General features: G+C 67.4%; 61 protein-coding genes and 1 pseudogene (2 of these 62 only partly in view). 41 read left to right on the top strand and 21 right to left on the bottom strand.

From position 1 onward, the window contains the following. Together AWB95_RS08750 and AWB95_RS08745 are read right to left on the bottom strand one after the other, a co-directional pair. Nucleotides 1-192, bottom strand: partial view of an LLM class F420-dependent oxidoreductase gene (locus tag AWB95_RS08750; protein WP_062538348.1) — the 5' portion only. The gene continues 669 nt to the left of window position 1, outside the view; only the first 192 of its 861 coding nucleotides appear in the window; it begins with the start codon at nucleotides 190-192; its stop codon lies beyond the left edge, outside the window. Nucleotides 193-206: 14 nt separating this feature from the next. Continuing rightward, a complete protein-coding gene (locus tag AWB95_RS08745; protein ID WP_062538349.1) occupies nucleotides 207-1,058 on the bottom strand; it encodes an LLM class F420-dependent oxidoreductase in 852 nt (283 codons plus the stop codon). Between the two features lie 237 nt (nucleotides 1,059-1,295). Here AWB95_RS08745 and infA point away from each other — a divergent pair, with 237 nt between their 5' ends. The 8 genes from infA (at nucleotide 1,296) to truA (ending at nucleotide 5,871) form a co-directional block, all read left to right on the top strand. Beyond that, entirely contained in the window at nucleotides 1,296-1,517 is a 222-nt protein-coding gene (gene infA / locus AWB95_RS08740) for a translation initiation factor IF-1 (RefSeq protein ID WP_003418601.1), read from the top strand. A 52-nt stretch (nucleotides 1,518-1,569) separates the two neighbouring features. Continuing rightward, nucleotides 1,570-1,683: a 50S ribosomal protein L36 gene (gene rpmJ / locus AWB95_RS08735; RefSeq protein WP_003879483.1), complete on the top strand. Its 114-nt coding sequence runs from the start codon at nucleotides 1,570-1,572 to the stop codon at nucleotides 1,681-1,683. A gap of 205 nt (nucleotides 1,684-1,888) precedes the next feature. Beyond that, on the top strand, nucleotides 1,889-2,263 hold the full coding sequence (gene rpsM / locus AWB95_RS08730; protein WP_045384535.1) for a 30S ribosomal protein S13: 375 nt from the start codon (nucleotides 1,889-1,891) through the stop codon (nucleotides 2,261-2,263). A 3-nt stretch (nucleotides 2,264-2,266) separates the two neighbouring features. Further along, the gene (rpsK, locus tag AWB95_RS08725; protein ID WP_045384533.1) at nucleotides 2,267-2,680 is read left to right on the top strand and encodes a 30S ribosomal protein S11; all 414 of its coding nucleotides are present in this window, start codon (nucleotides 2,267-2,269) and stop codon (nucleotides 2,678-2,680) included. A gap of 11 nt (nucleotides 2,681-2,691) precedes the next feature. Next, the gene (gene rpsD, locus AWB95_RS08720) at nucleotides 2,692-3,297 is read left to right on the top strand and encodes a 30S ribosomal protein S4 (RefSeq protein WP_045384531.1); all 606 of its coding nucleotides are present in this window, start codon (nucleotides 2,692-2,694) and stop codon (nucleotides 3,295-3,297) included. Nucleotides 3,298-3,371: 74 nt separating this feature from the next. Next, nucleotides 3,372-4,415 carry a DNA-directed RNA polymerase subunit alpha gene (locus AWB95_RS08715; protein WP_062538350.1) on the top strand — a complete coding sequence of 348 codons (1,044 nt, stop codon included), beginning with the start codon at nucleotides 3,372-3,374 and terminating at the stop codon, nucleotides 4,413-4,415. 27 nt (nucleotides 4,416-4,442) lie between these two features. Further along, nucleotides 4,443-4,994 carry a 50S ribosomal protein L17 gene (gene rplQ, locus AWB95_RS08710; RefSeq protein ID WP_062538351.1) on the top strand — a complete coding sequence of 184 codons (552 nt, stop codon included), beginning with the start codon at nucleotides 4,443-4,445 and terminating at the stop codon, nucleotides 4,992-4,994. Between the two features lie 7 nt (nucleotides 4,995-5,001). Continuing rightward, nucleotides 5,002-5,871: a tRNA pseudouridine(38-40) synthase TruA gene (truA, locus tag AWB95_RS08705; RefSeq protein ID WP_062538352.1), complete on the top strand. Its 870-nt coding sequence runs from the start codon at nucleotides 5,002-5,004 to the stop codon at nucleotides 5,869-5,871. Between the two features lie 3 nt (nucleotides 5,872-5,874). On the opposite strand, the gene AWB95_RS08700 is transcribed toward truA, so the two are convergent. Next, complete coding sequence (locus AWB95_RS08700; RefSeq protein ID WP_062538353.1) at nucleotides 5,875-6,537, bottom strand: cutinase family protein; 663 nt, start codon at nucleotides 6,535-6,537, stop codon at nucleotides 5,875-5,877. An 18-nt stretch (nucleotides 6,538-6,555) separates the two neighbouring features. Beyond that, nucleotides 6,556-7,242: a cutinase family protein gene (locus tag AWB95_RS08695; protein WP_373280745.1), complete on the bottom strand. Its 687-nt coding sequence runs from the start codon at nucleotides 7,240-7,242 to the stop codon at nucleotides 6,556-6,558. 136 nt (nucleotides 7,243-7,378) lie between these two features. Between AWB95_RS08695 and eccB the strand changes: the two genes are divergently transcribed. Next, a complete protein-coding gene (gene eccB / locus AWB95_RS08690) occupies nucleotides 7,379-8,734 on the top strand; it encodes a type VII secretion protein EccB (RefSeq protein ID WP_062538354.1) in 1,356 nt (451 codons plus the stop codon). Here the strand turns inward: eccB and mycP are convergent. Beyond that, nucleotides 8,702-10,051, bottom strand: coding sequence for a type VII secretion-associated serine protease mycosin (gene mycP / locus AWB95_RS08685; RefSeq protein ID WP_085168018.1), 1,350 nt, complete (start codon nucleotides 10,049-10,051; stop codon nucleotides 8,702-8,704). The genes eccB and mycP overlap by 33 nt on opposite strands. Then, entirely contained in the window at nucleotides 10,048-11,391 is a 1,344-nt protein-coding gene (gene eccD, locus AWB95_RS08680; RefSeq protein WP_169714652.1) for a type VII secretion integral membrane protein EccD, read from the bottom strand. The genes mycP and eccD overlap by 4 nt, the downstream gene beginning before the upstream one ends. Before the next feature lie 111 nt (nucleotides 11,392-11,502). Between eccD and eccCa the strand changes: the two genes are divergently transcribed. The 4 genes from eccCa to AWB95_RS08660 are packed head-to-tail and all read left to right on the top strand — an operon-like array spanning nucleotide 11,503 to nucleotide 17,014. Continuing rightward, a complete protein-coding gene (eccCa, locus tag AWB95_RS08675) occupies nucleotides 11,503-15,192 on the top strand; it encodes a type VII secretion protein EccCa (protein WP_084707220.1) in 3,690 nt (1,229 codons plus the stop codon). Nucleotides 15,193-15,200: 8 nt separating this feature from the next. After that, on the top strand, nucleotides 15,201-16,367 hold the full coding sequence (locus tag AWB95_RS08670; protein WP_062540952.1) for a type VII secretion-associated protein: 1,167 nt from the start codon (nucleotides 15,201-15,203) through the stop codon (nucleotides 16,365-16,367). A 35-nt stretch (nucleotides 16,368-16,402) separates the two neighbouring features. Continuing rightward, nucleotides 16,403-16,714 (top strand): WXG100 family type VII secretion target, encoded by a 312-nt coding sequence (locus tag AWB95_RS08665; protein WP_269745755.1) that lies wholly within the window; start codon nucleotides 16,403-16,405, stop codon nucleotides 16,712-16,714. Nucleotides 16,715-16,717: 3 nt separating this feature from the next. Continuing rightward, on the top strand, nucleotides 16,718-17,014 hold the full coding sequence (locus tag AWB95_RS08660) for a WXG100 family type VII secretion target (protein WP_062540951.1): 297 nt from the start codon (nucleotides 16,718-16,720) through the stop codon (nucleotides 17,012-17,014). A 509-nt stretch (nucleotides 17,015-17,523) separates the two neighbouring features. On the opposite strand, the gene AWB95_RS08655 is transcribed toward AWB95_RS08660, so the two are convergent. From AWB95_RS08655 to AWB95_RS08645, 3 genes are read right to left on the bottom strand one after another with little or no spacing between them, the layout of a single operon-like run. Next, a complete protein-coding gene (locus tag AWB95_RS08655; RefSeq protein ID WP_232315722.1) occupies nucleotides 17,524-18,336 on the bottom strand; it encodes a hypothetical protein in 813 nt (270 codons plus the stop codon). Next, nucleotides 18,321-19,910, bottom strand: a complete 1,590-nt coding sequence (locus tag AWB95_RS08650; protein ID WP_062540950.1) for a putative alpha/beta hydrolase — start codon at nucleotides 19,908-19,910, stop codon at nucleotides 18,321-18,323. The genes AWB95_RS08655 and AWB95_RS08650 overlap by 16 nt, the downstream gene beginning before the upstream one ends. Nucleotides 19,911-19,919: 9 nt before the next feature. After that, nucleotides 19,920-20,243 (bottom strand): DUF2563 family protein, encoded by a 324-nt coding sequence (locus tag AWB95_RS08645; RefSeq protein WP_169714651.1) that lies wholly within the window; start codon nucleotides 20,241-20,243, stop codon nucleotides 19,920-19,922. Between the two features lie 234 nt (nucleotides 20,244-20,477). Between AWB95_RS08645 and rplM the strand changes: the two genes are divergently transcribed. The 5 genes from rplM (at nucleotide 20,478) to AWB95_RS08620 (ending at nucleotide 24,539) form a co-directional block, all read left to right on the top strand. Beyond that, nucleotides 20,478-20,921 (top strand): 50S ribosomal protein L13, encoded by a 444-nt coding sequence (gene rplM, locus AWB95_RS08640; RefSeq protein ID WP_062540948.1) that lies wholly within the window; start codon nucleotides 20,478-20,480, stop codon nucleotides 20,919-20,921. Then, nucleotides 20,918-21,388: a 30S ribosomal protein S9 gene (gene rpsI, locus AWB95_RS08635; protein WP_062540947.1), complete on the top strand. Its 471-nt coding sequence runs from the start codon at nucleotides 20,918-20,920 to the stop codon at nucleotides 21,386-21,388. The genes rplM and rpsI overlap by 4 nt, the downstream gene beginning before the upstream one ends. A gap of 99 nt (nucleotides 21,389-21,487) precedes the next feature. After that, complete coding sequence (gene glmM / locus AWB95_RS08630; protein ID WP_085168016.1) at nucleotides 21,488-22,825, top strand: phosphoglucosamine mutase; 1,338 nt, start codon at nucleotides 21,488-21,490, stop codon at nucleotides 22,823-22,825. Nucleotides 22,826-22,864: 39 nt separating this feature from the next. Then, the gene (locus AWB95_RS08625) at nucleotides 22,865-23,170 is read left to right on the top strand and encodes a DUF7162 family protein (protein WP_085168014.1); all 306 of its coding nucleotides are present in this window, start codon (nucleotides 22,865-22,867) and stop codon (nucleotides 23,168-23,170) included. A 4-nt stretch (nucleotides 23,171-23,174) separates the two neighbouring features. Beyond that, nucleotides 23,175-24,539, top strand: a complete 1,365-nt coding sequence (locus AWB95_RS08620) for a hypothetical protein (RefSeq protein WP_085168012.1) — start codon at nucleotides 23,175-23,177, stop codon at nucleotides 24,537-24,539. 12 nt (nucleotides 24,540-24,551) lie between these two features. On the opposite strand, the gene AWB95_RS08615 is transcribed toward AWB95_RS08620, so the two are convergent. Continuing rightward, nucleotides 24,552-25,592, bottom strand: a complete 1,041-nt coding sequence (locus AWB95_RS08615; protein WP_062540592.1) for an LLM class F420-dependent oxidoreductase — start codon at nucleotides 25,590-25,592, stop codon at nucleotides 24,552-24,554. Between the two features lie 37 nt (nucleotides 25,593-25,629). After that, nucleotides 25,630-26,466 carry a dienelactone hydrolase family protein gene (locus AWB95_RS08610; protein WP_062540593.1) on the bottom strand — a complete coding sequence of 279 codons (837 nt, stop codon included), beginning with the start codon at nucleotides 26,464-26,466 and terminating at the stop codon, nucleotides 25,630-25,632. Between the two features lie 88 nt (nucleotides 26,467-26,554). On the opposite strand from AWB95_RS08610, the gene AWB95_RS08605 reads away from it, so the two are divergent. Both AWB95_RS08605 and AWB95_RS08600 read left to right on the top strand, forming a co-directional pair. After that, on the top strand, nucleotides 26,555-26,791 hold the full coding sequence (locus AWB95_RS08605; RefSeq protein WP_180276025.1) for a type II toxin-antitoxin system Phd/YefM family antitoxin: 237 nt from the start codon (nucleotides 26,555-26,557) through the stop codon (nucleotides 26,789-26,791). Next, complete coding sequence (locus AWB95_RS08600; protein ID WP_198157804.1) at nucleotides 26,791-27,222, top strand: type II toxin-antitoxin system VapC family toxin; 432 nt, start codon at nucleotides 26,791-26,793, stop codon at nucleotides 27,220-27,222. The genes AWB95_RS08605 and AWB95_RS08600 overlap by 1 nt, the downstream gene beginning before the upstream one ends. Here the strand turns inward: AWB95_RS08600 and AWB95_RS08595 are convergent. Next, nucleotides 27,219-27,746, bottom strand: coding sequence for a nitroreductase/quinone reductase family protein (locus AWB95_RS08595; RefSeq protein WP_062540594.1), 528 nt, complete (start codon nucleotides 27,744-27,746; stop codon nucleotides 27,219-27,221). The two genes, AWB95_RS08600 and AWB95_RS08595, sit on opposite strands and share 4 nt — an antisense overlap. Before the next feature lie 79 nt (nucleotides 27,747-27,825). Between AWB95_RS08595 and glmS the strand changes: the two genes are divergently transcribed. Together glmS and AWB95_RS08585 are read left to right on the top strand one after the other, a co-directional pair. Continuing rightward, nucleotides 27,826-29,691: a glutamine--fructose-6-phosphate transaminase (isomerizing) gene (glmS, locus tag AWB95_RS08590; RefSeq protein WP_085168010.1), complete on the top strand. Its 1,866-nt coding sequence runs from the start codon at nucleotides 27,826-27,828 to the stop codon at nucleotides 29,689-29,691. 79 nt (nucleotides 29,692-29,770) lie between these two features. Then, on the top strand, nucleotides 29,771-30,400 hold the full coding sequence (locus AWB95_RS08585; protein ID WP_062538975.1) for a rhomboid-like protein: 630 nt from the start codon (nucleotides 29,771-29,773) through the stop codon (nucleotides 30,398-30,400). Here the strand turns inward: AWB95_RS08585 and AWB95_RS08580 are convergent. Then, nucleotides 30,381-31,118, bottom strand: a complete 738-nt coding sequence (locus AWB95_RS08580) for an SDR family NAD(P)-dependent oxidoreductase (protein ID WP_062538974.1) — start codon at nucleotides 31,116-31,118, stop codon at nucleotides 30,381-30,383. The two genes, AWB95_RS08585 and AWB95_RS08580, sit on opposite strands and share 20 nt — an antisense overlap. After that, nucleotides 31,115-33,049: a flavin-containing monooxygenase gene (locus tag AWB95_RS08575; protein ID WP_062538973.1), complete on the bottom strand. Its 1,935-nt coding sequence runs from the start codon at nucleotides 33,047-33,049 to the stop codon at nucleotides 31,115-31,117. The genes AWB95_RS08580 and AWB95_RS08575 overlap by 4 nt, the downstream gene beginning before the upstream one ends. A 132-nt stretch (nucleotides 33,050-33,181) precedes the next feature. On the opposite strand from AWB95_RS08575, the gene AWB95_RS08570 reads away from it, so the two are divergent. Then, on the top strand, nucleotides 33,182-33,535 hold the full coding sequence (locus tag AWB95_RS08570; RefSeq protein WP_084706966.1) for a type II toxin-antitoxin system Phd/YefM family antitoxin: 354 nt from the start codon (nucleotides 33,182-33,184) through the stop codon (nucleotides 33,533-33,535). Continuing rightward, nucleotides 33,532-33,915: a type II toxin-antitoxin system VapC family toxin gene (locus AWB95_RS08565; RefSeq protein WP_062538972.1), complete on the top strand. Its 384-nt coding sequence runs from the start codon at nucleotides 33,532-33,534 to the stop codon at nucleotides 33,913-33,915. The genes AWB95_RS08570 and AWB95_RS08565 overlap by 4 nt, the downstream gene beginning before the upstream one ends. A gap of 16 nt (nucleotides 33,916-33,931) precedes the next feature. Here the strand turns inward: AWB95_RS08565 and AWB95_RS08560 are convergent, their stop codons facing one another. Then, nucleotides 33,932-34,858, bottom strand: coding sequence for a class I SAM-dependent methyltransferase (locus AWB95_RS08560; RefSeq protein WP_085168008.1), 927 nt, complete (start codon nucleotides 34,856-34,858; stop codon nucleotides 33,932-33,934). 108 nt (nucleotides 34,859-34,966) lie between these two features. On the opposite strand from AWB95_RS08560, the gene AWB95_RS08555 reads away from it, so the two are divergent. From AWB95_RS08555 to tsaD, 8 genes and pseudogenes are all read left to right on the top strand, one after another. Then, a complete protein-coding gene (locus AWB95_RS08555; RefSeq protein WP_085168006.1) occupies nucleotides 34,967-36,388 on the top strand; it encodes an NAD(P)H-hydrate dehydratase in 1,422 nt (473 codons plus the stop codon). Between the two features lie 18 nt (nucleotides 36,389-36,406). Beyond that, nucleotides 36,407-37,786, top strand: coding sequence for a glutamate decarboxylase (gene gad / locus AWB95_RS08550; protein ID WP_062540989.1), 1,380 nt, complete (start codon nucleotides 36,407-36,409; stop codon nucleotides 37,784-37,786). 82 nt (nucleotides 37,787-37,868) lie between these two features. Next, complete coding sequence (gene alr / locus AWB95_RS08545; RefSeq protein WP_099539726.1) at nucleotides 37,869-39,026, top strand: alanine racemase; 1,158 nt, start codon at nucleotides 37,869-37,871, stop codon at nucleotides 39,024-39,026. Next, the gene (locus tag AWB95_RS08540; RefSeq protein WP_062541397.1) at nucleotides 39,023-40,123 is read left to right on the top strand and encodes an alpha/beta fold hydrolase; all 1,101 of its coding nucleotides are present in this window, start codon (nucleotides 39,023-39,025) and stop codon (nucleotides 40,121-40,123) included. The genes alr and AWB95_RS08540 overlap by 4 nt, the downstream gene beginning before the upstream one ends. After that, on the top strand, nucleotides 40,116-40,580 hold the full coding sequence (tsaE, locus tag AWB95_RS08535) for a tRNA (adenosine(37)-N6)-threonylcarbamoyltransferase complex ATPase subunit type 1 TsaE (protein WP_062541396.1): 465 nt from the start codon (nucleotides 40,116-40,118) through the stop codon (nucleotides 40,578-40,580). Before AWB95_RS08540 ends, tsaE begins: the two co-directional genes overlap by 8 nt. Continuing rightward, a pseudogene (tsaB, locus tag AWB95_RS23675) lies at nucleotides 40,556-41,167 on the top strand (tRNA (adenosine(37)-N6)-threonylcarbamoyltransferase complex dimerization subunit type 1 TsaB); the annotation flags it as partial. The gene tsaE and the pseudogene tsaB, both read left to right, overlap by 25 nt. Further along, nucleotides 41,147-41,629, top strand: a complete 483-nt coding sequence (gene rimI / locus AWB95_RS23670) for a ribosomal protein S18-alanine N-acetyltransferase (RefSeq protein ID WP_062541489.1) — start codon at nucleotides 41,147-41,149, stop codon at nucleotides 41,627-41,629. The pseudogene tsaB and the gene rimI, both read left to right, overlap by 21 nt. After that, nucleotides 41,626-42,651: a tRNA (adenosine(37)-N6)-threonylcarbamoyltransferase complex transferase subunit TsaD gene (gene tsaD, locus AWB95_RS08525; RefSeq protein ID WP_062541481.1), complete on the top strand. Its 1,026-nt coding sequence runs from the start codon at nucleotides 41,626-41,628 to the stop codon at nucleotides 42,649-42,651. Before rimI ends, tsaD begins: the two co-directional genes overlap by 4 nt. On the opposite strand, the gene AWB95_RS08520 is transcribed toward tsaD, so the two are convergent. Beyond that, nucleotides 42,648-43,271, bottom strand: coding sequence for a C39 family peptidase (locus tag AWB95_RS08520; protein WP_232315755.1), 624 nt, complete (start codon nucleotides 43,269-43,271; stop codon nucleotides 42,648-42,650). The two genes, tsaD and AWB95_RS08520, sit on opposite strands and share 4 nt — an antisense overlap. 285 nt (nucleotides 43,272-43,556) lie before the next feature. Between AWB95_RS08520 and groES the strand changes: the two genes are divergently transcribed. Both groES and groL read left to right on the top strand, forming a co-directional pair. Beyond that, nucleotides 43,557-43,859, top strand: a complete 303-nt coding sequence (gene groES, locus AWB95_RS08515) for a co-chaperone GroES (RefSeq protein ID WP_045384501.1) — start codon at nucleotides 43,557-43,559, stop codon at nucleotides 43,857-43,859. A gap of 85 nt (nucleotides 43,860-43,944) precedes the next feature. Next, nucleotides 43,945-45,555: a chaperonin GroEL gene (groL, locus tag AWB95_RS08510; RefSeq protein WP_062541483.1), complete on the top strand. Its 1,611-nt coding sequence runs from the start codon at nucleotides 43,945-43,947 to the stop codon at nucleotides 45,553-45,555. 50 nt (nucleotides 45,556-45,605) lie between these two features. Here the strand turns inward: groL and AWB95_RS08505 are convergent, their stop codons facing one another. The 3 genes from AWB95_RS08505 to AWB95_RS08495 all read right to left on the bottom strand — a co-directional run bounded on the left by AWB95_RS08505 (nucleotide 45,606) and on the right by AWB95_RS08495 (nucleotide 47,453). After that, on the bottom strand, nucleotides 45,606-46,373 hold the full coding sequence (locus tag AWB95_RS08505) for an SDR family oxidoreductase (protein ID WP_062541484.1): 768 nt from the start codon (nucleotides 46,371-46,373) through the stop codon (nucleotides 45,606-45,608). 25 nt (nucleotides 46,374-46,398) lie between these two features. Beyond that, complete coding sequence (locus tag AWB95_RS08500; protein ID WP_062541485.1) at nucleotides 46,399-47,049, bottom strand: DUF1345 domain-containing protein; 651 nt, start codon at nucleotides 47,047-47,049, stop codon at nucleotides 46,399-46,401. 62 nt (nucleotides 47,050-47,111) lie between these two features. Beyond that, a complete protein-coding gene (locus AWB95_RS08495; protein WP_249025633.1) occupies nucleotides 47,112-47,453 on the bottom strand; it encodes a DUF732 domain-containing protein in 342 nt (113 codons plus the stop codon). Between the two features lie 123 nt (nucleotides 47,454-47,576). On the opposite strand from AWB95_RS08495, the gene AWB95_RS08490 reads away from it, so the two are divergent. After that, nucleotides 47,577-49,106 carry an adenylate/guanylate cyclase domain-containing protein gene (locus AWB95_RS08490; protein WP_062541487.1) on the top strand — a complete coding sequence of 510 codons (1,530 nt, stop codon included), beginning with the start codon at nucleotides 47,577-47,579 and terminating at the stop codon, nucleotides 49,104-49,106. 64 nt (nucleotides 49,107-49,170) lie between these two features. Here AWB95_RS08490 and AWB95_RS08485 read toward each other — a convergent pair whose 3' ends face one another. Further along, nucleotides 49,171-49,479, bottom strand: a complete 309-nt coding sequence (locus AWB95_RS08485; protein ID WP_083130053.1) for a WhiB family transcriptional regulator — start codon at nucleotides 49,477-49,479, stop codon at nucleotides 49,171-49,173. A gap of 342 nt (nucleotides 49,480-49,821) precedes the next feature. Here AWB95_RS08485 and AWB95_RS08480 point away from each other — a divergent pair, with 342 nt between their 5' ends. The 5 genes from AWB95_RS08480 to AWB95_RS08460 all read left to right on the top strand — a co-directional run bounded on the left by AWB95_RS08480 (nucleotide 49,822) and on the right by AWB95_RS08460 (nucleotide 52,967). After that, the gene (locus AWB95_RS08480; RefSeq protein WP_085168004.1) at nucleotides 49,822-50,637 is read left to right on the top strand and encodes a hypothetical protein; all 816 of its coding nucleotides are present in this window, start codon (nucleotides 49,822-49,824) and stop codon (nucleotides 50,635-50,637) included. An 88-nt stretch (nucleotides 50,638-50,725) separates the two neighbouring features. Then, nucleotides 50,726-51,304, top strand: a complete 579-nt coding sequence (locus AWB95_RS08475) for a sigma-70 family RNA polymerase sigma factor (RefSeq protein WP_062540354.1) — start codon at nucleotides 50,726-50,728, stop codon at nucleotides 51,302-51,304. Beyond that, nucleotides 51,297-52,241: an anti-sigma-D factor RsdA gene (locus tag AWB95_RS23935; RefSeq protein WP_062540352.1), complete on the top strand. Its 945-nt coding sequence runs from the start codon at nucleotides 51,297-51,299 to the stop codon at nucleotides 52,239-52,241. Before AWB95_RS08475 ends, AWB95_RS23935 begins: the two co-directional genes overlap by 8 nt. 77 nt (nucleotides 52,242-52,318) lie before the next feature. Continuing rightward, entirely contained in the window at nucleotides 52,319-52,549 is a 231-nt protein-coding gene (locus AWB95_RS08465) for a hypothetical protein (protein WP_062540351.1), read from the top strand. Further along, on the top strand, nucleotides 52,539-52,967 hold the full coding sequence (locus AWB95_RS08460) for a TA system VapC family ribonuclease toxin (RefSeq protein WP_062540350.1): 429 nt from the start codon (nucleotides 52,539-52,541) through the stop codon (nucleotides 52,965-52,967). The genes AWB95_RS08465 and AWB95_RS08460 overlap by 11 nt, the downstream gene beginning before the upstream one ends. A gap of 12 nt (nucleotides 52,968-52,979) precedes the next feature. Here AWB95_RS08460 and AWB95_RS08455 read toward each other — a convergent pair whose 3' ends face one another. Further along, on the bottom strand, nucleotides 52,980-53,393 hold the full coding sequence (locus AWB95_RS08455) for a DUF5319 domain-containing protein (RefSeq protein WP_062540349.1): 414 nt from the start codon (nucleotides 53,391-53,393) through the stop codon (nucleotides 52,980-52,982). 131 nt (nucleotides 53,394-53,524) lie between these two features. Between AWB95_RS08455 and guaB the strand changes: the two genes are divergently transcribed. Next, nucleotides 53,525-54,494, top strand: the 5' portion of a protein-coding gene (gene guaB, locus AWB95_RS08450) for an IMP dehydrogenase (protein ID WP_085168002.1). It continues 596 nt past the right edge of the window; only the first 970 of its 1,566 coding nucleotides appear in the window; its start codon is at nucleotides 53,525-53,527; its stop codon lies beyond the right edge, outside the window.

Raw genomic sequence — 54,494 nt, 5'->3', positions numbered from 1 at the left:
CAGCTGCAGCGAGCTGGTCGCCGCCAGCGCCGGTTCCACCCACGCCAGGTCGGCGTCGGGCGATCCACCCACCCAGGCCGCGCCGTAGCCCAGCGATTCGATCTGTGCGGCCAGGTCGGGGGAGAGGGTGCGGGTGCCCAGCCACACGCCGTAGCGGCCCAGGTCGGGTTTGAGCGAAACGGCCTCGGTCATCGGGATCCTTCGGGTCAGGCGGGGTTCAGTCCTAGCGCGCCGGCCAGCTCGGCCAGCGCCGGCACCAGCTTGTCAGGTCCGGTCAGCACCTGCACGGCGACGTGGTCGGCGCCTGCGTCGAGATGTTCGGTGAGCCGGGCGGCGATCGCGTCCGTGGTGCCGTAGGCGACGAGCGCGTCGACCAGGCGGTCGCTGCCCGGGCGGGCGATGTCGTCGTCGGTGAAGCCCAGCCGCTTCCAGTTGTTCAGGTAATTGGCGAGGTTGAGGTAGATGTCGAGGGCTTTGCGGCCGACGGCCCGGGCGGCGTCGGCGTCGGTGGTCAGGACCACCTTGTGTTCGGGCGCCAGGAACGCCGACGGGCCGATCAGATTGCGTGCCTGGGCGGTGTGCTCGGGCGTGGTCAGGTAGGGGTGTGCTCCGGCGGAGCGCTGCGCCGACAGCGTCAGCACTCGCGGTCCCAGTGCGGCCACCACCCGGCGGTCGGCGGGCACGCCGAGCTCATCGAGCTGGTCCAGGTAGCTGACCAGCGCGTCGTACGGCTTGCGGTACTCGCTGTGCGCCTCGGGGTGGCCCACTCCGAGGCCCAGCAGGAAGCGGCCCGGGTAGGCCTTGTCGATGCGGTGGAACGACTCGGCCACCGGCTTGGCGGGCGCCGTCCAGATGTTGACGATGCCGGTGGCCACCTGCAGCGTCGTCGTCTGCTCCAGGATGGGCTCCACCCACTCCAGCTCGGCCGGCGGTGAGCCGCCCACCCAAACGGCGCCGTAGCCCAGGGCCTCGATTTCCCGGGCTTGCTGCGGGGTGACACCGCGGCCGAACGAGCCGAACCGGCCGAGGTTTGGTTTGCTTGCTGCTGCGTCAGTCATGGTGTGTGGAACCCGACGGCCGACCACTGCTATTCCGCTGGTCAAGCATTTTGGCGCAGCGCGGCAATGCGGGTATCGTGGAGCAACGGTGCGTCATCCGCGCCGGCTTTTTGCGTGCCCTGTCCTAGGAATTTGCGGAATTTTCCTAACATCGGCCGACGTTTTAAGTCGAGCGAATGCTGCGCCGGTTCGGGCGGGTACCCGACCGAAACCCAAGACGAGGATCCCTGGAAGGTTATGGCCAAAAAGGACGGTGCCATCGAGGTCGAGGGCCGCGTGGTCGAGCCTCTGCCCAATGCGATGTTCCGCATTGAGCTGGAAAACGGCCACAAGGTGCTCGCCCACATCAGCGGCAAGATGCGGCAGCACTACATCCGCATCCTGCCCGAGGACCGGGTGGTGGTGGAATTGTCGCCCTACGACCTGTCCCGGGGCCGCATCGTGTACCGGTACAAGTGACCAGACCCGAACCATCCGACCAGCGAGAAGACAGAACAGGATCGAAACAGCCGTGAAGGTGAACCCGAGCGTCAAGCCGATCTGCGACAAGTGCAGGGTGATCCGCCGGCATGGGCGGGTCATGGTGATCTGCTCCGATCCGCGCCACAAGCAGCGTCAGGGCTGAGCGGCGGCCGCACGCGCGGCGTAGCCGGGCGCAGCGGGTCGCCGCCAAGTACCACGTCCTGGCCCCATACAACTGAATGCAGACCTCCCAGCACCACTGAGCGGATAGGCCGCTCATCTACGCCCGGAACGGAGGCCGGGCCCCGGAGCAGTCAGCCGGGAACGGACTGGGATCAGACCTCCGCGAAGAAAGAGGAACGCCACTTATGGCACGTCTAGTGGGCGTGGACCTGCCGCGCGACAAGCGCATGGAGGTCGCGCTGACCTACATCTACGGCATAGGCCGTACCCGGTCGAACGAGATTTTGGCCGCCACCGGCATCGACCGGGATCAGCGCACCAAGGACCTCACCGATGACCAGCTGACCCGGCTGCGTGACTACATCGAAGGCAACTTGAAGGTGGAGGGTGATCTGCGCCGCGAGGTGCAGGCCGACATCCGCCGCAAAATCGAGATCGGCTGCTACCAGGGCCTGCGGCACCGCCGCGGCCTGCCGGTGCGTGGCCAGCGGACCAAGACCAACGCGCGCACCCGCAAGGGCCCCAAGCGCACCATCGCAGGCAAGAAGAAGGCCAGGTAACCCATGCCCCCCGCAAAGAAGGCCGCCGCAGCGAAGAAGGGTCAGAAGACCCGGCGGCGGGAAAAGAAGAACGTCCCGCACGGCGCCGCTCACATCAAGAGCACGTTCAACAACACGATCGTGACCATCACCGACCCGCAGGGCAATGTGATCGCCTGGGCGTCCTCGGGCCACGTCGGCTTCAAGGGCTCGCGCAAGTCGACGCCGTTCGCCGCCCAACTGGCCGCCGAGAACGCCGCCCGCAAGGCGCAGGAGCACGGTGTGCGCAAGGTCGACGTGTTCGTCAAGGGCCCGGGTTCGGGCCGCGAGACCGCCATCCGGTCATTGCAGGCCGCGGGCCTGGAGGTCGGCGCGATCGCCGACGTCACCCCGCAGCCCCACAATGGTGTCCGCCCGCCCAAGCGTCGGCGCGTCTAGGAGAACTGACTATGGCTCGTTACACCGGACCCGTCACCCGCAAGTCGCGCCGGCTGCGCACCGACCTCGTCGGCGGCGACCAGGCCTTCGAGAAGCGGCCCTACCCGCCCGGCCAGCATGGCCGCGCGCGGATCAAGGAGAGCGAATACCTGCTGCAGCTGCAGGAGAAGCAGAAGGCGCGCTTCACCTACGGCGTGATGGAAAAGCAGTTCCGCCGCTACTACGAGGAAGCGGTCCGCCGCCCCGGTAAGACCGGCGAGGAGCTGCTGCAGATCCTCGAGAGCCGGCTGGACAACGTGGTCTACCGCGCCGGGCTGGCCCGGACCCGCCGGATGGCCCGCCAGCTGGTCAGCCACGGCCACTTCCTGGTCAACGGCGTCAGCGTGAACATCCCGAGCTACCGGGTGTCGCAGTACGACATCATTGACGTGAAGGACAAGTCGCTGAACACGCTGCCGTTCCAGATCGCGCGCGAGACCGCCGGCGACCGTCCGATCCCCAGCTGGCTGCAGGTGGTCGGCGAGCGTCAGCGCATCCTGGTCCACCAACTGCCGGAGCGGGCTCAGATCGACATCCCGCTCACCGAGCAGCTGATCGTCGAGTTCTACTCGAAGTAACGGACTTTCGAGCCGGCCGGCTCGAAACCCCAACGGCATCAAATAGCGGGTGCCGAGAAGGAGAAGAAGAAACCATGCTGATCTCACAGCGACCCACCCTGTCCGAAGAGACCATCAGCGAAAACCGTTCGCAGTTCGTCATCGAGCCGCTGGAGCCGGGGTTCGGCTACACGCTGGGCAACTCGCTGCGGCGTACGCTGCTCTCGTCGATTCCCGGCGCGGCGGTCACCAGCATCCGCATCGACGGTGTGCTGCACGAGTTCACCACCGTGCCCGGTGTCAAGGAAGACGTCACCGACATCATCTTGAACCTCAAGAGCCTGGTCGTGTCCTCGGAGGAAGACGAGCCGGTGACGATGTACCTGCGCAAGCAGGGTCCGGGTGAGGTCACCGCCGGGGACATCGTGCCGCCGGCCGGGGTCACCGTGCACAACCCCGACATGCACATCGCGACGCTGAACGACAAGGGCAAGCTCGAGGTCGAGCTCGTCGTCGAGCGTGGCCGCGGCTATGTGCCGGCCGTGCAGAACAAGGCATCGGGCGCCGAAATCGGCCGCATCCCAGTCGATTCCATCTACTCGCCGGTGCTCAAGGTCACCTACAAGGTGGACGCCACCCGCGTCGAGCAGCGCACCGACTTCGACAAGCTGATCCTCGACGTGGAGACCAAGAGCTCGATCACCCCGCGCGACGCGCTGGCGTCGGCGGGCAAGACGCTGGTCGAATTGTTCGGGCTGGCACGCGAACTCAACGTCGAGGCCGAGGGCATCGAGATCGGGCCGTCGCCCGCCGAGGCCGACCACATCGCGTCGTTCGCGCTGCCGATCGACGACCTGGATCTGACCGTGCGCTCGTACAACTGCCTCAAGCGCGAGGGTGTGCACACCGTCGGCGAGCTGGTGTCCCGCACGGAATCCGACCTGCTGGACATCCGTAACTTCGGTCAGAAGTCGATCGACGAGGTCAAGGTCAAGCTGCACCAGTTGGGTCTGTCGCTCAAGGACAGCCCGGCGCACTTCGACCCGTCCGAGGTGGCGGGCTACGACGTCGCCACGGGCACCTGGTCCAACGATGCCGGCTACGACGACCAGGACTACGCCGAAACCGAACAGCTCTAAGCAGCCTGCACTAACCAAGGAGTCCCAATGCCCAAGCCCACCAAGGGCCGTCGCCTCGGCGGGTCGTCGTCGCACCAGAAGGCGATCCTGGCCAACCTGGCCACGGCGCTGTTCGAGCACGGCCGGATCAAGACGACCGAGCCCAAGGCACGGGCGTTGCGGCCGTACGCCGAGAAGCTGATCACCCACGCCAAGAAGGGCACACTGCACAACCGACGCGAGGTGCTCAAGAAGATCCGCGACAAGGACGTGGTGCACACCCTGTTCGCCGAGATCGGGCCGCACTTCGCGGACCGCGACGGCGGGTACACCCGCATCATCAAAGTCGAGGCGCGCAAGGGTGACAACGCCCCGATGGCGGTGATCGAGCTGGTGCAGGAGAAGACGGTGACCTCGGAGGCCAACCGGGCCCGCCGGGCAGCCGCATCGAAGGCTGCACCCGTGGCGGCGGCCGCTGCGCCGCAGGCCGCGGTCGAGCCGGAGGCTGCGGTTGGTCCCGAGACCGGTTCCGACGCCGAAGAAGCCGAAAAAGCCTCGGCGGCGGACGACGAACCGAAGGCTGACGCCGACGAGTCCTGACGACACTGTGGATGTGCCCGCCACCGACACCGGTGGCGGGCACGTTCGTCTTCGGTTCGACATCGCTTATGACGGAACGGATTTCGCGGGCTGGGCGGTGCAGGCGGGTCAGCGCACAGTCGCCGGTGCGCTCGACGAGGCGCTGTCGACGGTATTCCGGACACCGGTGCGCCTACGCGCGGCCGGACGCACCGACACCGGCGTGCACGCAACCGGGCAGGTGGCCCACGCCGACATCCCGGCCGATGCGCTGCCCAACGCCTATCCGCGCGTAAAGCGTTCGGCCGAGCCGGAATTCGTGCCGCTGCTGCGACGCCTGGCCCGGTTGCTGCCCGCCGACGTCCGGGTGCGTGATGTCACCCGCGCCCCGGCGGGTTTCGACGCCCGATTCTCAGCACTGCGCCGGCACTACGTTTATCGGCTCTCGACGGCGCCGTACGGAGTGGATCCGCTGCAGGCCCGGTTCGTGACGGCCTGGCCGCGCCCACTGGACCTGGACGCGATGACGCAAGCGTCACGAAACCTGTTGGGACTGCACGACTTCGCCGCGTTCTGCCGGCACCGCGACGGCGCCACCACGATCCGCGACCTGCAGCGACTCGACTGGTCGCGCGACGGCGACCTGGTCACGGCGCACGTCAGCGCCGACGCGTTCTGCTGGTCGATGGTGCGGTCGCTGGTCGGGGCGCTGCTGGCGGTCGGCGAGCATCGGCGCACCCCGGACTGGTGCGCCGGCCTGCTCAGTGCGACGCGCCGGTCCAGTGACTTCGCGGCCGCGCCCCCGCAGGGTTTGACGCTGATCGGCGTGGATTACCCGCCCGATCACGAGCTGCAGGCCCGGACCCTGGTGACCCGCGACCTACGTTCGCGCGGTTGAGTTTTAGAGCTTGCCGGCGACGAAGTCGGCTGCTTGACCGACCATGCCGGCCTGGATGTACGCGGGCGCCAAGTGCTGAGGCCAGTTGTTTTGCCAGGTCTTCGGATCGGCCGGGTTGCAGATCGGGTCGTCGCCGTGACACAGCTCGATGGTCCGGTCGTTGTAGATCGGGTTGAAGTTGGTGATGGGCCCCACCCATTGACTTCCGTTGCCGAACAGCGCGACCGCGGCGACGTGCTCGTCCATGCCGGGCGGCAGCGGGTTGTCGAACCCGAACATCGGGCCAGGAGCGGCGAGGACCACGTCAGTGACGGCAGCACCGAGCGAGTACCCGCCGAGCACCAGCCGGGTGTCGGGACAGTTGTTGGCCATGTACTGAACGTGGCCGCTCATGTCGTTGGCGCCCTGTTGCACGTCGGTGTTCGCGGCGTAGTTGACGGCATACAGACCGATGTTCCTGTTGGGCACTCTGGACCGCAGCGCGCTGATCAGCGCGTTGCCGATCTGCCCGGGCCCGGGTGGCTCCATGCGGCCGCGGGCGAACACCAGCTGGGCGTCCGGGCAGGACGCCGCCGACGCGGCGGGTGCGGGAACGTTCACCAACGCCGCGGTGGCAATCATTGCGGCGAGCACCAGCGGCCACCGGCGAATCGAGCGGAGACCCATAGCCTGATATTAGCCGGTCTAATTGATGTGTACGTCGGGTTGCGGCGGCGCCTGTGTTTGAGCCGCCAACAGCCTGGCCGCGATGAACGTCGCTGCCTGGGTGGTGTAGGTAGGCACGTAGCCGTCGGTGTGGTCGCTCCACTCGTTACCGGGGCCGGCGTGGCAGATCGGGTCGCCGGGGTTGCACAGGTCGATGGCCTTGGAACCCAGCAGCGCGCTCTGGGCGGAAATCGGGCTGCCCGACCGGTCGGCGATGTTGCCGAAGGTGGCCAGTGCGGTGATGTTGTCGGCGTACTGGGCGGGCAGCGGACTGCCGAAGGACAGGCCTCCCACCGGCACACCCGCCACGATGTCCATCACCGATGCGCCCTGGGAGTATCCGCCCAACACGATCTTGGTGTTCGGGCAGGCTTGCACGACGTCTTTGACCCGCTTGATGGTGTCGTTGGCGCCGTCGCCGCCGCCCAACTGGAGCTTGCCCGCGGGGTAGTTCACCCCATACGCGTCGATGTTCAGGCCGGTCTGCTCGCGCAGCGAGTCGACCAGGGCCTGACCGACACGTCCGACACCGGGCTTTTCGCTGGTCCCGCGGGCAAAGATCACCTCGACGTCCGGGCAGTCGACCGCGGAAGCTGACGGGACGCCGGCCGGGAGTGCGCTGGGGGCGACCAAGATGGCGCCGGCGGCCAGTACCGCGGCGCCCAGGCGGTTCCAGCGACGGGTGTGGTGGTAAAGCACGAGGAGATATTACCGGTAACCTGCGAAATCCTCATTTCCTGTGGATTGACGGGCACACCAGGCCCGGTCACCGGCTTATCGTGAGGCCGATTCCGGGGGAACGATGGCAACGACCCAGCTGCAGCTCAGCGGGTATCGATTTCTGCTGCGCCGCATCGAGTGCGCGCTGCTGGACCGGGGTACTCGCGTCCAGCCGACGCGGGCACTGGCGGCCGGTGCCCTGGTGGCGACAATCGTGGTTGCCGGCTGTGCCGTGCTTGCCCTGCTGCGGCCGCAGGGGGCGCTGGGAAACGCGCCGATCGTGATGGCCCGGCTGTCCGGAGCGCTCTACGTCCGGGTCGGAGACACCCTGCATCCGGTGCTGAATCTGGCGTCGGCGCGGCTGATCACGGCGTCGAACAGCAACCCGCAGCCGGTGGCCGAAGCCGAGCTGACCCACGCCAAACGCGGTCCGATGATGGGAATCCCCGGTGCTCCCCAACAACTGGCCGAGCCACTGGGCGCCGACGGCACGCGGTGGACGGTCTGTGACAGCGACGCCGGCACGACGGTCGTCGTCGGCTCCGGAGATGCGCCGCAACATCTGCCCGTGGCCCAGACCGTACTGGTTGCCGCGGATTCCGGAGGGTCGGCTTACCTGCTCTACGACGGGCTTCGAGCGCTGGTCGACCTGACCGAGCCTGCAGTGGTCCGCGCGCTGCGGCTGGAAAACGTTGTGCCGCGTAGGGTTTCGCGTGTCCTAGTGAATGCCGTTCCGGAGGTGCCGCGGATCAGCGTGCCGCGCATTCCCGGGGCCGGCGGGACGGGCAGGGTGCCGGGATTTCCAATCGGCAGCGTGCTGCGGATGGCGCGCGCCGACGGCGACGACCATTACGTCGTGCTCGCGGGTGGCGTTCAGCGCGTCGGGCAGGTTGCCGCAGATCTGCTGCGGCTCAGCAACGCACATGGGACCCGCAACATCATCTCGGTGGCCCCCGACGTCATCCGCGTGGCTCCGGCGGTGACCGATCTGCCGGTCTCCACATTTCCCGAGCGGGCTTCGGCGCCGCCGGATGCCGGCCATGCGCCGCTGTGCGCGACGTGGACAGTCACAGCCGATGGCGCCGCCGTATCGATTGTGGCCGGCACACCGCCCATTCCGGCCGGCCAACTGCCGGTGGCGCTGTCGCAGGGTGACGGAACCGGGCCCGCCGTCGACGCCGTCTTCGTCCCGCCCGGTCGCAGCGCGTACGTCCGCGCCACCGGCCTGTCCGGGGACCACCCTGAGGCCGGCACCCGATTTCTGGTCACCGATACCGGGGTGCGCTTCGCCGTCCCCGACGACGACGCGGCGCGTGCCCTGGGTCTGCCGCAGACCGCGATTCCGGCGCCCTGGCCAGTGTTGGCGCCGCTGCCGGCAGGACCCGAACTGAGCAGGGCAAACGCGTTAGTCGTCCGGGACGCCGTCGGTGCGCCGTAGCCGGGCCGTCACAGCGCCGGCAAGTATCGCCGCCCCGAGGACCGCCAGGCAGATCGACGCGCCGGTGAACGCGGTGTGGCGGGGGCCGCGGTCCGCAGCCGCCGGCGGCGTCGGCGCCGAAACCGGCAGCGGCCGGTTATGCGGACGAGGAGGCCGGTCGGCCGGGGCGCCGGAGCTGACGGCGGCAACGATGTCGACGACGCCGTTGCCCACCAACGGATCCCGTTCGCGCGGCGGATGGTGCGCGGTGGCCTCGATGCGCTGCATCACTTGCCGGGCGGTCAGGGCGGGGAACCGGGACCGAATCAGCGCGGCCAGTCCGCTGACGACCGGCGCGGCGTAGCTCGTTCCCGTCAGGGTCGAATCATGCTCTTCGCCAAGTGAATTCATTGTCCCGTCACCGGTCAGGCTCAGAGACATCACCGCCTCGCCGGGTGCGGCCACGTCGACCCATGGCCCGGCGAGGGTGAACGACGACGGCTCACCGCGTGCGTTGACCGATCCCACCGTCAACACGTAGTCGTCGTACCAGGCCGGGCTGACCGCGACTGTGGCAGTGTCCCAGGTTGTTTCGGGTTGCTGTGCTGGGCACTGGGCCGGGCTGCCGGTGTTGCCGGCGGCCGCGACCACCACGGCGTTCTTGGTGTCGACGGCGTAGGCCAGCGCCGCGCCCAACGCGCGGTCGTCGAGCCGGGAATCCACCGGGACACACGCGACCGACGAGATGTTGATCACCGAAGCGCCGAGATCGGCTGCGGTCCGGACGGCTTTCGCCAACGTGTCGACGTCACCGAATCCGGTGTTCGACGGGTCGGCGACTGCGCCGAATTTGGTGCTGGACTGCCGGATGCTGATCAACGTGACATCGGGCGCCACACCGCTGAAACTGTCCTGTTCGGGATCGGCTGCGGCAGCGATGATTCCGGCAACCGCGGTGCCGTGGCCGTCGCAGTCCTGCGTGCCGTCGCCGGTGAACACATAGTCGCCGCCGGCCACCGTCTCGGGCAGTCGTGGGTGCGGCGCGACACCGGTGTCGATGACCGCGACCCGTTGACCCGAGCCGCGGCTCAGCCGCCACACCTGCTGAAGGTCGAGGCCGGCGAGCTGGGCCGGCTTGGCGTCGTGAGTTGCCGGGACCGAACACACCTCGCGCTGCACGGTGGGCGTCGGCGGGGCTGGCGGTGCGGGCTCCGGCAGCCGGCTGCGGTCGATCGGTGGCGGCGCCACCGCGTGCGCGAGCGGCGCGGCACACTGCGGCAGTGCCGCGAGCGCGACGGCCGCGATGCAGCTTGCTGCGCGCGACACCCGCCTGGTCATGGCAGGTTGAGGCCGCGGGCGGTGCCGTAGAGCCCGCAGATCCAGCACGCCAGCGGGACCAGGGCCGCCAGCGCGAGACGCTCCAGCAGCCCGAGACCCCGATGTGCGACGGGGGAGAGTTGCACGACGGGAACGACGAAAGCGGCGGTGGTGAGCATCGCCGTCGTCGCTCCGAGCCACGCGATGGGCGGCCGGAAGGCGACGACCGCCGCTACCAAAGCCGCGCTCAAGGTGGCGGTGCCGTTGGCGACGAGCATCACGGACTTCGGCATGTCACGGTGTGAGCGTGCTTGCGCCAGCAACACCGCACCGGTCAGGGTGGCGAACGCGACGCCGACGACGCGGTGGCCTCCGGCCGGGCACATCGCGACCGCGACGGCACCGCATGCTGCCGTGGTGGAGAATGCGCCGATCAGAGCGGTCAGCCAGGCATTGGCTCGGATCGCTTTGGCGGGCAAGGTGTCTGCGGACTCATCGTCGGTCAGCCGTGGTGACAACCCGGCCAACAGGATTGAGATCGGCGGTGAAGCCGCGATCAGGGCCAGCGACACCACGACGTACATCGCGCCGATCGCCGCTACCGGCACGGTTATCAAGGTGGCCGCCAGCGCGGCGGCCGCCGAAGCGAGCGCGAAACCGGCCACTGCGGTGAATAACGGTGTGTCGCAGCGCGTTAGCCGCGGAACGAGGACTGCGGTGACGGCAGCGGCCGTCGCCGCAAGCAACGCGTTGGGGGCGGCCGGGCCACCGGGAACTGCCAGTAGGCCGGCGACGGCGGCGAATCCGATCGCCAGCAATCCCAGCGACTGCGCGGTGGTGCCGTCACGGAATCCGCGGTGCGCGACCGTGGCCCCGGTCAACGCGATGCAACCGGCGACAGCTGCAATCGAGGTGCCCACCGGCCGGGCATCGCTGTCGCACACCGCTTGTCGCGTCAAGAGCACTGCGCCGACGCTCGCCAGCCAGAGCGCTGCGAGCGCGCCGGTAACCCGGGCCGCGTGCCTGGTCCAGGGACGCGCGGCCGTGGCGAGTGAACTGGACACGGCTTCGGCCGTGTCGTCGAACTGCGGTGGCGGAATGTCGGTCGACGAGCGGGTGAGAATCAACACCGCGCCGTCGCGAATTCCCCGTTGCGCCAACGTCGTCGACCCGTCAAGCGCGGTTTGGCCCGGACACGACAGCTGGTAGCGCGTCGGCCCGCCAGGGTGGCCGTGCTCGGCGGCCAGGATGTCGGCGATCGGCGGGATCAGCGTTGCGATCGGCACGGCCGCCGGCAGCGCCAGGTCGAGCCGGATCTCGTCGGCGTGAACCGACACTCGTCGCAGATCTGCTTCCCGCACGGTGGGCACGCTAACCGCGGCCGACGGTGGCGCGCAGACGCCAATCCACAGCTGACTTGCGCGCGATCACGGTGGTGCTTAGCGTGCAATCGATCGGCGGGGGAGGCCGGCATGGACAGCGGTTCCGCAACCACGGGGTTCAGGCCGGCGCCACGGCGGCCACCGCCGGTGTTCGACACCGCCGACATCGCGGTCGCCGCTCCGCCGCAGCTTGCGCGGGCAGGGCAGGCCGGCTTGGTGAGCCGGCTGTTGCCGGTCGCGATGGCGGGCGCCACTCTCGCGATGATGGCGGTGGCCTTCTACTTCCGGTCCGGTATCGCGCGCAGCCCGGTGTTCGTGGCGTTTCCGCTGATGATGCTGATCTCGGCGGTGGCGGCCGCGATCGCCGGCCGCGACCGGTGGCGCGCCGACCTCGATGGCGACCGCACGGACTATCTCGACTATCTCGCCGGCCTGCGTGGCACTGTGGTGAAAGCCGCTGCCGCACAACGTGCGGCGTTGAACTGGTGCCATCCGGAGCCTGAAGCGCTGTGGACGCTTCTCGGCGGCAGCCGGATGTGGGAGCGGCGACCGACCGACCCCGACTTCTGTTGTGTGCGCATCGGAATCGGCGACCGGGAACTCGCCACTCGCCTGGTGCCTCCCCAGCTGCCTACGGCCAGCCGCTCGGATCCGGTCACCGTGACCGCGTTGCGCCGCTTCCTGCAGGCGCACCAGACAATCCGGGACGTGCCTGTCACGCTCGACCTGCGCGAGGTGGGCGTGGTGACGGTCGCCGGCGACGGGACGTGCGCGCGGGGACTGCTGCGCGCGATGATCTGCCAACTCGCGGTCATGCACAGCCCAGCCCGGTTGTCGCTCGTCGGCGCGATCGACGATCGCGAACGAGCTCATTGGGACTGGCTGAAATGGCTGCCGCACCACCAACATCCGAAAGCCGCCGACGACGTCGGCCCGGCCCGGATGGTGTATCCGACGCTGCATGCAGCCGAGGAAGCAGTTGCCGGGCTGTGGCTCGATCATCCGGTGCCGCCACACGTGGTGGCCGTCGTCGACGGCGGTGGGGTTATCGGGCTGGCCGTCCTGCAGGCAGGCGGCGGTTGCGACATCTCGGCGGGTACACGGCTTCGGGTTGGCGCGCAACAGGTGACTATCGGCGATGACCTGATCGCGCGGCCGGACCGAATGGATCACGCCGCCGCCCTCGCGTGCGCGCAGCGGATGGCCGCCTACCACACCGAGGAACCCGACGCCGCGGCCGGCGACACCCGGCCGTGGCAGCAGCTGCTGGGCATCGACGACCTGCCCGCGTTTGCGCCGTCGGTGTGGTGGAGCAGCCGGTCTCGGCGTGATCAGCTACGGGTCCCGATCGGCACGACTACCGCCGGCACCCCGCTGGAACTCGACATCAAGGAGGCCGCCGAAAACGGCATGGGCCCGCACGGGCTGTGCGTGGGAGCCACCGGGTCGGGAAAATCCGAGCTGCTGCGCACCATTGCCCTGGGCATGATGGTCAGCCACTCACCCGAAGTGCTCAACTTGGTCCTGGTGGACTTCAAAGGCGGCGCAACCTTTCTCGGTCTGGAAAAGAGCCCGCACGTCGCGGCCGTCATCACCAACCTGTCCGATGAAGCAGCACTGGTCGCCCGGATGCGCGAGGCGCTGACCGGTGAGATGAACCGCCGTCAGGAATTGCTCAGGGCGGCTGGCAATCTCGACAACATCACGGCATACCAGAGTGCGCGGCACGCGGGCACCCCGTTGCCCACGCTGTTCATCATCGTCGACGAGTTCTCCGAGCTGCTCAGCCAGCACCCGGATTTCGCCGAGGTGTTCGTCGCGATCGGCCGGCTCGGCCGGTCACTGGGGATGCATCTGCTGCTGGCCAGCCAGCGCCTGGACGAGGGCAGGCTGCGTGGGCTGGAGTCCCATCTGTCCTACCGGATATGTCTGAAAACACTGTCCGCCAACGAGTCGCGCATCGTGTTGGGAACCTCCGACGCCTACGAGCTGCCCAATACCCCGGGAGCGGGATACCTCCGCGCCGCCACCGGTGAGCCGATTCGTTTCCATAGCGCATACGTCTCCGGGCCGTGCATGCTCACCGCCCGGCCCGCGGCGGGAAGAGTCGCATCGAGCCACGGGAAGGCACCGGTTCGGCGGTTCACCGCGACGCCGGTGGGCCGGGTCACCCAGTCGGCCAACGAGATCAGCCCGGCCAACCGGCGCACCGTCTTGCAGACGGTCGTGGACCGGATGTCCGGGCTCGGCCCGCGAGCTCATGAGGTGTGGCTGCCCCCGCTTGATGCGGCTCCGGCGCTCGACGCCGTGCTGCGCGACTTCTCCAGCGGTATATTGACCGTCCCCATCGGCATCGTCGACCGCCCGTTCGAACAGCGTCGCACACCGCTGACCGTCGAGTTGGCGGGATCGGCCGGCAATGTCGCGGTGATCGGGGCACCACGGTCGGGCAAGTCGACCGCCCTGCGCACGCTGGTGACCGCGCTGGCGGCCACCCATGATCCACGCCAGGTGCAGTTTTACTGCCTGGACTTCGGCGGTGGCACGCTGACCTCGCTGCGGCGCTTGCCGCACGTCGGCTCGGTGGCCGGCAGAGCCGAGCCCGATCTGGTCGGCCGCACGATCGCCGAGCTCGAGTCGCTCCTGACGTCGCGGGAGGGCGGCTTTCGCCAGTTCGGGGCGCGGCATCACGACCGCTTCGGTGACGATGTGTTCCTGGTGGTCGACGGCTGGGCCGGCCTGCCCAGCGACCACCAAGGACAGGTCACCGCCCTTGCCGCCCAAGGGCTTTCGTTCGGCATCCATGTGGTAGTGTCGGCTTCTCGGTGGGCCGAGCTGCGGCCGGCGCTCAAGGACCAGATCGGCACCCGCATCGAGTTGCGGCTGGGCGATCCGGCCGATTCGGAACTGGACCGCCGTCGTGCATGGCAGGTTCCCGAGGGTTGGCCGGGTCGAGGTCTGTCCCGCGACGGACAGCACATGGTGATCGCGCTGCCCAGGGCGGAGATAGGCCGTCGCGGTGCAACGAGCGCACCCGCGATCCCGCTGCTGCCCACCCGGGTCGAGCTGGCAGACCACGAGCTGGGCAACCAGATCGTGCTGGGGCTAGAAGAACGCCAACTCGCGCCGGTCACCGTCGATTTCGACAGGGACACCCACCTGCTGATCTTCGGCGACATCGAATGCGGGAAGACCGCCACCTTGCGGACCCTCTGCCGTGAAATCGTGCGGACAGCGGTGCCGTCGCAGGCGCAGTTGTTCATCGTCGATTTCCGGCGCACGCTGCTCGGTGTCGTCGAGTCCGCTCATCTCGGCGGCTACGCGATGTCGGCGGCAGCATTCGGCGAACTGCTGCCGGGATTGCTCGGCGTGCTGCACAGCCGGATGCCGTCACCACACGTCACGCAGACCCAGCTGCGCAACAGATCCTGGTGGTCAGGACCGGACATCTACGTCGTGGTCGACGACTACGACCTGGTCACCGCCGGCGCTGCCAATCCGCTGACACCGATTCTCGAATACCTGCCGCACGCCAGGGATCTCGGCCTGCACCTGGTAGTGGCCCGGCGAAGCGGCGGCGCCGCCCGTGCGCTGTTCGACCCGCTGCTCGCCGAGTTGCGCGACTCCGGCTGCGTGGGGCTGATGATGAGCGCAAGCCCGGACGAGGGGCCGCTGATCGGGTCGGTCCGGCCCTGTTCGTTGCCGCCGGGTCGCGGCACCCTGATCACTCGCGGTGACGGTAACCAAGTGGTGCAGGTCGCCTGGAGCCCGCCGCCGTGAGCATATGCATGATCGAGTCCGGTCCGGGTACGGTACGCCAATTATGTTGCGGCAGAACAGTATCTGGTGACAGCGGTGCGGCCGCCCTGGAAGGTATCGACGACCCCGTCGCGTTGGTCGACGAGCGCCCGGTCGCCGTCGAGTCGCTGTGGCGCACGGTCCTGCAGTCGCTGCTCTGCGAGCGCGCTGAACGCGCGGTCGTCGTCCACCCGTCATGGTGGACGCAGACGCGGATCGCGACAGTCGCCGCCGCCGCGCAAGTTCTGGCCGACAAGGTCGAACTTCGACCGCGGGCATGGCTGCTGGCCCGGAGTTCGCCACTGCCAACGGTTGTCGTGGAAATCGCCCAGCGGTTGGTGGTGGTCATCGGCGCTGTGGTGCGGGCCGAACCGCGCCGTGGGGAACCGCAGCGGGTGGCCGAGGCCGTCGCACGCGTCGTCGCCGGCATGACAAGCAACAGCGCTGCCACGGTGGTGATCGACGCGCCGTGCTCGGTGCCCGGGGCGCGCGTGGTCGCGACGATGATCGCCGAGCGATTGCCCGCCGGCCTAGCCGTGCGACAGGTCGACGACGCTGGGTTGCAGCGGCTCGCGGCATCCGCCGTTCCGGGCGACGAACAAGCTGTCGATGTCGTCGTTCGTCGCCCGCGTCGCTATCGAGGGTCCATCGTGTTGGTCCCGTTGATTGCGGTGGCGCTTGGGTTTATCGCGTTCAGCCATCACGCTCCGTCGGAGTCCAGGGATATGCCGACGACGTTTCTTGTCGAAGGCCGGGTGGCGGTGCAGGTGCCGGCGGAATGGACAACGGAGCGGGTGATCGCCGGGCCGGGCTCGGCACGGGTTCAGGTGACGTCGCCGTCGGATCCGCAGCTGGCGGTCCATGTGACGCAATCGCCGGTCGGCCCTGAGACACTGGCCGTCACCGCCGAATCGTTGAAACGTGCGATCGACGCGGAGCCGCCCGGTGTCTTCGTCGACTTCAACCCGGCCGGGGTCAGCGCCGGACGCCCGGCGGTGACCTATCGCGAGGTGCGTGCCGACCACGACATCCGATGGAGCGTGGTTCTCGACCCTGCCGTCCGGATCGCCATCGGCTGTCAGAACCGCCGCGGCGACGACGACGCCATCCGCGACGTGTGCGACATGGCTGTGCGGTCCGCGCATGAGGTGAAGTAGTGGAACCGAACGAAGCCCATCACAGTCCTACCAATGTGACCAACACACTGAGCGCCGATCTGGACCTGATGCGTTCCGTTGCGGCGACCATGGATACCCGCAACGAGGAGATCCGGGCGATGCTGCAGGCGTTCATCGGGCGCATGAGCAGTGTGCCGGCGTCGGTATGGGGTGGGGCTGCGGCCGCCCGCTTCAAAGAAGTGGTGGATCGGTGGAACGCCGAGTCGATGAAACTGCACCACGCGCTGCACGCCATCGCCGAGACGATTCGCTACAACGAGACTGCATTGCGGGAAGCAGCCGACGACCATGCGCACCGCATCGCCGCGGCCGGCGGGAGCCTGTGACCCATGGACCCAGTGCTGTCGTACAACTTCGCCGAAATCGAATACTCGGTGCGCCAGGAGATCCAGGCCACGTCGGCCCGCTTCAACGCCTCGCTGCAGGAGCTGAGAGCGCAGGTAGCGCCGCTGCAGGAGCTGTGGACTCGCGAAGCCGCCGCCGCCTACCGCGTCGAGCAGCTCAAATGGCACCAGGCGGCCACCGCGCTCAACGAAATCCTGACCGGGCTGGGTAATGCCGTCCGCGACGGCGCCGACGATGTCGCCGACGCCGACCACCGGGCGGCCGGGATCTGGGCCCGGTAGCAAAGACTCTGCGCGGTCCCGTCGGAGGGGAGAGACGACGGGACCGCGCAGTTATGCGGCGTCTCAGCGATTCGCCCGGCGCAGCAACCATTTCAGGACGGGTACCGCGGCTGGTATTCCGAGAACCGACATGCCAAAGATCGCGAGGCCCAGTCCGAGGATCGAGAGCAGTCCTGAGTTGATCCCCCACCACAGACAGGCGGCGCCGCGCCGACCAGCAGGGACAGGATCAACTTGATCGCATCGCGCACACTCGTTTCTTCTCCGCTGGCATGTCGTGGCGGCTGGCCGCTATCTGGAACTTCATCAGGGCGGAGCGCCTTGACGGCGAAATAGATTCCAACGACCACTGCGATAACGCCGACGAAGGGCAACCTCCGAGACGCGCGGTAGCCTTCCGGTGGCGGATTCAAAACCATTAAAGCGCCACTCACGGTCCATATCACGCCGAGAAGGACTTGGGTTACTCGCGATGTCACGGTATCCGCGCAACGATATGGACCAGAGGTTTAGTCTTGCCCCATGAGATCATGGCCTCGAGCTGCCTCAGGCATACCTTTTTGGTGACGCGGTTGTGTTCCGTGCGCCATAGATTGCTCGCGTCCCAGCGGCCAGCGTTTTCCCGCTTGATATGCCGCGAAGTATAGAAGGGTGAAAGCTCCTGCGGTGATGGCTGAGATGATGACAAACTGCAAGCGCTGCCCTCGCGCGATTGGGTACCCTGAGCTTGCATCACCGTAGCCGAAGTAGCTGGCAATTAACACGATTACGGCCGCAGCCAATATACCGACCCACGGCTTGTTCACGTCGATAGTAACCACATTAAACACGCAAATTGCGATCCCAACAACCATAAGCCACCAGAATTTTTTCGCGCTTGCCAACCCACTGTAGGAATCACGCGGTGGGCTGTAATCCGCTTTCTTATCTGCTGACCGGACCGTTCTGTCTCGCGATGAATCAGCTCGGCTGTCTTGTGTATAAAAGGCGTATATTCTTCCGCGGATTTTTATGTAGGGAGTATTAAAATACGCACCGATTATCGCGCAGCCGCCGACGAATAGCACCATGCCACTGCCGAGTTTCCAATCGGGCAGCGAAGCCAGAAAGGCGCTTAGACTGGCTATCCCGATGCTTGCCCAAAAGACTCGTCTTTGCCAGCTACGATCTCGTTTTGTCCAAAGTGGAAAGGCGGCGGCAGTCAAACACAGCAGCGTCGCAACGAAAAACGCGAGTGTGCGCGGATTGTGGAGCGTTGGCTGCGCGGCTACATAAACAATATTCACCGTATTGAGCTCGGCATCCGCTATTCTTTGAACCATTTGAAAACTTTCTCGCCAGCGTCTTCCCCGAGGAATGCTCCAGCGGTCCCGAAGATGAGTGCACCCGCAAAGGCCCCTGGCGGGCCCGCGACCAAAAAACCTCCCTCAGCTCCAAGTCCACCCAAAGCGTACGCTCCAGCCATGCCGCCGGCAGACTTTGCGACTACCTCCCCGGCCGGCTTACCCTCGCCAAATATCTCGTAGAGTCCTATTCCTGCTTCCAGCAAGCTACCGGCAGCTCCGATACGCCCGCCGATTCTTTTGAATGCTTCCACGTCTTCGGCAGAGAAGCGTGCTGTGCTTAGGAAATCATCGGTGGGCATTGCTTCGGCCCAATGCGTGAACCCTTCTTTGCCTCCGTCGAGTCCCTTACCGACTGACGAGGCACCTGCGACAAGTTCTTTCGGGATTTCTCCATGCGCCATGTCTTCGGCGACAGCGGCCGCAGCCGGAGGTGACATGCCGCCTTTCTGGAGTGCCTCTTGGAACTTGGCGACCGCAGTCGCGCGATCCGTCGCTTCCATTTGGTCTATGACCTGAGTTGCTTGGTCCGGTGTCATGAATTGCCGTGACCACGGGAGTTGGCCCTGTTCGAGATCATGCTGGAGCTGAAGCCTGGCTTGCGCCCGAGTACGAGCATCGACACCAAAGACTGGATCTCGCGTGAGCGGTCCGACCACTTTCGATGTGTTGTAGTCGCCGAGGCGTTCCCCCGCCAGGCGGCGGGCTTGGGCAGCTTGATGTGGGTCGAAACCAGGTCCGAAGCGACTGTTTGGGTCAGTGATGGCTGCATAGTCTTTGAGCCGCTGTGCCGCGGCCGCCTCCTCGGCGGTCATGTTTCCCGGCCGGCCCGCGTCGTTGGCCATGTAGTGGGTCCGGCCCTCGGCTTTGGCCTTGTCCACCATGGCCTGATCGCGCGCACGCTGACCTGACTTGTCGTATTGGGTGGCAGCCTTGGCGGCGTCGTCGCCGGGCAGGGCGTCGAGGTTGCCCAGCGACTCAGGCACGTAGCCTGCACCCGACATCGCGGTTTCGGCGGCATGCAAGTCGGTGACGTAGGCGCTGCGGGCCGAGTTAACCTGTCCCAGCGCCGATTTGACCACGCCGACGGCCTGTTCGTGCAGTACGCCGGTGTCTTGATCGTTGGCTTTGGCGGCCGACAGCTGATTGTCGAGCTCATGCAGCGCGGAATCGGCCTGCCCGAGGGCGGCGTCGCTTTGGCGCTGCGCTGTCGCCAGTGAGGCGGCGGTCTGCTCCAAGCTGGCGGCGATTCGCGGCAGTGCTTCCTTGTGTCCGGCTAGCGCGGTGGTGGCCTGCTGGACTTCGGCCGACTCGTTGATGGGGTGCTCGCCCTGGTTGCGGGTATAGGCCGCGTTGAATTTCTGCTTGGCCTTGTCGAAGTCGTCGTCGGCTTCTTTGACGCGGTTGCCGGCTTGGTGAAAAGCATCGGCGAGCTTATTGATCGCCTGCGGATCGCCGGCCTGTAATTCGTCGTCGAGTTTCCACGGATTACCGCCGGCCGCCCCACACAATTCGCCGATATCGAGGTTGCTCAGAGCCGGTGGTGCCCCCACTGCGGCCCGCTAGAATCGCTCGCCGGCCGAGTTGATGCCGTCGGCTGCCGACTCGTCAGTGGCCGTGAAAACCTGTGCCGCCTTGTCCGCTTTGGCCGACACTCCAGTCAACGTCGCGTGATGGCCCTGCAGCTGGGTGTGATGCTGTTGATGAGCAGCCCTGAGTTTGCCGTGAACCTGATGCGCTTCAGCGAAATCACCAAAGATCCCCGGTGCCAAGTCTGCGCTGGCGAGGTGTTCTGCCGCTTCTCGGGCCGAATCGGCGGCATAGCGGCAAAAGTCACCACCTGCAATCAGGTGTTCGGTATTGACTTCGAACTTCTCCGCGGCCACGTTTAGCAGGCTAACACCGCCCCAGCGCAGTAAGGAGCACAAAAAAACCAACGGTCGAGCTTGCTGACCGCCGTTTTGACCTGCGCGGATGCCCGCCGGTAAGCTGCACCGTTGGCGTACGGTACGCCGGGGCTCGGGTCAATGTCGGTCGCCGAGACCATCCCCTGCCGTCGACGCCTGACCGGCACCCGGGTCGCACCGGGATCCAACCCGAGAGAAAGTTAGGTAAGCGCTGTGCCTACATACACGCCGAAGGCGGGTGACACCACGCGGTCGTGGTACGTCATCGACGCCACGGACGTGGTGCTCGGCCGGCTTGCCGTCGCGGCAGCGAACCTGCTGCGCGGGAAGCACAAGCCGACATTCACCCCGAACGTCGACGGTGGCGACTTCGTCATCATCGTCAACGCCGACAAGGTCGCCATCAGCGGCGACAAGCTGCAGAACAAGCTGGCTTACCGCCACTCGGGTTATCCCGGCGGTCTGCGCAGCCGCACGATCGGTGACATGATGCAACGCCACCCCGACCGCGTCGTGGAAAAAGCGATCGTCGGGATGCTGCCCAAGAACAAGCTGGGCCGTCAGATCAAGCGCAAGCTGCGCGTCTACGCCGGCCCGGAGCATCCGCACACCGCTCAGCAGCCGGTTCCGTTCGAGATCAAGCAGGTGACGCAATGACAGAAGCGGTAGAGAACGAAACCGTGGCTGCCGAGAGCGCGTCGGAGGCGTCGGCCACCCGCGCAGACTCCTTCGTGATCGAGCGTCCCATCCAGACCGTCGGGCGCCGTAAAGAGGCCGTGGTGCGGGTGCGGCTGGTCCCGGGCACAGGCAAGTTCGACCTCGACGGGCGCAGCCTGGAGGACTACTTCCCCAACAAGGTGCACCAGCAGCTCATCAAGGCCCCGCTGGTCACCGTCGACCGGGTCGACAGCTTCGACATCTACGCCCACCTCAACGGCGGTGGCCCGTCGGGCCAGGCCGGGGCGCTGCGGCTGGCCATCGCGCGGGCGCTGATCCTGGTCACGCCCGAGGACCGGCCCGCGCTGAAGAAGGCCGGCTTCCTGACCCGTGACCCGCGGGCCACCGAGCGCAAGAAGTACGGCCTGAAGAAGGCCCGTAAGGCGCCGCAGTACAGCAAGCGCTGATCGGGTATCACTTTCCTGGCCGCGAGCGTGCGCAAAAACGGTTCCTGGCTGGCGTGTCGGACCGGGGACACGCACGCTCGCGGCGGATAAAGGATGGCTATGGGTCGACTGTTCGGCACCGACGGCGTCCGCGGGGTCGCCAATCGTGAGCTGACCGCCGAGCTCGCGCTCGCCCTGGGCGGCGCGGCGGCCCGGCAGCTGGCCCGCCCTGGCGTCCCGCACCGGCCGGTTGCCGTCGTCGGCCGCGATCCCCGCGCCAGCGGCGAGATGCTGGAAGCCGCGGTGATCGCCGGGCTGACCAGCGAGGGTGTGGACGCGCTGCGGGTCGGGGTGTTGCCGACGCCCGCGGTGGCCTACCTGACCAGTGCCTACGACGCCGACTTCGGCGTGATGATCTCCGCGTCGCACAACCCGATGCCCGACAACGGGATCAAGATCTTCGGGCCGGGCGGCCACAAGCTCGACGATGCCACCGAAGACCAGATCGAGGAGCTGGTCGCTGCTGGGCCGGGACTGCGCGTTGTCGGAGCGGGAATCGGCCGCGTCGTCGACGCCGAGGACGCGCTGGACCGCTACCTGCGCCAGCTGGGCAAGGCCAGCACGGACCGGCTCGACGGACTGACCGTCGTCGTCGACTGCGCCCACGGCGCGGCGTCGGTTGCGGCGCCGCGTGCCTATCGGGCTGCCGGCGCCCGTGTCATCGCGATCAACGCCGAACCCAACGGGCTCAACATCAACGAGGGCTGCGGCTCGACCCACCTGGATTCGCTGCGCACGGCGGTGCTCGCGCACGGCGCTGACCTGGGTCTGGCGCACGACGGGGACGCCGACCGGTGCCTGGCCATCGACGCCTCCGGCGAGGTTGTCGACGGCGACCACATCATGGTGGTGCTGGCGCTGGCGATGCGCGACGCCGGTGAACTGGCCGGCAACACGCTGGTCGCCACCGTGATGAGCAACCTCGGCCTGCACCTGGCGATGCGCTCCGCGGGGATCACCGTCCGCACCACCGGAGTCGGCGACCGCTACGTGCTGGAAGAACTGCGGGTCGGCGGCTACACCCTGGGCGGCGAACAGTCCGGCCACATCGTGCTGCCCGCGCTGGCCAGCACCGGCGACGGAATCCTCACCGGGTTGCGGCTGATGTCGCGGATGGCGCAGACCGGTTCGACGCTGGCCGGCCTGGCGTCGGCGATGCGCACGCTGCCGCAGGTGCTGATCAACGTCGAGGTGGCCGACAAATCCGCGGCGGTCGCGGCGCCCGCGGTTCGGGCCGCGGTCCAGCAAGCCGAGGCCGAGTTGGGCGACACCGGTCGAATCCTGTTGCGGCCCTCCGGAACCGAACAGTTGATTCGGGTGATGGTGGAAGCGGCCGAAGAGGACACCGCGCGCAGGCTGGCGACATGCATCGCGGAGTCGGTGCGCGCCGGGCGCTGACGACGGAACCCCGGCTGGGCGCGGCACGTCCAAACCGGTATGGGACAAGCAGATGCCACCCGGATCGACGTTGCGGCGGTGCGAGCGATCGCCGGCCGGATCGACGACTCCGCGGAATTCATCGCCGGCGCGGCCCGTTCGCGGTTGGCCAGCCTGGCATTCGGCGGGGCGGTGGCCGGGCGGGCACACGTCGCCCGCGGCGACGCACTGCAGGCCGCGCTCAACCGCCTGACCGGGGAGCTGTCGCAGTGGGAGCGGGCGTGCGTCGAGATCGCCGCCGCGCTGCAGGCCGGCGCCGATCGCTACGCCGACGCTGATCTGCGCGGCGCGGCCCGGATCGGGTGACCGGGTGGCCCCGCGGTTGGATGTTGCGGTGCGGCTGGCCGAGGGCCGAGCGGCCGTCGACCACGCGCAAACGTATGTGAGCGCCTGCCGCGCGCTGGGTTACCAGCATCCGGACCTGACCTCCCACGGCGCGCAGGTGTTCGACTGGTATGACACCGAGGACGGCCTGAATCTTCATGTGCTCGAGGGTGATTGCGCCGCGTTGGGGGCGGCGGCCAATGCGACCGAGGAGGCGCTGGCGCGGCAGCGCGCGCAGATCGCCGAGCTCGGCGCCGTGTGGCACGGGTCGGGAGCCGACGCGGCGATGCAGTTCCTGCGTCGTCACTGTGACGCCGCGAGCGCGGTGGCCGCACGCGTCCGGGCGGCGGCCGACGGCTGTGGCGCGCTGCGGGACAAGCTGTGGCAGGCGGTCGACGGTAAGGCCGCGACGGCGATCGGCGTCGACGATCGCAGTTCGGCGCAGCGCCCGGCATGGCTGGCCGCCTCGCACACCGTCACGACTGGGCCGACCGACCGATCCGCCGAGGATCTGGTCCGTGAGCAGGTAATTCCCTACGTGGACAACGACATTAGCAGCGACTGGCTGATCCTGATGCGCGCCGCCACCGCGTCGGTGGCCGCCGCGTACGACGCAGTTGTCGACGCGCTGGCGGCCGCGCCGGAGGCGTGCTTCGAAATCCCGGGCGGCCTTGAGTCGCGGCCGCTCGACGAGCCGGCGGCGTTGGCGGCCGACGCCGTGCCCGCAGCCATGTCTGTGGCGCCAGCGCCGCCTATCAATACCGTCCCCGCCGCCATGCCGACTCCGCTGCCACCGCCGCCGCTCGACGAGCCAGTCACACCATCGGCGGCGTCGCCGCTCTCCGACCTGGCGGCTCCACTGGGCGATGCCGCCGGAATATCCAGTGGTGCAGGCAGTCTGGGAGGCCTCGGCGGTCTGGGCAGCGGTGTTGGCGGTGTAGTCGGCGCGATTGTCGATGGAATTGGCGGCCTGTTGGGTTCGCTTGCCGACGGGCTTGGCGATTCGTCGGCATCCGAGGACCCGCCGTTAGACGACCCGCTGGACGCCGACGATCCGCTCGAGGAGGAGCCCGACGACGAGGCCAGCGATCCCGACGAAGACGAGGCCGGCGCAGAAGACGACAACGTCGACGCCGACACGACCGTTTCGGACGAAAACCCCTCGGCTACAGGGGAACTCGCTGAAGACGCAGCTATGCCGCCCGCCGAACCGCCGCCAGTAGACGGGCCGCCGCCCGCCGAACCCCCCCCCCCCGCGCCGCCGCCCGCCGAGCAGCCGCCAGCCGCACCGCCGGAGGGATCGACTCCCTGCGAGATCGCCGCGGACGAACTGCCGCAGGCGGGACAGTAAGCCGTCGCCGCCCTAGGACAACAAGCTCTTCAGTTCCTCGACATAATGCACGGACTCAGCCCGGTCGGTGGACGCCGGCGTCGCCAACAGCGTCGTCACCCCGGCCTCGGCGAAGGCCGCCACCCGCTCGGCGACGAATCCGCGCGGCCCGATCAGCGAAACCTGGCGCACTAATTCGTCGGGGACTGCGGCGATGGCCTCGTTCTTGCGGCCCGAAAGATAGAGATCCTGAATGCGGTTGGCGATTTCGCCGAATCCGTATCGGGTTGCCAGGTTGTGGTAGAAGTTGCGGCTCTTGGCGCCCATCCCGCCGATGTACAGCGCAAGCTGCGGTTTGACCCACGCCAGCCGGTCCTCGACGTCGTCGCCGATGGCCAGCGATGCGCCGACCATCACGTCCAACGGCCCCAGCTCCGGATTCCGTTTGGCGAGACCGGCGTCCAGCGCCTCACCCCACACCGACCGTGCCTTCTCCGGATAAAAGAACACCGGCTGCCAACCCTCGGCAATCTCGGCGGTGAGCTCGACGTTCATCGGGCCCAGTGCGGCGATCGATATCGGGATCCGTTCGCGCACCGGGTGATTGATGATTTTCAGCGCCTTGCCCAACCCGGTCCCCCGGTCGGCGGGCAGCGGAACCTGATAGTGCTTGCCGCTGTGGGTGACTCGATCGCGCCGCCACACCTGCCGACAGATGTCGACCACCTCGCGGGTACGGCCCAGTGGGGCGTCGAACGGGACGCCGTGAAAGCCCTCGATGACTTGTGGTCCCGACGTGCCGATGCCCAGTCGGAACCGGCCGTTGGACACGAAGTCCAGACCCGCGGCCGTCATCGCCAGCAGCGAAGGGGTACGCGTGTAAATCGGAAATACCCCGGAGGCCAATTCGACGGTGCACGTCTTGGCCGCCAGATAACCCAACTGACTGACCGCGTCGTACGAATATGCCTCGGCCACTACGACGACGTCGATGCCGGTCTTTTCCAATTCGATCACCCGGTCGACGCCTTCACGGAAACCGCCCGAGTAGTCAAGCATGATGCCGATTCGCATCGTGACTTTATAGCACCCAACCGGTTGGTTGGTAACCTCAGCCCTTCAGCAGCGCGACGACTTTCTCCTCGAGAGCAACCGGCTCCTGTTTCACTGTCTCGGTGTGGGGCAACTGAACCTCCGGGTCGGCGAACTCGCGATACGTCTTGTCGCCGGCGAGTGAATACAGCAGATATCCGGTCAGCAGCGCGCGCACCGCCTTTTGCGTCTTGCGATCTGCGCCGGGCAACCCGAACACCGTCGTCAACCGCCGCCCTTCGATCAGGCCGCCGGGCTTGGACTTGCTCGCCACCCGTAGCGTCGCCGCATCCCAAACCTGGGCGAGCTGAATAGCGTTGGAATGCAACGACTTAGCGTCACCAGGGGCGCTGAACACCACTCCGGGAACCCGCAATGACGCCGCCGGCTGCTCCGCAGGCGGTTTGGTCACCGCCGGGAAGATCGCCGCGACGACTTTGGGTTTGGCCGGCATCCCGGCCGCCGCGAACACCGCGGCCGAGCCGCCGAACCCATGACCTGCCAGCCCGAGCTTGCCGGGATGCACGCTGATCTTGCCCGGACCGAGCCGCACGCCCGCGGCGATGTCGAGCGCGGTGCCCAGGTCGTAGGCGAGGTTCAGCACCGAGGGCGCCAGTCCCTTCTCGGTGTCGGGGGCTGCGGCCACGATGCCCCACGACGCCAGATGCTCGAGCAGACCAAAGTAGCGCTCGACGCCGGCGAGCCAGTCGTGGCCGAAGGCGATGCCCGGCAGATTGAGCCCCGCCTCGGGGGTATACACCACCCCGGGCAGGCCGGCAAAGGCGAGATCGCCGCGCAGTACCCGGTGCGGGCCACGCCTGGTCAGGGTGGTGAAAAGTTTTTTGACGCCGGGCACGCGTTGACGGTAGCGCACCGTTGCAGTGAATCGCCCGAATGTCTGGACGCGCGAGGCGCGTGCGTCTCACCGGTGATACCGTTTGTTTATGAGATCGGTGACCGTGCGAGAACTGCGCAACAAAGGGGGAGACGTCCTGGACCGGGTGGAGCGCGGAGAGCGTGTGATCGTGACCCGGGATGGGCGTCCCGTCGCGGAGTTGCGGCCCCTGCCGCGTCGCAGTGCGCGTCCCGATGAACTGATCGAGCGCTGGAAGCGGTTGCCGACCGTCGATCCCGAAGCGCTGCGACGGGACATGGACGCCGTCATCGATTCGTCGCTGTGATGGGCGAGCCGGCGTCGATGGGCATGCTCGACACGTCGGTGGTGATCCTGCTAGGGCGAATCACCGATCCGAGGGTGCTGCCGGAAGAAGCGGTTATCAGCGCCATCACGCTGGCGGAATTATCGGTAGGGCCGCATGTGGCGCAGACCGAGGAAGAACGCATTGCCCGACAGGCCCGTCTGCAGCAGGCCGAATCGGATTTCGACGTACTCCCTTTTGATGAGGCGGCGGCCCGGGCATTCGCCGTAGTGGCCGCGTCGCTGCGTGCCTCCGGACGTAAGCCGGCGGCCCGCGCTTACGACGCCCTGATTGCTGCCACCGCTATCGCCCACGGTGTCGCTTTGTACACCTGCAATCCCGACGATTTCGACGCCATCCCGCAACTTGAGGTTCGCGCCATTCCGCATCCGGATCAGCGGTCCTTCGCCTAGCCGGCCGGCGTCAGCCGCATCAGCCGAATCGTGCGAACGCCGTCGGTGCGCTCCGCATACTTGGCGTAGCCGGGGTAGAAATTCACCGCCAGGTCGAACAGCCGATCGCGGTCGGCGCCCGTCGCCTCGCGCGCCACGAACCGCCCGCCGTGCTCGCCGACATGCAATTCGCATTCCGGATGGGCGAGCAGGTTGTGGTACCAGGCCGGATGCCGGGTGTCGCCGTAGTTGGACGCAACCAAGATGACGTCGTCGCCGTCGGTGAAATAGCCGAGCGGTGTCTCGCGCCGCTGGCCGCTGCGGGCGCCGGTCGACGTCAAGACCACCAGCGGCATGGCGCCCGCGGCGAGGCTTACGCGCCCGCGGGTGAGCCGCATGAGCGGCGCGTCCAGCGGGGCGGCGAGCGCGCGGTGTATCGCAGCGCCGGGCTTGGTCGCCACCAGGGCCAGCATGGCGCGTTTCCACGCTGCGCGGGGTGCCCGCGGGTCGACGCGGGGGATCCCGTTGATGGTGTGGCCGGACATATCGCGACTGTACTGGCTGTATGCCACTGATCAGCGCGTTTAGCACCCGTCGGGACCGGCTGCACTACCCTGGTCAGCTATGTGCGGAATCGTCGGCTATGTCGGGCAGCGGTCTGCCTGCGAGGTGGTCGTCGAGGCGCTGCGACGGATGGAATACCGAGGCTACGACTCGGCGGGCATCGCGCTGGTCGACGGGGCCGGCAAGCTCACCGTCCGCCGGCGTGCCGGCCGGCTGGCCAACCTCGAGCACGCCCTCGAGGAGGCCGACCCGGCCGCGCTCGCCGGCGGCACCGGTCTCGGGCACACCCGGTGGGCCACCCACGGCCGGCCCACCGACCGCAACGCGCATCCGCACCGCGACGCGGCCGGCAAGATCGCCGTCGTCCACAACGGCATCATCGAGAACTTCGCGACCCTGCGTCACGAACTGGAGGCCGCCGGGGTGGAGTTCGCCAGCGACACCGACACCGAGGTCGCGGTGCACCTGGTGGCCCAGGCATATCGGCACGGCGACACGGTCGGCGACTTCCCGGCGTCGGTGTTGTCCGTGCTGCGCCGACTCGAGGGTCACTTCACCCTGGTCTTCGCCAACGCCGACGAGCCCGGCACCATCGTGGCCGCCCGCCGCTCCACGCCGCTGGTGGTCGGGATCGGCGACGGGGAGATGTTCATCGGCTCCGACGTGGCCGCGTTCATCCCGCACACCCGCGACGCCATCGAACTGGGCCAGGACCAGGCGGTGGTGATCACCGCCGATGGCTATCGGATCACCGATTTCGACGGCAACCCCGACGTCGAATATCGCGAGTTTCACATCGACTGGGACCTGGCCGCCGCCGAGAAGGGCGGCTACGAGTACTTCATGCTCAAGGAGATCGCCGAGCAGCCCGCCGCCGTGTCCGACACGCTGCTCGGGCACTTCGTCGACGGCCGGATCGTGCTTGACGAGCAGCGGCTCTCCGACCAGGAGTTGCGCGAGGTCGACAAGGTCTTCGTGGTGGCCTGCGGAACCGCCTATCACTCCGGGCTGCTGGCCAAGTACGCGATCGAGCACTGGACCCGGCTGCCGGTCGAGGTGGAGCTGGCCAGCGAATTTCGTTACCGCGACCCGGTTTTGGACCGCAGTACGCTCGTCGTCGCCATCTCGCAGTCCGGTGAGACCGCCGACACTCTCGAAGCGGTCCGGCACGCCAAGGAGCAGAAGGCCAAGGTACTCGCCATCTGCAACACCAACGGCTCGCAGATTCCCCGCGAATGCGACGCAGTGCTCTACACCCGCGCCGGACCGGAGATCGGGGTGGCGTCGACGAAGACGTTCCTGGCGCAGATCGCCGCCAATTACCTTGTCGGGCTGGCGCTTGCGCAGGCCCGCGGCACCAAATACCCCGACGAGGTCGAACGCGAGTACCGCGAACTGGAATCCATGCCTGACCTGGTGGCTCGGGTGCTCACCGGCATGAAGCCGGTAGCCGAATTGGCCTACCGGTTCGCGCAGTCGCAGACGGTGCTGTTCTTGGGTCGCCACGTCGGCTACCCGGTGGCGCTGGAGGGTGCCCTGAAACTCAAGGAACTTGCGTACATGCACGCCGAGGGTTTCGCCGCCGGCGAGCTCAAGCACGGGCCGATCGCGCTGATCGAGGACGGCCTGCCGGTGATCGTGGTGATGCCCTCACCCAAGAACTCGGCCACGCTGCACGCCAAGCTGCTGTCCAATATCCGCGAGATCCAGACCCGGGGCGCGATCACCATCGTGATTGCCGAGGAGGGCGACGACACGGTGCGGCCCTACGCCGATCACCTGATCGAAATCCCCGCTGTGTCAACGCTTTTCCAGCCGCTGTTGTCGACCATCCCGCTGCAGGTGTTCGCCGCCTCGGTGGCGCAGGCCCGCGGATACGACGTCGACAAACCGCGCAACCTGGCCAAGTCCGTCACCGTCGAGTAAACCGAGCCAGATGCGCGAGACAGCAGGCAGGGTCGTAATTCGGCGAGTATCACAGCCCTAGCTTCTGGGCCGCGGTGGAATGGGACTCAAAGCCTGGTTGGCCGCCGTGTGGCGCTGGGTCAGCACGGCACCGCTGACCTACCTATGGCTGACCGTTCTGCTGATCACCACGATCATCCAGCACCATCTGTCCAGGCGTGAGCTGCACACCGTGCTCGTGCACGGCTCGACCAACCTCTACCACTTGGGCCGCGATCCCCTGGAAGTGCTCTTCGCCAGCCTGCTGTGGATCGACGGCCGCTACTGGACGCCTTACCTGGTGCTGTTTACCCTGTTTCTCGCGCCGGCCGAACGCTGGCTCGGCCAACTGCGTTGGCTGACTGTGGGTTTGACGGCGCACATCGGCGCGACGTATATCAGCGAAGGGCTGCTGTACCTGGCCATCCAGCATCACCTGGAGCCCGAGAAGCTGGTGCGTGCCCGCGATATCGGGGTCAGCTACTTCATGGTCGCAGCGATGGCGGTGCTGGCCTACCACATCGCCAAGCCGTGGCGGTGGGGCTACCTGGCGATACTGATCCTCGTCTTCACGGTGCCGCTGATCATCCATGTAAACTTCACCGCGATCGGGCATTTCGCGGCGATCTTCATCGGGCTGTGCTTCTACCCGATGGCCCGGACAGCACAACTCAGGGATGCCGGCAAGTGACGCCTCCGTCGACGACGAGGTGAGTGCCGGTGATGAACGACGCGCGCTCCGACATCAAAAACGCCACCGCCGCGGCGACTTCGGCGGGCTGACCGATGCGCCCCAACGGCGCGGCCTGCACGAAACCGGCGCGGACTTCCTCGACGTCGAGCGCCACCTGCAGCATCGGCGTGTGGATGAAACCCGGACACACGGCGTTGACCCGAATGCCTGCCGGGCCGAGCTGCGCGGCCATCGACCGAGTCAGCCCGAGCAGGCCGGCCTTGGACGCGCAGTAGGCCGGGATGAACGGGTTGGCGGTCAACCCTTCGATGCTCGAGATGCCAACCACCGCCGGCGAACGGCCCTCGCGCGCAGAGGTTTCCAGGTGCGGCAAGAGCAGCTGCACCAGCATCGCCTGCGCCCGCAGGTTCACGTCCAGGACGGCATCCCACGACTCGGCCGTATAGGCGCCCACCGGCTCGGCCAGCACCCGGCCAGCGGCGTGCACCAGGCCGTCGATCCCGTCGAGCGCATCGGCGGCGGCCGCGACCGCATCGGCCAGCGCCGCGTCGTCGCTGACATCGACGACGGCACCAGGCAGCCCGAGATCGGCGGCAACCTCCTGTACCGCTGGGGCGATGTCCCACAGGGCCACTCGCCGCCCGTCGGCAACCAGCGCCTCGGCACACGCCCGCCCGATGCCCGAGGCGGCACCGGTTATCACTACTCCACTCACATTGATCCTTTCCGGATGACGAACTGGGACCAGTCGGGTTCACGGACCGCCGACCAGTATTCGTTGAGCCGCCACGGGCTGACCGTGTGAATCTCGCCGTCGGCGTTTTTGAAGTAGGAGTGCTTGACCGCCGGGTGTGACCACACCATCTTCTTGATCTCGGTCTGGGTGCGTCGATGCCACGCGGCGGCCGCCTCGGGCGTCGGCTCGACGGAATGAAGGTTCTTGTCCGCCAACTCTTTCAGGCAGCTGTTGATGTAGCGCATCTGCAGTTCGGAGTTGAAGATCAGGCTCCCGCCGTGCGCCAGGTGCGCGCCCGGCCCGTAGATGAGAAAGAAGTTGGGGAATCCGGGCACGGTGATGCCCAGGTACGCGTAGGGGCGTTGCCCCCAACGGCTGCGCAAGTCGATGCCGTCGCGGCCGGTGATCGTCATCGGCCACAGCACGTCGGTGTGCCGAAAACCGGTGGCGTACACGATGACATCGGCGTCGTAGCTGACGCCGTCGGTGGTGACGACTCCGCTCGGAGTGATCTGCTGGATGGGTGTGCGCACCAACTCGACGTTGTGGCGGCGCAGCGTCCGCAGCCAGGTGCCATTGTCCTGCAGGGTCCGTTTCCCCGTGGCCGGATAGTCCGGCAGCACCTTCGCCAGCAGATCGGAGTCCCCGTCAACCTGATTGGTGATCCAATCGGTGAACATCAGCCTGGCGGCGGCGTTCATCTCGCTGACCGCATAGTCCTGGTCGGGGTATGCGGGATCGACCCGCGCGGCGTCGAGGCCTTTGTCCGCGCCGGGCCACAACACCAGGAATCGGTACCAGCGCCCGTAGAACGGCAGGTGGTCCATCGCCCAGCGCACGCCGTCGCCGACCGACTCGTGATACATCGGGTTCGGGAACATCCACTGGGCGGTGCGCTGGAAGACGGTCAGCTGCGCGACGTCCTCGGCGACGGCGGGCGCGATCTGAAAACCGCTGGCGCCGGCGCCGATCAACGCGACCCGCTTGCCGGTCAGGTCCACCGAGTGGTCCCAGGCCGCGGAGTGAAACGACGGTCCGCGAAACGTGTCGGCGCCGTCGAAGTCTGGGATATAGGGCCGGTTCAGCTGCCCGACCGCAGAAATGACCGCGCGCGCCCGCATCGTGGTGGTCTCGCCGCCGGGTGTGCGCGCGGTGACGCTCCACGTGCCGTCGTGGTCGTCCCACGTCGCGTCGGTCACCTCGGTGCGCCACCGGATGTGCTCGCCCAGCCCATGTTTGTCGATCAGGCCGGTGAAGTACTCCTGCAGTTCGGGTTGTTCGGCGAAGTAGTGCGTCCAGTTGTTGCTGGGTTCGAAGCTGTAGCAGTAGAAGTGATTCGCGACGTCGACGCGTGCACCCGGATAGGTGTTTTCCCACCAGGTTCCGCCGGGACCGTCGTTCTTCTCGACGATCGTGAACGGAATGTTGGCCTGCTTCAGCCGGATTCCGGCCAGGATGCCCGACTCACCGCAGCCGATGACGACGACGGGAACGTGCGCCGCCCGGTCCGGCTCCAGCGGCGCGGGCCGGCGCGGATCGACTCCATCGAGGTCCATCTCCTCGACCAGCAGCGCGACGTAGTCGTCGGGCACGGTCTCGCAGACCGCCCAGTCCATCATTTCCTTGATCAGCTCGCGCGGCAGCGGCGCCGGCTCGGGACAGCCGCGGTCGCGGTAGTCGGTGATCACCGGCAGCGCCGCCTGGCGGGCGCGCGCCTTGTCCTCCTCGGACATGAACCCCTGGACCTCGTTGAGGAATATCCCGGCGGGCTTGAAGTCGCGGATGAAACGCGGGTTGCCGGTGATGTGCACGCACGAGAGCAGCAGCGTGGGGATGCTGACTTGTTCGAGCGCGGCGGCGATCTCGGCAGTGGGCGTTGTGAAGGGTCGGCCGGCGTAGCGGCTGCGCATCGGGTGGATCCTTTCCCAGGATTACGCTACTCATCGTTTCGTAATAGGCCGATACGATACGCGGCGGCGTCATTGGTGATCAAGGCCCTATCCTGATGTAGGTACACGTAGGCACAAATGGTTGGGTGTGGAATGACGACGGTGTCGGTGCGCGAATTTTCCTACAATCCGAGCGCCATGTTCGCCCGTGCGGAGAAGGGGGAGACGATCGAGATCACCCGCCACGGCAAGGTCATCGCCAGGCTGGTTCCCGGGCAAGAGAAGAAGCGAAGCCGCGTCGAGGAGCTCGTAGCATGCGGAGCGCTTCGGCTGTCGGAAAAGACGACAGACGATCTGGACACCTTCACCCGAATCGAGCTGCCCGAGGGTGCTCCGGATCCCCTCCAACTGCTGCTCGAGGAGCGCTACAGCGAAAGTGATTGGGAGCGTGACTTGAGGGAGGAGCTGGAGGCCAAACGTAAGCCCGCTGGCAAAGCCAATCCATGATCTATCTCGACGCGTCAGCGATCGTCACCAACGTGCTCGAACGTTCAAATGTTGCGGCCTTGCGCAGATATCTACGAGATCACTCAGGCGTGCGGCTGGCAACGAGCACCTTCGGCTTGGTTGAAACCGTCCGCACCTGTGATCGTGCGGGCAGTTTTCCGAAACTGATGAGCCGACTTATCCGGGACTACAGCGAGCTCAAGGTCACCGACGAAATTCGTGATCGGGCAGCTGCCTTGCCGGGCGGCCTGAAGACGCTCGACGCGTTCCATGTGGCAACGGCCGAGACGTTGGGTGATGAGCTGGTCGCTTTTGTCACCTACGACCGACGAATGGCGAATGTCGCTGGCTCGCAAGGACTTTCGGTCGCATCGCCATGAAAGCGTGCGTCGCTCGTCAGCTCCGCACAGCAGTGACGTAGCCCAGCGAGCCGAACATCGCCGCGTCGTTGTCGTCGTCCGGCTCGACCGAAAGCCCGTGAGCGGCAAACAGATCGGTTGCGCTTGTGACGGCGGCTTCCCAGCCGTGGCCCCTGAGGTAGTCGACCACGTCGCTGCGGTCGCCCTCGTACCACAGATCCGTCATCTCGACGTCGAGCCCGTGTGCGCGCCAGCGTTCGACCACCTCCCGCATCCGCTCGGCCATCATCGGCACGGACCGTGCGGCGTCCGGCAGGTTCTCGGTGGCCAACCGGCTTCCCGCGGCGCTGAGCGCAGTGATGTTGTCCAGCAGTCGGTCCTGGGCTTCGGGCGGCAGGAACGGCAGCAATCCCTCGGCGCTCCACGCCGTCGGCTCGGTGGAATCCAAACCGGCGCCGCGCAACGCGGTCGGCCAATCGTGGCGCAGGTCGACAGCCACCGAGCGCCGGTCGGCGGTGGGGGCGGCGCCCAGATCGGTCAGCGTCTTTGTCTTGAACTCGATGACCCGGGGCTGATCGATTTCGTACACGACGGTTCCGGCCGGCCAGGGCAGCCGGTAGGCGCGGGCGTCGAGGCCCGACGCCAGAATCACCGCCTGCCGGATCCCGCTGTTGGCCGCCTCGACGAAGAAGTCGTCGAAAAAGCGTGTCCGCACGGCCATCATGTCGCGCATCCGCTGCATGCCGAACTCGCCGTTGTCGTCGACCTCGGCCGGATTGAGCTCGCCGCTGGCCAATCGGGTGAAAAAGTCCACCCCCACCGCGCGGACCAACGGTTCGGCGAACGGGTCGTTGATCAGCGGGCTGGCACCCCGGCTGGCCAACGCCCGTCCCACCGCGACGCCGGTCGCGGTGGCCCCCACGCTGCTCGCCAGATCCCAGGTGTCGTCGTCGGTTCGTGGCATATCGGCCCTCCCGTAGTCGATACTTAGCTCACTTAATCGAGCCTACCCGGCAACCCGGCCACGTAATCTTGGTGACGCGCGGGCAGGACGAGGAGGGTATGCAAGCGAATGCGGCGTTACTACTCGGCTGAAGCCATCCGCGAGGCCGAAGCGCCGCTGCTGGCCAGCCTGCCCGACGGCGCGCTGATGCGACGCGCGGCCTACGGCCTGGCCACCGAGATCGTTCGCGAACTGACCGCCCGCACCGGCGGGGTGGCCGGCCGGCGGGTGTGCGCGGTCGTCGGCTCCGGTGACAACGGGGGCGACGCGTTGTGGGCGGCGACGTTCCTGCGGCGTCGCGGCGCCGCGGCCGACGCGATACTGCTGAACCCGGAGCGCGCGCATCGCAAGGGACTCGCCGCGTTCCGCAAATCCGGCGGCCGCGTCGTCGAAAGCGTTTCGGCCGCGACCGATCTGGTTATCGATGGGGTCGTGGGCATTTCCGGTTCCGGGCCGTTGCGGCCGGCGGCCGCCGAGGTGTTCGCCGCGGTCGACAAGGCCGGGATCCCGGTGGCCGCCGTCGACATTCCCAGCGGAATCGACGTGGCCACCGGCGCGATCACCGGACCCGCCGTGCACGCCGCGCTGACGGTCACCTTCGGCGGGCTCAAGCCCGTACACGCGCTCGCCGACTGCGGCCGGGTCCGGCTGGTCGACATCGGCCTGGACCTGCCCGACACCGACATTCGCGGCTTCGAGGCGGCCGACGTCAAGGAACGCTGGCCGGTGCCCGGACCCGACGACGACAAGTACACCCAGGGCGTGACCGGGATCCTGGCGGGGTCGTCGACGTATCCGGGGGCGGCGGTGTTGTGTACCGGCGCCGCGGTGGCGGCGACGTCGGGCATGGTCCGCTACGTCGGCAGCGCACTGGACCAGGTGCTCTCGCACTGGCCGGAAGTCGTCGCGGCACCCAATCCCGCGGCGGCCGGTCGGGTGCAGTCGTGGGTCGTCGGGCCGGGACTGGGCACTGAGGAGGCCGGCGCCGCCGCGCTGTGGTTCGCGTTGGACACCGATCTGCCGGTGCTCGTCGACGCCGACGGCCTGACCATCCTAGCCGCGCACCCGGACCTAGTCGCCAACCGGGCGGCGCCGACCGTGCTGACGCCGCACGTCGGCGAGTTCGCCCGATTGGCGGGCGGCCCGCCCGGTGACGACCGCATCGGCGCTACCCGCAAGCTCGCCGACGCGTTCGGCGCCACCGTGCTTCTCAAGGGCAACGTCACCGTCATCGCCGAACCCGGCGGCCCGGTGTACCTCAATCCGGCCGGGCAATCCTGGGCGGCCACCGCCGGCTCGGGCGACGTGCTGTCCGGCATGATCGGCGCGCTGCTGGCCGCGGGACTGCCGGCACCCGAGGCGGCCGCGGCCGCGGCGTTCGTGCACGCCCGGGCGGCGGCACTGTCGGCCGGCGATCCCGGGCCGGGAGACGCGCCCACGTCGGCGTCGCGCATCATCGGCCACATTCGAACGGCCCTGGCAAGTTTGTAGTCCCGGAAAGGATCCGCCATGCCCCATCCGTCCGTGCCCGCGCATTCGATCGCGCCCGCCTACACGGGCCGGCTGTTCACCGCGCCCGTGCCGGCGCTGCGGATGCCCGACGAGTCGATGGATCCGGAGGCTGCTTACCGATTCATCCACGACGAGTTGATGCTCGACGGCAGCTCGCGGCTGAACCTCGCCACGTTCGTGACGACGTGGATGGATCCCGAGGCCGGCCGGCTGATGGCCGAGACGTTCGACAAGAACATGATCGACAAGGACGAATACCCGGCGACTGCGGCGATCGAGCAGCGCTGCGTGTGCATGGTGGCCGACCTGTTCCACGCCGAGGACCTCAGGGACGACGACCCCTCCAGCGCGATCGGGGTGTCGACGATCGGCTCGTCCGAGGCGGTGATGCTGGGCGGGCTGGCGTTGAAGTGGCGGTGGCGCCAGCGGGTGGGCAGCGACTGGCGCACGCGCACCCCGAACCTGGTGATGGGTTCCAACGTGCAGGTGGTCTGGGAGAAGTTCTGCCGGTACTTCGACGTCGAACCCCGCTACCTGCCTATGGAAGAGGGTCGCTACGTCATCACCCCCGAGCAGGTCGTCGACGCCGTCGACGAGAACACGATCGGCGTCGTCGCCATCCTGGGCACCACCTACACGGGTGAGCTCGAGCCGATCGCCCAGATTTGCGCCGCATTGGACCGATTGGCCGCTGGCGGCGGGGTGGACGTCCCGGTGCACGTCGACGCCGCCAGCGGCGGGTTCGTGGTGCCGTTCCTGCACCCCGACCTGAAGTGGGACTTCCGGCTGCCGCGGGTGGTGTCGATCAACGTGAGCGGGCACAAATACGGGCTGACCTATCCCGGGATCGGGTTCGTGGTGTGGCGCAGCCGTGAGCACCTGCCCGAGGACTTGGTGTTCCGGGTCAACTACCTGGGCGGCGACATGCCGACCTTCACCCTCAACTTCTCCCGCCCGGGAAACCAGGTCGTCGGCCAGTACTACAACTTCCTGCGGCTGGGCCGGGAGGGCTACACGCAGGTGATGCAGGCGCTGTCGGGCACGGCGCGGTGGCTGGCCGGGCAGCTGGCCGTGAGCGAGCACTTCGAGCTGATCTCCGACGGGTCGGCGATCCCGGTGGTGGCCTTCCGGCTGACCGGGGATCGCGGCTACACCGAGTTCGACGTCTCCCACGAGCTTCGGACCTTCGGCTGGCAGGTGCCGGCCTACACCATGCCGGACAACGCCACCGACGTCTCGGTCCTGCGGATTGTGGTGCGTGAAGGCCTGTCCGCCGACCTGGCCCGGGCCCTGCACGACGACGCCATCACCGCGATCGGCCACCTGGACAAGCTCAAGCCGGGCGGGCACTTCGACGAGCAGCACTTCGCGCACTGAGGCCTTATGCGCCGAGCGTGGACTTGTGTCACGCAAATCTGCTGGCAGCGTGCATCAAGCCCACATTCGCGGCTCTGGGACAATGGCCGGGATGATAGTGACAACTCCGGGCCTGATCGCCGAAGCGATGGTCGACCTCGGCGCCATCGCCCACAACGTGCGGGTGCTGCGTGAGCACGCCGGCTCGGCGCAGGTGATGGCCGTCGTCAAGGCCGACGGCTACGGGCACGGGGCCACGCGGGTGGCCCGCACCGCACTGGACGCCGGCGCGGCCGAGCTCGGTGTCGCCACCATCGAGGAGGCGCTGGCGTTGCGCGCCGACGGCATCACCGAGCCGGTGCTGGCCTGGCTGCACCGGCCCGGCACCGACTTCGCACCGGCGCTGGCCGCCGACGTCCAGATCGCGGTGTCGTCGGTACGTCAACTCGACGAGCTGCTCGACGCGGTGCGCCGCACGGGCCGGACGGCGACGGTGACGGTCAAGGTCGACACCGGGATGAACCGCAACGGTGTTCGCGCCGCCGAGCATCCGGAGATGCTGGCCGCGTTGCGCCGCGCCCTTGCCGACGACGCCATCCGGCTGCGCGGCGCGATGTCGCATCTGGCCTGCGCCGACGAGCCCGAGCATCCCGCCAACGACCTACAGGCGGGGCGGTTTCGCGAGATCCTCACCGAGGCGCGCGAGCGTGGCGTGCCCTACGAGGTTGCGCACCTGTCGAATTCACCGTCGGCGCTGACCCGGCCCGACCTTGGCTTCGACATGGTGCGGCCCGGTATCGCCGTCTACGGGCTCAACCCGTTCTCCCAACGCGACGACCTGGACCTGGTGCCGGCGATGACCGTGAAAACCTTTGTGGCACTGGTGCGCCCGGTCCGCGCCGGGGAGGGCGTGTCTTACGGGCACACCTGGATCGCCGAGCGCGACACCAACCTCGCGCTGCTGCCCATCGGTTACGCCGACGGGGTGTTCCGGGCGCTCGGCGGACGCCTCGACGTGTTGATCAACGGCCGGTTGCGCCGCGGCGTCGGGCGGATCTGCATGGATCAGTTCGTCGTCGACCTCGGCCCGGGGCAGCCCGGCGTCGCCGAGGGCGACGAGGCGATCCTGTTCGGCCCCGGCACCCAGGGTGAACCCACCGCGCAGGACTGGGCCGACATGCTCGACACCATCCACTACGAGGTCGTCACCAGCCCGCGCGGTCGCATCACCCGGACCTACCGCGAGGCCGAAAACCGTTGAGCGGTGACGACGGGCGCAAGGCGCGCTGGTTGGCGGGTGCGGCCGGACTGAGCGCGGTGGGCACCATCGCCGCGGTATCGGTCGCCCGGCAGGTGACCCGCCGGGCCGTTGTCGACGACCCCTACGTCAACGAGAACTTCGAGGCGATCGACGGCGACCGCAGCTACGTGGTGACCACACCCGACGGAGTGCCGCTGGCGGTGCGAGAGGTCGGGCCGGTCGACGCGCCACTGACCGTGGTGTTCGCTCACGGATTCTGTCTTCGTATGGGCGCCTTCCATTTCCAGCGGATGCGGCTCTGCGACGAGTGGGGTCCGCGGGTGCGGATGATCTTCTACGACCAACGCGGCCACGGGCGCTCCGGGGAAGCGCCGCCCGAGACCTACACGATCGCCCAGCTGGGCAAGGACCTGGAGACCGTGCTACAGGTGATCGCGCCGCGCGGACCGATCGTGCTGGTCGGTCATTCGATGGGCGGCATGACGGTGTTGTCGCATGCGCGCCAATACCCCCAGCACTACGGCAGCCGGATCGTCGGCGCGGCGCTGATTTCCTCTGCGGCCGAAGGGGTTGCGAAATCGCCGCTGGGCGAGGTGCTGCAGAATCCGGCGCTGGATGCCATCCGGTTCACCGCCCGGTCCGCGCCCAAATTGGTGCACCGCGGCCGCCATGTGGCGCGGTCGCTGATCGGCCCGATTCTGCGGGCCGCCTCCTACGGCGACTTCAACGTCAGTCCCAGCGTGGTGGCGTTCTCGCAGAAGATGATGCACGACACCCCCATTCCGACCATGGTCGAGTTTCTGCACGCTCTGGAAACGCACGACGAGACCGCGGCGCTGCCCACGCTGGGCCGGATCCCGACCTTGATCGTCTGTGGCGATCACGACCTGCTCACCCCCGCCGAGTACTCACGCAAGATGGCAAGCGCGCTGCCGAACTGCGAGCTGATCATCGTCGGGCGGGCCGGCCATCTTGTGTTGCTGGGTAAGCCGGACCCGATCAACGGGGGCTTGGTCCGGTTGGTGAAGCGAGCCACCCCGGGCCGGCTGGCCGCGGTGACTCAGCGGTGGCGTGAGCGGGTCCTTCGCCGTGCCTGAGTCTGGAACTGCGACGCTGGAGCGCGTCGAAGACACCTTGGCGCTCGGATCGCAGCTGGGCGCGCACCTGCACGCCGGCGATGTCGTCGTGCTATCCGGTCCACTCGGCGCCGGAAAGACAGTGCTGGCCAAGGGAATTGCCGCAGCGATGGATGTCGAAGGGCCCATCACCTCGCCGACGTTCGTGCTGGCCCGGGTGCATCCGGCTCGGCGGGCCGGCGCGCCCGCGATGATCCACGTCGACATGTACCGGTTGCTGGATCACGGCGGAGCCGACCTGCTCGGCGAACTCGATTCGCTGGATCTCGACACCGATCTGCAGGACGCCGTCGTGGTGGTCGAGTGGGGAGAGGGCCTGGCCGAACGGCTTTCCGAGCGTCACCTCGACGTCCGCCTCGAGCGGGTCACCAACTCCGACGTCCGGATCGCGACCTGGCGGTGGAGCGGGCCGTGCTGATCCTGGCGATCGACACCGCGACCCCGGCCGTGACGGCCGGTGTCGTGCGCGACGGCGAGGTGCTGGCCGAACGGGTCACGGTGGACGCCCGCGCGCACGCCGAACGGATCACCCCGAATGTGTTGGCGGCGTTGGCCGATGCCGGCCTGGCGATGGCCGACCTCGATGCCGTGGTGGTGGGCTGCGGTCCCGGCCCGTTCACCGGTCTGCGGGTGGGCATGGCCACCGCGGCCGCCTACGGGCACGCCCTGGACATTCCCGTGTACGGCGTCTGCAGCCTGGACGCCATCGGCGGGCAGACCACCGGCGAGACCTTGGTTGTCACCGATGCGCGCCGGCGCGAGATCTATTGGGCGCGTTACGGCGACGGGGTCCGCATCGACGGCCCCGCGGTCAACGCCCCGGGCGACGTCGACCCCGGTGCCGCCCAGGCGGTGGCCGGCTCACCCGAGCACGCGGCGCTGTTCGACCTGCCGCACCGCGGCCCGACGCGCCCGACGCCCGGCGGGCTGGTGGCGGCGGTGACCGACTGGTCTGGTAGCCCGCCGCCGCTGGTGCCGCTGTACTTGCGCCGGCCTGACGCGAAAGCACCTGAGGCACAAGTCACTTTCGGCCCGCTGACGCCCGCCGACGCGCAGCGGTGTGCCGAGCTGGAGTCGTTGCTGTTTCCCGGCGACGACCCCTGGCCGAAGGCCGCGTTCCTGCGTGAACTGGCCGCCAAACACAACCGCTACGTGGCCGCGCGGGCCGGCGACCTGCTGGTGGGTTACGCCGGCATCTCCCGGCTGGGCCGCACACCGCCGTTCGAGTACGAGGTGCACACAATCGGCGTCGACCCCGCTTACCAGGGCCGAGGGATCGGCCGTCGGCTGCTGAACGAACTGCTGGACGTCGCCGACGGTGGCGTCGTCCACTTGGAGGTGCGCACCGACAACGAGGCGGCGATCGCGCTGTACCGCAGCGTCGGATTCACCGACGTCGGCGTGCGACAGCGCTACTACCGGGTCAGCGGAGCTGACGCCTATACGATGAGACGAGACCCCGCATGAGAACCATCCTCGCCATCGAAAGCTCTTGCGACGAAACCGGTGTCGGCATCGCCCGGCTCGACGCCGACGGCGCCGTGACCCTGCTCGCCGACGAGGTGGCCTCCAGCGTCGACGAACACGTCCGGTTCGGCGGCGTCGTACCCGAGGTCGCGTCGCGCGCGCATCTGGAGGCACTCGGCCCGGCCATGCGCCGCGCGCTGGCCACCGCGGGCATCAAGCGGCCCGACGTCGTCGCGGCCACCATCGGGCCGGGACTGGCTGGCGCACTGTTGGTGGGAGTGGCTGCGGCCAAAGCCTATTCGGCTGCCTGGGACGTGCCGTTCTACGCCGTCAACCACCTGGGCGGGCACCTGGCGGCCGACGTCTACGAGCACGGGCCGCTGCCGGAAAGCGTGGCGCTGCTGGTATCCGGCGGGCACACCCACCTGCTGCATGTGCGCTCGCTAGGTGAGCCGATCGTCGAACTGGGCGCCACCGTCGATGACGCCGCCGGCGAAGCCTACGACAAGGTGGCCCGCCTGCTGGGGCTCGGCTATCCGGGCGGCAAGGTGCTCGACGACCTGGCCCGCACCGGCGACCGCGACGCGATTGTGTTCCCGCGCGGCATGACCGGCCCGCGCGACGATCGGCACGCCTTCAGCTTTTCCGGGCTCAAGACCGCCGTCGCCCGCTACGTGGAGAGCCATCCCGACGCGTCGACCGCCGACATCGCGGCTGGCTTCCAGGAGGCGGTGGCCGACGTGCTGACCATGAAAGCCGTCCGCGCGGCAACGGAACTCGGTGTTTCCACCCTGCTGATCGCCGGGGGAGTGGCGGCCAACTCGCGATTGCGCGCACTAGCCGAAGAGCGTTGTGCCACAGCCGGATTGACGTTACGGATCCCGCGGCCCCGGCTGTGCACCGATAACGGTGCAATGATCGCCTCGTTCGCCGCGCACCTGCTGGCCGCCGGGGCGCCGCCGTCGCCGCTGGACGTGGCCAGCGATCCGGGCCTGCCGGTGGTGAAAGGCCAAGTGCGCTAGCGGCCGGTTTGCCGGGTGACGATCAGCAGGTTGTTGCCGGTGGCCCAGGCTTGCGTGAAGGTGGCCATGGGGATCTGCTCGTCGCGGCCGTTGGGGGTGCCGCTGTCGTTGAGGTGCACGATGTTGGTGCGGGTGTCGACGCCGGTGACGACGACGGCGTGGTCGGCCGCGGTGCGCTGACCCTTGCCGGGCGGATAGTTCCAGATGGTTTCGGCGTTGAGCCCGGCGATCACCTTGTGGCCGCCTGCCAGGTCCTGCTCGAGTCCCTCCATGGTGTTACCGGTGGTGAGGTCGGATTGGATGCCGTATTTCTCGAGCAGCACGACCAGATCTTCGGGCGATGTGCCGTCGAAGAAGTAGATGCTGCCGCGGTGGGCTTCGCTTTTTGTGAAAATGCCGCGTAGCTCGATGCCGACTTGGGTGGGTTCGCGGCCTGACAGCTGGCCGACCACGTCGGCGACGGCCATCAGACCGCAGTCTTCTTGATGCTGGTAGCGCCAATAGGGAGCGGCGGCCCCCGGGTCGCCGTACATCTGGCCGTTCGGGTCGGCGTGCGCGACCCCGGCCAGTCCGATGAAGGCAGCGACGATCAGCGGGGCCAGGACAGCGGGGCGAGTCATGGCCACCATTATCAGCCCCGTCCGCGAGCGTGCTGAGTGTCGCAGTCACATGCGGGTGAACACCGGGTTTGTGCACGCTCGCGCCAACGGCGGCCTGAAGCACCAGGGGAGCCTTGAGTGCTAGCACTCTCGTGTATAGAGTGCTAGGTGGCAATCGGACACACCCTGGTGTCGGCACCCGCGACGACGACGCGAGGGCACGGACGAATGCCGAAGCACCTGGTAATTCGGACAGTCCGGGGCGACCGCCCCGGACCTGCTACCAACTAGTGGAGGGCTCCAATCGTGGCGAGCGTGAACATCAAGCCACTCGAGGACAAGATCCTCGTACAGGCCAACGAGGCCGAGACCACGACCGCGTCCGGTCTGGTCATTCCCGACACCGCCAAGGAGAAGCCGCAGGAAGGCACCGTCGTCGCCGTCGGCCCCGGCCGGTGGGACGAGGACGGCGAGAAGCGGATTCCGCTCGACGTGTCGGAGGGCGACACCGTCATCTACAGCAAGTACGGCGGCACCGAGATCAAGTACAACGGCGAGGAGTACCTGATCCTGTCGGCGCGCGACGTGCTGGCTGTCGTCTCCAAGTAGCTAGAGGCGTGTTCCGCCCCGGCGATCCCCGCGCGAATGCGGGTGATTTCCGGGGCGGACCGCTCTACAGAGACAGGAAAGACTGATGAGCAAGCTGATTGAGTACGACGAAACCGCCCGGCGCGCCATGGAATTGGGCGCCGACAAGCTGGCCGACGCGGTGCGGGTCACACTTGGGCCGCGGGGGCGCCATGTCGTGCTGACCAAGGCCTGGGGCGGACCGATCGTCACCAACGACGGCGTCACCGTGGCCCGCGAGATCGACCTGGAAGACCCGTTCGAAAACCTGGGCGCCCAGTTGGTGAAGTCGGTGGCCACCAAGACCAACGACGTCGCCGGCGACGGCACCACCACCGCGACGGTGCTGGCGCAGGCGCTGATCAAGGGCGGGCTGCGGCTCGTCGCTGCTGGCGCCAACCCGATCGCCCTGGGTTCGGGCATCGGCAAGGCCGCCGACGCGGTGTCTGAGGCGCTGCTGGCCTCGGCGACCCCGGTGGCGGGCAAGACCGGCATCGCGCAGGTGGCCACCGTGTCGTCACGGGACGAGCAGATCGGCGAGCTGGTCGGCGAGGCGATGACCAAAGTCGGCCACGACGGCGTCGTCAGCGTGGAGGAGTCGTCGACGCTGACCACCGAGCTGGAGTTCAGCGAGGGGATCGGTTTCGACAAGGGCTACCTGTCGGCGTACTTCGTCACCGATTTCGACGCGCAGGAGGCCGTGCTCGAGGACGCCCTGATCCTGTTGCACCGCGACAAGATCAGCTCGCTGCCCGACCTGCTGCCGCTGCTGGAGAAGGTCGCGGAAGCCGGCAAGCCGCTGCTGGTCGTCGCCGAGGACGTCGAAGGCGAGGCACTGGCCACGCTGGTCGTCAACGCCATCCGCAAGACGCTCAAGGCCGTCGCGGTCAAGGCGCCGTACTTCGGGGATCGCCGCAAGGCGTTCCTCGAGGACCTGGCGGTGGTCACCGGCGGTCAGGTGGTCAACCCCGACGTCGGGCTGCTGCTGCGCGAGGTCGGCCTCGACGTGCTGGGCACGGCCCGTCGCGTGGTGGTCACCAAGGACGACACCGTGATCGTCGACGGCGGCGGCACCCAGGAGGCCATCGCCGATCGGGCCAAGCAACTGCGCTCGGAAATCGAGACCACCGACTCCGACTGGGACCGCGAGAAACTCGAGGAGCGGCTGGCCAAGCTGGCCGGCGGGGTTGCCGTGATCAAGGTCGGCGCCGCCACCGAGACCGCGCTCAAGGAGCGCAAGGAAAGCGTCGAGGACGCCGTCGCCGCCGCCAAGGCCGCGGTCGAGGAGGGCATCGTGGCGGGCGGCGGAACCGCGCTGATCCAGGCCCGCAAGGCGCTGGGTCAGCTGTCGCTGTCCGGCGACGAGGCGCTCGGCGTCGACGTGTTCTCCGATGCCCTGAGCGCGCCGCTGTACTGGATCGCGGCCAACGCCGGGTTCGACGGTTCAGTGGTGGTAAACACGGTCGCCGGATTGCCTGCCGGGCACGGGTTCAACGCGGCGACGTTGACCTATGGCGATCTGGCCGCAGACGGGGTCATCGACCCGGTCAAGGTCACCCGCTCCGCGGTGCTCAACGCCGCCTCGGTGGCCCGGATGGTGCTGACCACCGAAACCGCAGTTGTCGAGAAGCCGGAGGAAGAGGCCGAGCACGACCACCACCACGGTCACGCTCACTAGGTAGCTCTGCGCAAGCGCCCCCGGTCTCAAAGCGCCGGGGGCGCTTCGTTTCACCAACAGGTGTAGCCGCCGTCGATCACGATGTCGGAACCGGTCATGTAGCTCGACGCGTCGCTGGCCAGATAGAGGTATATGCCGACGAGTTCCTCCGGTCGGCCCAGGCGTCCGAGCGGGATCTTCGGCTCCCACGAGGCGTGGTATTCGGCGTAGGGCTCCACGAGTTCGGTGAGAATGTAACCTGGGCTGACGCTGTTCACCCGGATGTTGTGGGGCGCGAACTCCACCGCCATGGCCTTGGTGAGGTGGATGACAGCTGCCTTCGAGGCGCAGTAATGGCCTACCTGCTGCGGGGTGTTGACGATGTGGCCCGACATCGACGCCGTGGTGATGATGCTCCCCGCGCGCCGCCGCGCGACCATGGCCTTCGCCGCGGCCTGCGCGGTGAGGAAGACACCGTTGACGTTGGTGTTCTGGATGCGCTGAAAATCCTCCAGCCGCATATCCAGCAAGCCGTTGAAGTCGATGATTCCGGCATTGCACACCGCGATGTCGATCCCGCCCAATTCGCCGTCGACTCGGTCCAGCATCGCGTCTACCAACTCCGGCTGGGTGACATCGCAGCTGATGGGTACCGCCGTCCCGCCGTCGGCAACAATCTCCGACGCCAGTTTCTGCAGCGGCTCATGACGTCGGGCCGCGATCGCCACAGCGGCCCCGGCTTGCGCGTAGGCCAGCGCCACCTGCTTGCCGATACCGCTTGAGGCGCCAGTCACGAGAGCGTTCTTGCCATGCAGCGCAAAGAGATTCAGTATGCTCACTCGCGCTCACAACCCTTCCGCTCGATCAGAACTTAGAACCCAATCCGGCGATCAGGTTGATGGTGACCGCCAAGACGACCGCGCCGAGGAGGTAGGACAGCAATGCATGGCGCAACACCGTTGCCCTGATCGAAGTCAATCCGATCTCGGTGTCCGACACCTGAAAGGTCATGCCGACGGTGAAGGCGACATACGCGAAGTCCCGGAAGCGGGGTAGCTCCGGGTCGTGGAAGTTGATTCCACCCGGCTCGCCCGAGTAGTAGAGCCGCGCGTAGTGCACCGTGAACAGTGTGTGCACGGCAAACCAGGATGCCGCGACGGCCAGAATGCCGACCACGGCGGCTTCGACCGCTCCGGCGCCCGAGCGCGACGCGGCGGCGACCACATAAGCGACCCCGCCCAGGCTCGCGACGCTCGCCGACATGATGACCGCGTCGGATGCCCACCGGGTGGGATCCTCCCGGGTCGCATATCTGCGGGTTTGATCGGCATCCATTCCGCCCAGGATGAGTCGCGTCCAGACCACGTAGACACCGGCGGCAACGACCCAGCCGCACAGCGCGAAGCGCCAGCCGAGGGTGTTAGCCACCGCGAGAGCGACGGCAATTCCGGCCGCGGCGGCGACCACTATCCGAACCGCGACTGTGTCGCGGAACAACGTAACGAGCGATTCCACAATCCCGAGCTAAGCACCAGCAGATGGCATCCGCTGCGACGGCCAAACGCGCGCTCAGACCGTTACAGCGTGTCGGGACACAGATTGTGTTGTGCGGCCTGTATCAGCATTCGGCCGGTACCGGCATCGTTCGGGCTCAACTGTCCAACCAACTGGTCCGGTGACTCTCCCAGATGCAGTCTGTTGCAAGCCATATAGCCTTGCGCCACAAGCACGCCGTCAGGCATCTGCTGGCCTCCAACAGACCAACCCTGGAAGCCACTGGCCTGAAGTTCGTTGAGGAATCCTTGGTCGTCGGCATGAGCCGCCGGTGCGCCGATCAAACCAGCGGCGAAACCTGCCGCGGCGATGGTCCCGACTAGAAGCTGTTTTCTCACGGTGCTATCTCCTGCTCGGTCCAACATTGACGCGACCGTAACAGCCGCCTTTCCTTTGGAGGGCTGTTCCGCAATTACTGGCACAGTCGACGGGGGCAGCTGCTCTACAAAAGACGCAGTTCAGCGATCATTTGCGTTTACTCTCCCAGCATGGACCGCATCTTTCAGTGGGCGTGGGATCGCTACGGGTCCAGATACTCGTGGGCACTCTGCGCCTTGATGTATCCGTTGTCGCTGCCGGTCTTTTTGCTCTGGTCATTCATCATTGTGGCCTTCGAACGGTCCGGTCACTACGGCGAAGCGGCCGTCTTCACGGTTGTCGCCGTCGTGGTGCGGGCGTACGTGCTTGTTCTTCCTGGAATGAAGGGGATGCGCCTGGTCGAGCAGTGGGCCACGGGGTGCGCGGTCGATCCGACGACGGTATTAGGCGCCACATATGCATATGCTCGGCGGGCGGTTGGCCGGACAGTCGGGTCCGACGCGGTTTGGACTGCTCTATTCATGGTTGCTGTTGGTGCGATCGCCGGGGCAACTGGGCCGCGGCTGGTTCAGTACGCGATCCTGGGCGTCGCGATCGGCGTGGCCAACATGCTGATCTCAGTGCACAGCTTCGCGGAAGGAGCGTTGCGGCCGGCCCGAGTGGCCATCTCCAGCCATACCGGCATAGGTGACTCACTGCCTCGCTCTCGCCCGACTTTCGCCAATTGGACGAACATGTCCATGATCATGACGGCGTTCGCGTCTGTCATTTCGGGCGCAATGCTCGCAGCCATATTCGATCTGGCTGCATACGGCCCCGCGCTCGCCGTGGCGATAGCGTGTGCGTACACGCTCGGCGTCTCGACACCGATCGCGGTGGCCGCCTCGTTCGCCCCGGCCCTGCAACCGATTCGCGATCTTGCCGAAGGCACCAAACGCGTCGCGGCTGGCGACTACAGCCAACGACTGCCAGTGGTCCAAGACGACGACCTCGGCGCACTTGCGGCGTCCTTCAACCGCATGCAGGCGGGATTGGCTGAGCGGCAACGACTTCACGCCGCATTCGGCACCTACGTCGACCCAGCCTTGGCGGCGCGTCTTCTCGAACAGGGTGACGATGTCTTCACCGGCGAGCGCCGCGAAGTCACCGTGATGTTCATCGACATCCGCGACTTCACGCCGTTCGCCGAAGCCAATACCGCCGAGGACACCGTCGCCCGGCTCAACGCGTTGTTCGAGATCGTCGTGCCCGCCGTCGTCGACGCCGGAGGGCACGTCAACAAGTTTCTCGGCGACGGTGCGCTGGCCGTCTTCAACGCCCCCAACGAGCTTGCCCACCATGCCGACGCCGCCGTAAATGCAGCGGTTCTGATTCACCGCCTCGTCGCCGAGCGATTCGGCGGCGCGCTGCGGATCGGTATCGGGATCAACACCGGCGTGGTGATCGCCGGAACCATCGGCGGCGGAGGCAAGCTCGAGTTCACCCTGATCGGCGACACCGTCAACGTCGCCGCGCGCGTCGAGCAGCTCACCAAGACCACCGGTGACGCGATCCTTCTCACCCAGCAGTCGGTCGACGCACTGGCCTCTCGACCACTCGGACTGGCCGACAGAGGATTTCATCCGCTGAAGGGCAAGTCCGCCGCCGTGCAGGTTTTCGGCCTCGACCCGGTGGGCGACCCGCTTGCGTTACCTCACTGACGAACAGACGCGAAGGTCCGCGACACGCCGCGCGTGCGGGGGCTTTTGCGGCTGCTCGCGCAGGCTAGGCGGTGCGGCGGATCCCGCGCGAGCGGCCCATGTCGCGCTTGAGCAACAGGTCACGCTCGGTTTCCGACAGGCCGCCCCAGATACCGTACGGTTCGCCGACTTCCAGCGCGTGGCTGCGGCACTGCTCGATCACCGGGCAGCGCCGGCAGAGTTCCTTGGCCCGCCGCTCGCGTTGCATGCGAGCACGGCCGCGTTCGCCGTCGGGATGGAAGAACACCGACGAATCCACACCCCGGCAAACACCCTGCAGTTGCCATTCCCAGATATCCGCGTTGGGCCCCGGTAGCTGTTCCGGCTGTGGCATGAAAATCCCTCTCTACACGCGCATGTGGGGACCAGTTGTGATCACGTAAATCGTCAACTGATTCGAGCGGTGTCGCCGATGACTACCCGTCTGCATTAAAGGTAGGGGTGCCGATGAAATTCCGTCAATAGCAGTGCAAGCTGCCGAATATCTAACTGTGCCTTGAGAATTTACTTTTCGTTCATCGCCGCGATGCTGTTGCCAAGGGCGCAGCGTGCTACCGCGAACTCGCTCTATGTCGCGATTTGCCTGTTCGCGCCGGGGCCGGATGGGACGTGCAATTTCCGATGCGGGTGCAGCGGTTAATATCGCCGTAACGCAGAAACCACAGACTTTTAACTAATGCTCACAGTGATTGATATCTCTTCCGATCCAACGGTCGAGGCAACCTTGGCCGCGGCCGCGTTCGGCGACGAGCCCGGCCGCTGGCCCCTGCCTACCGCCAGGACGCCGCAGCAGCTTTGGCTGCGCTCGATCGCCGCGGGCGGGCAGGGCCGCTACGGCAGTGCCCGCAGCGACCTGGCAACGCTGCTCCGCCTTGTCCCGGCGGGCCGGCTTGCCTCGCTGGCACACAGCACGCAGGGGTCGTTCCTGCGCCAGCTCGGCTGGCACGGGCTGGCCCGCGGCTGGGACGGTCGCGCGTCAGCGCTCGCCGGCGACGATCCCGAGGCCGCGGCCGACGCGCTCATCGGGCTGGGCGCCGACGCGCTCGGCGTGGGCCGATTGGCCGCCTCGGCGACGTTGCTGAGCCGTGCCGAGCCGCTGACCAAGGCGGCCGCCGTGCACCGACTCCAGGTGCGCCGGGCGTGGGTTGCGGCTGAGTTGGCGATGGCATCCGGCGACGGCCACACCGCTGTCAGACACGCCGAAATCGCAATCGAATTGGCTTCAGCCGGATCGAAGCGCCACCAGGCCAAGAGCGACGTGGTGTTCGCCGCGGCCCTGTGCAGCGCCGGGGACGTTGAAAAAGCGCGTGCCGTCGGTGATGCCGCACTGGAGACCACCGCCAATTTGGGTCTGGTGCCGCTGCGCTGGGCGGTGGCGTGCTTGCTCGTCGACCTCGGAAGTGCAACGCGCACAAGACAACAGCTGCATGAAATTCGCGACGGGTGCGCCGAACAGGTGCGCCACGCCGGGGGCGCTTGGAGCATGCGCTAACCCCGAAACCGCGTATCGGCCCTTATGGTTTAGCTGTGCCACCGCGCCGGGCTACGTCCGGTTCGTAACGTTGGAGATGCCGCGGTCGATGACAACCCAAGAAGAACGTCTCGACGCTGTTGTCGCTGACGCTGTGGCAGGAGATCGGGACGCGCTTCGCGAAGTGGTGGAGACGATCCGCCCGATCGTCCTTCGGTACTGCCGCGCGCGGGTGGGCACGGTCGAGCGGGGTGGCCTGTCGGCCGACGATGTGGCGCAGGAGGTGTGCTTGGCGGCCATCACGGCGCTGCCGCGCTATCGGGATCGCGGGCGCCCCTTCCTGGCCTTTGTGTACGGCATCGCCGCGCACAAGGTGGCCGACGCGCATCGTGCCGCCGGTCGCGACCTTTCCTATCCCGCGGAGTCGCTGCCGGAGCGCCGGTCGGTCGAGGCGGGACCCGAGGAAATGGCGATCGAAGCCGATTCCGTCACGCGGATGAACGAACTGCTCGAGGTGTTGCCCGACAAGCAGCGCGAGATCCTGATCCTGCGCGTGGTGGTCGGGCTGAGTGCCGAAGAGACCGCCACCGCCGTGGGCAGCAGCGCGGGTGCCGTCCGGGTGGCGCAACACCGCGCGCTGGCGCGGCTGAAGTCCGAGATCGTCGCGGCAGGACGTGACTATGCCTGATCTCAGTCAGCCCGACCTGGCCGCGGTGGCACGCACCGATCGGCTGATCGACGCACTCGCGAACCGTCGCCCGGTCGACCTCAGTGATCCCGGCGACGAGGCGCTGGCCGTGCTGCTGGCGGATTGGCGGGACGACTTGCGGTGGCCACCGGCAAGCGCGCTGGTGTCCGACCGCCAGGCGGTCGCTGCGCTGGAACGGGGATTGGCCGAACGGCCGACCGGCCGCCGTCGCCTGGCACTGGTCGGGTCGGTGGCCGCGGCCCTGCTGACGCTCGGTGGGTTCGGCGCCATGGTGGGCGGGGCCCAGCCCGGCGACGCGCTCTACGGCGTGCACGCGATGTTGTTCGGTGAGCCGCAGTCGGCGCACGACGACCGTGTCGAGCTAGCCGCCAAAACCGAGATCGAGCAGGTGCAGCAGATGATCAGCCAGGGCCAGTGGGATCAGGCCCAGGACAAGCTCGCGGCGCTCAGCACCAGCGTGCAGAGCGTCAATGACAGCACCCGTAAACAGAATCTGATCGACCAGGTGAACCAGTTGAACGCCAAGGTGTCCACCCGCGATCCGAACGCGACCGCTGCACCCAGCTCGTCGCCGAATCCCGTTGTCGCACCGGTGACTTCGACGACGGCCTCCGTCAGCAGTTCCGACACCAGCGCTGAGACGACGACGTCGCTCCCGACGGCGACGACGTCGCTTCCGACCACCACGACCAGCCCGGCCGCGACGACTCCGACCCCAAGCGCCACCCCGACGTCGTCGCCATCCGCTGTCGCATCGACCTCACCGACGTCGCCAAGCCCAGCCTCGACGTCGTCGACCGCCACCTCGTCACCCGCGGCCGCGCCGACCGCGTCGGCCACCACGCCGCCGACCTCAGCTGAAACATCGGGGCTCGCGCAACCGCCCTCCCCGGCGTCGACGTCCACACGCCCCTGACCTGGCCGGGATCCCTTAGGCATGCTGATGCGGCTAACGACGCATCATGATGCACTGGCGCGGGATACCATGGCGCTATGCGAACAACCGTGGTGATCGACAGCGATGTAGCCGCCGAAATCGAACGACTGCGTCGTACCGGAATGGGCCTCAGCGAGGCCCTGAACTTTCTGGCGCGACGAGGCATGGCCAACGAAAGCGCCACCACCAAGGCCGGCAAATACCAGCACCGAACTTCAAAAATCGGCTTGAAAGTTGACGTCACAAACGTTGCCGACGTGCTTGAGCTACTCGACGATGATCGTTGATGCGAATCTGCTGCTCTACGCTGTCGACGAGAACAGCAGCCATAACGCGGCGGCCGCAGCCTGGCTGCAAGAAACCCTTCAGGGTGATAGCCGAATTGGACTGCCCTGGCAGACGATTGGCGCGTTCCTGAGGATCGTCAGCCATCCGCGAGTTACCGAGAACCCATTGTCGGGCGCTGAGGCTTGGAGGTACGTAGAAGAGTGGCTCGCCGTTCCAGTGGTCTGGATCCCGCCGGCTAGCGAAAACACCGCAAGCGTTTACGCGAGACTATGCGCACAAGTCGAGATCACGGGCAATCTCGTTCCCGATGCTCAGCTGGCCGCTCTCGCGATCGAGCACGGAGTCGAAATAGCCTCTGCCGATACAGATTTCATGCGCTTTCCTGGTCTTCGCTGGACGAACCCGTTGGCCGCGTGACCAAACCCGGACTCAACGCCGCCCGTGAAACCCCTCGGTGTCTGACGTCGCCTCGTTCAGCGAGGCGTCGGCGTAGCCGCGGCAGTAATCCCACGTGACGTAGGCGTCCGGCTCGGGGTCATAGGCCGGCTCGTGGGGACGGACAGTGCCGTCGACCAGCAACTGCAGCAGGTTGGCGCGCAGCATGTCCCAGTCGTGGTAGTGGTCCTGCTGACATTCGTCGCAGCAAACCACCAAACCGCGAATCCCCTTGTGCGCCAACAAAGCCTCGTAGACCGCCAGGTCGGCCAGGTCGGCTTCTACCGCCATCCGCTCCTGCGGGTCCAGTGGCTGACCGGGCTCGACGTCGTCAAGCGCCGCCGACGGATCGCACGGGTCGTCGGCAAACGGATCGGGCGGCAAACCCGGTGGGAGGTAGTCGCGCACGCCTCCACATTACGCAGCCCCACAGGCATCGCGCCAGCGGATCACCGGCGGCCCGGCGCGCGTCGTCGCTGCCCGCCGCTGAGCCGATAGGATGGGATTCTCACTCCGCCTGCGTATGGAGGACCCCGGCGATGTCCACCGACGACCTGATTGTCAGCCCGTACGCCCGCGTCGGTGGGATCCCCGAGGATGCGGTGCCCACCGGCGGTGACGATCCGCACAAGGTCGCGATGCTCGGCCTGACTTTCGACGACGTCCTGCTGCTGCCGGCGGCCTCCGATGTGGTGCCCGCCACCGCCGATACCTCCAGCCAGCTCACCAAGAAGATCCGGTTGAAGGTGCCGCTGGTCAGCTCGGCGATGGACACCGTCACCGAGTCGCGGATGGCGATCGCGATGGCTCGCGCCGGCGGCATGGGCGTGCTGCACCGCAACCTGCCCGTCGCCGAACAGGCCGGGCAGGTCGAGACCGTGAAGCGCTCGGAGGCCGGCATGGTCACCGACCCGGTCACTTGCCGCCCGGACAACACGCTGGCCGAGGTCGATGCGATGTGCGCGCGGTTCCGGATCTCCGGGCTGCCGGTGGTCGGCGACTCCGGCGAGCTGGTCGGGATCATCACCAACCGGGACATGCGCTTCGAGGTCGACCAGTCCAAGCAGGTCGCCGAAGTGATGACCAAGGCGCCGCTGATCACCGCCCAGGAAGGTGTCACCGCCGACGCGGCGCTGGGCCTGCTGCGCCGGCACAAGATCGAGAAGCTGCCGATCGTCGACGGCCGCGGCCGGCTGACCGGGCTGATCACCGTCAAGGACTTCGTCAAAACCGAGCAGCACCCCAACGCCACCAAAGACAGCGACGGACGGCTGCTGGTCGGCGCGGCCGTCGGCGTCGGCGACGACGCCTGGGTGCGCGCCATGACCCTGGTCGACGCCGGTGTCGACGTGCTGGTCGTCGACACCGCACACGCGCACAACCGGCTGGTGCTCGACATGGTCGGCAAGCTCAAGGCCGAGGTGGGCGACCGGGTCGAGGTGGTCGGCGGCAACGTCGCCACCCGGTCGGCGGCGGCTGCGCTGGTCGAGGCTGGCGCCGACGCGGTCA

Origin of the sequence: Mycobacterium celatum, assembly GCF_002101595.1 — a bacterium.
GTDB classification, from domain to species: domain Bacteria; phylum Actinomycetota; class Actinomycetes; order Mycobacteriales; family Mycobacteriaceae; genus Mycobacterium; species Mycobacterium celatum.
Note: the sequence above shows the minus strand (reverse complement) of the source record. Positions and strands in the feature narration are given on the sequence as shown.

Excerpts from the sequence above, each read along its gene's own strand:
- AWB95_RS08670 (WP_062540952.1), top strand. The coding sequence starts at position 15,201 with ATGATCGAGTCCGGTCCGGGTACGGTACGCCAATTATGTTGCGGCAGA.
- AWB95_RS08485 (WP_083130053.1), bottom strand. The coding sequence starts at position 49,479 with ATGCCACAGCCGGAACAGCTACCGGGGCCCAACGCGGATATCTGGGAA.
- AWB95_RS08660 (WP_062540951.1), top strand. The coding sequence starts at position 16,718 with ATGGACCCAGTGCTGTCGTACAACTTCGCCGAAATCGAATACTCGGTG.
- AWB95_RS08595 (WP_062540594.1), bottom strand. The coding sequence starts at position 27,746 with ATGTCCGGCCACACCATCAACGGGATCCCCCGCGTCGACCCGCGGGCA.
- AWB95_RS08475 (WP_062540354.1), top strand. The coding sequence starts at position 50,726 with ATGACAACCCAAGAAGAACGTCTCGACGCTGTTGTCGCTGACGCTGTG.
- AWB95_RS08490 (WP_062541487.1), top strand. The coding sequence starts at position 47,577 with ATGGACCGCATCTTTCAGTGGGCGTGGGATCGCTACGGGTCCAGATAC.
- infA (WP_003418601.1), top strand. The coding sequence starts at position 1,296 with ATGGCCAAAAAGGACGGTGCCATCGAGGTCGAGGGCCGCGTGGTCGAG.
- tsaD (WP_062541481.1), top strand. The coding sequence starts at position 41,626 with ATGAGAACCATCCTCGCCATCGAAAGCTCTTGCGACGAAACCGGTGTC.
- AWB95_RS08465 (WP_062540351.1), top strand. The coding sequence starts at position 52,319 with ATGCGAACAACCGTGGTGATCGACAGCGATGTAGCCGCCGAAATCGAA.
- groL (WP_062541483.1), top strand. The coding sequence starts at position 43,945 with ATGAGCAAGCTGATTGAGTACGACGAAACCGCCCGGCGCGCCATGGAA.
- AWB95_RS08565 (WP_062538972.1), top strand. The coding sequence starts at position 33,532 with ATGATCTATCTCGACGCGTCAGCGATCGTCACCAACGTGCTCGAACGT.
- AWB95_RS08520 (WP_232315755.1), bottom strand. The coding sequence starts at position 43,271 with ATGACTCGCCCCGCTGTCCTGGCCCCGCTGATCGTCGCTGCCTTCATC.
- AWB95_RS08460 (WP_062540350.1), top strand. The coding sequence starts at position 52,539 with ATGATCGTTGATGCGAATCTGCTGCTCTACGCTGTCGACGAGAACAGC.
- eccCa (WP_084707220.1), top strand. The coding sequence starts at position 11,503 with ATGGACAGCGGTTCCGCAACCACGGGGTTCAGGCCGGCGCCACGGCGG.
- AWB95_RS08655 (WP_232315722.1), bottom strand. The coding sequence starts at position 18,336 with ATGGTTCAAAGAATAGCGGATGCCGAGCTCAATACGGTGAATATTGTT.
- AWB95_RS08570 (WP_084706966.1), top strand. The coding sequence starts at position 33,182 with ATGACGACGGTGTCGGTGCGCGAATTTTCCTACAATCCGAGCGCCATG.
- AWB95_RS08555 (WP_085168006.1), top strand. The coding sequence starts at position 34,967 with ATGCGGCGTTACTACTCGGCTGAAGCCATCCGCGAGGCCGAAGCGCCG.
- mycP (WP_085168018.1), bottom strand. The coding sequence starts at position 10,051 with ATGACCAGGCGGGTGTCGCGCGCAGCAAGCTGCATCGCGGCCGTCGCG.
- rpsD (WP_045384531.1), top strand. The coding sequence starts at position 2,692 with ATGGCTCGTTACACCGGACCCGTCACCCGCAAGTCGCGCCGGCTGCGC.
- AWB95_RS08605 (WP_180276025.1), top strand. The coding sequence starts at position 26,555 with ATGAGATCGGTGACCGTGCGAGAACTGCGCAACAAAGGGGGAGACGTC.
- eccB (WP_062538354.1), top strand. The coding sequence starts at position 7,379 with ATGGCAACGACCCAGCTGCAGCTCAGCGGGTATCGATTTCTGCTGCGC.
- rpsM (WP_045384535.1), top strand. The coding sequence starts at position 1,889 with ATGGCACGTCTAGTGGGCGTGGACCTGCCGCGCGACAAGCGCATGGAG.
- AWB95_RS08585 (WP_062538975.1), top strand. The coding sequence starts at position 29,771 with ATGGGACTCAAAGCCTGGTTGGCCGCCGTGTGGCGCTGGGTCAGCACG.
- AWB95_RS08745 (WP_062538349.1), bottom strand. The coding sequence starts at position 1,058 with ATGACTGACGCAGCAGCAAGCAAACCAAACCTCGGCCGGTTCGGCTCG.
- AWB95_RS08600 (WP_198157804.1), top strand. The coding sequence starts at position 26,791 with ATGGGCGAGCCGGCGTCGATGGGCATGCTCGACACGTCGGTGGTGATC.
- gad (WP_062540989.1), top strand. The coding sequence starts at position 36,407 with ATGCCCCATCCGTCCGTGCCCGCGCATTCGATCGCGCCCGCCTACACG.
- AWB95_RS08700 (WP_062538353.1), bottom strand. The coding sequence starts at position 6,537 with ATGGGTCTCCGCTCGATTCGCCGGTGGCCGCTGGTGCTCGCCGCAATG.
- AWB95_RS08560 (WP_085168008.1), bottom strand. The coding sequence starts at position 34,858 with ATGCCACGAACCGACGACGACACCTGGGATCTGGCGAGCAGCGTGGGG.
- glmM (WP_085168016.1), top strand. The coding sequence starts at position 21,488 with ATGGGTCGACTGTTCGGCACCGACGGCGTCCGCGGGGTCGCCAATCGT.
- AWB95_RS08615 (WP_062540592.1), bottom strand. The coding sequence starts at position 25,592 with ATGCGAATCGGCATCATGCTTGACTACTCGGGCGGTTTCCGTGAAGGC.
- AWB95_RS23935 (WP_062540352.1), top strand. The coding sequence starts at position 51,297 with ATGCCTGATCTCAGTCAGCCCGACCTGGCCGCGGTGGCACGCACCGAT.
- AWB95_RS08715 (WP_062538350.1), top strand. The coding sequence starts at position 3,372 with ATGCTGATCTCACAGCGACCCACCCTGTCCGAAGAGACCATCAGCGAA.
- rpsK (WP_045384533.1), top strand. The coding sequence starts at position 2,267 with ATGCCCCCCGCAAAGAAGGCCGCCGCAGCGAAGAAGGGTCAGAAGACC.
- AWB95_RS08575 (WP_062538973.1), bottom strand. The coding sequence starts at position 33,049 with ATGCGCAGCCGCTACGCCGGCCGACCCTTCACAACGCCCACTGCCGAG.
- rplQ (WP_062538351.1), top strand. The coding sequence starts at position 4,443 with ATGCCCAAGCCCACCAAGGGCCGTCGCCTCGGCGGGTCGTCGTCGCAC.
- rpsI (WP_062540947.1), top strand. The coding sequence starts at position 20,918 with ATGACAGAAGCGGTAGAGAACGAAACCGTGGCTGCCGAGAGCGCGTCG.
- AWB95_RS08480 (WP_085168004.1), top strand. The coding sequence starts at position 49,822 with ATGCTCACAGTGATTGATATCTCTTCCGATCCAACGGTCGAGGCAACC.
- AWB95_RS08625 (WP_085168014.1), top strand. The coding sequence starts at position 22,865 with ATGGGACAAGCAGATGCCACCCGGATCGACGTTGCGGCGGTGCGAGCG.
- AWB95_RS08495 (WP_249025633.1), bottom strand. The coding sequence starts at position 47,453 with ATGTTGGACCGAGCAGGAGATAGCACCGTGAGAAAACAGCTTCTAGTC.
- glmS (WP_085168010.1), top strand. The coding sequence starts at position 27,826 with ATGTGCGGAATCGTCGGCTATGTCGGGCAGCGGTCTGCCTGCGAGGTG.
- alr (WP_099539726.1), top strand. The coding sequence starts at position 37,869 with ATGGCCGGGATGATAGTGACAACTCCGGGCCTGATCGCCGAAGCGATG.